We start from the raw sequence: 56712 nt of genomic DNA on the forward strand, positions 1-56712 counted from the left end.
GGAAGGCGTGCAGATCGGAGGCGCTGCGCCCGGCGTCCAAGGCACGGCGCACCGAGCCCGGCGTGAACCGGTACACCGTCGCCCCGCCCTTCGACTCCACGTCCGCGAGCACGTCCAGCATGTCGGCGAGCGGCCGCCGCAGCGGCCCCGGCGCCACGGCCGTGAGGTCGGCCTGGAGCAGGACGTGGTCGAGCGGCTCGGGCAGCAGCGGGGCGAGCAGGCGGGCGGCGGCAGCGGTGGCGACGGCCTGCTCGGTGGGGGAGAGGGGCTCGGGGGAAGCGGCGGGGCGGGAGTGCTCGTGATGGATCGGGAGCTTGTCGCCGGGGCCTGCGGGGGCGTCGGCGGGCCGGGCCGGCGCCGAGGAGTCGGCGTCGCCGCTTGCCGCCGAAGGACGCGTGGCCGAAGGGCCGGCGTCGCGCATCGGCGCCGAAGGGCCGGCATCGCGGGTCGGCGCCGATGGGCCCGTGGCCGACGGGCCCCCGCCCCGGCCCGCCCCATCCCGCTCGGTCGCAGTCGTCGCCGACGCCCCCAGCAACGCCCGACCGTGCCCCGACAGCGCGCCCCGCCCGGTCACCCCCAGCAGCTCCGCCTCGCTCAGCGCCCACCGGGCCAGCCTGCCGCGCAGGTCGTCGTCCTGCTGAGGGCCGCGCAGCGGCCGCTCCCAGCGCAGCCGCGCCAGCACCGACTCGGCGGACGGGGACTGGCCCTGCGGCAGGCCGGCGAGCAGGGTCAGCACCCGGTGCCGTACCTCCGGCGCGGCGGAGCGGTCGAGGCCCGGGCCCAGCGTGGACAGCGTGCGCTCCTTCGCGTCCCGCCCGCCGACCAGCCCGGCCGTGCGCGTCGCCGTCAGCCACGCCTGCGCCAGCCGGGCCCAGCGCTGGGCGGGGGGCTGGTCCAGCCACTCGTCGTAGGCGGGCGTCGCCGCGTACCGCTCGTCGGCCTCGCCGTCGGAGGCCAGCAGTCCGGCGGCGTAGGCCAGCTCGACCCAGAAGGCGGCGACGGGCTCGGGCACGTCGAGGGCGACGGCGGTCCGCTTGAGGTCGCGCACGCTCAGCCCGCCGGCCCGCAGCACGGCCGGCCCGCCCTCGTCCCAGTCCTTGAGGAGTTCCTCGACGGTCGCCAGCGCCGTGTAGGCCTGTCCGGCCGCCGTCGCGTCCACAACCTGTGGACTGTGCGTCGAGGCCGCCTCGACGGGCGGCGGCAGCGGCTCGGTGGCGCGGTGCGCCCGGCCCGCGCGCAGGTGCAGGGCCACCTCGCGGGGGAGTACGACCGTGCCGGGCGTCGTGGGCAGGAGGAGGCCGCGGTCCAGGAGCCAGCGCAGGCGGGGCGCCGGGTCGGCGGTGACCTGCCCGTACGGCGGCCCCCAGACGAGGCGGGCCAGGACCTCCAGGGACTCCTCCGGGGCGTCGGCGAGCAGGGCATTCATGCGCCGCCGGTCGGTGAACAGGGCGGTGAGCGAGGCCACGGCGGACACGGCGTCGTGCGTCGAGGGCAGCCCGGCCGTCGTGACGATCTCCTGGATACGGCCCGGGGACATGCCGGAGGTGGCCTCCTGCACGGTCGGCCCGAGCCCGGTCGGTGACGGATGCTGCGGCGTCGGCGCCAGCAGTTCGCGGACCGTGCGGACGAGGCGCAGCCGGTCGTCGCCGCCCCACACCAGGGCCTGGTCGCGCAGGGTTCCCAGGGCGTGCGGCAGGGCGCCGGCCACGGCCGGGTCGCCCGCGTCGCCGGTCATCAGGCCGAGCAGTTCGTCGTACGTCGCCGGGTCCGCCGCCACGGCCAGCGCCTCCGCCGTCTGCAGCGCGAAACGGTCCAGCCGCTCCAGCGCGCGCACGACGGAGGCCCGGGTGCCGGCGCGGGTCGCCAGCTGGGTGAGGTCGGTCGGGACGGGCGTGATGAGGTCGGGCCGGCTGCGCAGGAGTACGGCCAGCGAGGCGTCGTCCCGCGCGCGGAGAGCCTCCGCGAGGGAACGGGGCGGTGTAGCCGGGTCGCTCATCCTGCCCACGTTAGCGGGTGGGCAGCGGGGCAGGGGGTGCGTCGTCCGCCCGGAACGCCGTCCGACGGGCGAACAGAACGTTTCACAAATGACCCTCGGATGAACATCGTCCGGAGGAATCCGGCGCCACTGGCAACACCCCGCACCCACTGGTCACCCTGGGCACCCTGTCAACTACTTCACGGCTCAAGGGGATTCGGGGGCCCGGCGGTGAGCGAACAGGTCGAGCAGTGGATCGCGATCCTGAGTCTCGCGTTCCCGGTGGCGGCGTTCCTGTGGGAGTTCGCCATCGTCGGCCGCAAGCGGCTCGGATACCGCGTGCAGATGGACACCCTGGCCGCGGACGCGGCCGACAAGCCGTACGCCGATGTGCTGGGGGACATGCGGCACGACGGCCACCGGCTCAAGGACCCCTCGTTCGTCCTGCTGCGCATCGAGAACGCCGGATCCGCCAAGATCGTCTCCGAGGACTATCTGGCCGATCCCTCCGACCCGTACGGCATCAAGGTCACCTTCCGCAACCGCCGGGTCGCGGCCGTGGTCCTCACCGATCCGAGCAACAACGCGCTGCGTGACTTCTTCTTCGAGGAGGTGACGGAGGGCGACAACGTCCGCGTCGTCGCCAAGCCCGGCTTCCGCCGCAACAACAACGCCCGGGACCGCACGGGCACCATCCGGCTGCCGAAGGTGACGCTGCCCCGAGGGGCCGAGTACAAGGTGCTCGTCGTGCTGGAACGCTGGCCCGAGGACGACGGCAAAGAGCCCTTCCCGGACCCGGACGTCCAGGGCACCGACGGGCACGACCGCTGGTACGACCCGCTGGTGCGGTTCCTGCGGCTGAAGGCGACCAGGACCGAGAGCCATGTCTTCGCCTCCCGGCCCGCCTGGTGGGCCATGTGGATCCTGATCGCGGCCGTCGTCGTCCAGGCCGGCTTCACGCTGTTCCTCCGCGAGGACCGGCGGCCCCCGCTGGACTGCGTCGGCGGCACCCTGCACCTGCACGGCTCCACCGCGTTCGCGCCCGCCGTCGAGGCCGCGGCCCGCGACTACCTCAAGAGGTGCGAGGGGGCGGATGTGCGCATCCCTCTCGCGGAGGACACCTTCACGGGCAGCACCGACGGGGTCACCGACCTGGACGATGCCGGCCGGGACGCCGGGATCCAGGTCGGCGAGGGCCTCGGCGACCACATCGCCTTCACCGACGGCCTCGCCGAGGACGGTCACCCCAACCTGATACCCAAGCCCGTCGCCTTCTCCGTGTTCACCATCGTCGTCAACAAGGGCGCGAACGTACAGAACCTGACGCTGGAGCAGATCCGCGACATCTTCGCAGGCCGGGTCCGGAACTGGTCCGAGGTCGGCGGCAACAAGGTGCCCGTCCACCTGGTCAACCGCCAGCCCGGCTCGGGCACCCGCAAAACCCTGGTCGCCAAGGTCCTGGACGGCAGGGAACCGCCCCAGTTCACGGAGACCGACTGCGCGGCCCTCGGCGAGAATCAGTACGGCCGCTGCGAGGTCGGCAGCACCGACGCCATGCTGGACAGGACCGCCTCGACCCCCGGTGCCATCGGCTACAGCGAGGCCGCCGGAGTCGACGGCCACCCGGCCGCCGGCAAGCTGGTCAAGCTGAAGATCGACGGCAAGGAATCGACGGCGGACGGCGTCGAGGACACCAACTATCCCTACTGGCAGACCGAGTTCGCCTACACCTACGGCCCGGTACCGGCCGGCTCGATCGCGGCCGCCTTCCTCAACTTCCTCACCCAGCAGAGCGGCCGCGACCTCCTGCGCGAACACGGCCACGGCCTCTGCTCGGAAGCACAGAACTCGGGTGAGTGCCGCCCGGTCTGACCGCGCCACCCGCCGACATGGCCGGTCGTGTCCGCCGCTATGGCCGCCTCGCGCGGCGATATGGCCGGTCGTGTCCGCCGCAATGACTGCCTCACCCGCCCGCCGACATGACCCGTCCCGTCCGCCGCAATGACTGCCTCACCCGCCCGCCGACATGACCCGTCCCGTCCGCCGCAATGACTGCCCCACCCGCCCGCCGACATGACCCGTCCCACCCGCCGCTATGACCGCCCGACCCGCCGACATGACCCGTCCCACCCGCCGCTATGACCGCCCGACCCGCCGACATGACCCGTCCCACCCGCCGCAATGACCGCCCCCACCCCCCGATATGACCCGTCCCGTCCACCCTGTCCTGCGCTAACGTCGTCCCACGGGGTATCCAACGCACCCACCCCGGAGGGGACTTCGTGGGGATCGAGAGCGACCAGGTCGTCTACGAGTATCTGAGCCGCGTCGGCGACGTGGCCCAGCAGCGGCAGCTGCCGTCGGCCACCCGCATGCGGCTGGTGTCCGAGCTGCGCGGCGAGATCGACCGGCGCCGAGCCAAGGCCCCGGTCGACAGCCCCGCCGCCGTCCGCCGCATCATCGCCCGCCTCGGCACCCCGGACGAGGTCGTCGCGGCCGCCGGGGGCAAGGCCGCCCCCGCACCACAGGCACCGGTCGCCTCCGTCCCCGTACAGCCGGAGAAACGCGACGCCGAGAACGCCGGGGAACGCCCCAAGGGCCTGCGCCGCATCGTCCCCCGCCCCCGCCCCGCCGAGCCCCCGGCAACGCCCGACGACGCCCCACCGCCGCCCCACCTCGCCGGCATCTCGGACCTCGGCGGCAGCGCGACCCAGCCCGACTGGTGGCGGGTCGACAGCAGCCCGTTCGGCCCCGGCGAGGACGTCCCGGGATTCGTCGGCGGCGTGGAGATCCCGGAGATGCTCAGGCGACCGCCCGCCAAGGACGAGACGTCGTTGCGGAAGAAGGAGCCCGCAGAGGAACCGGAGACGCCCGCCGTCGAGAAGGCCGAGGACCCGGAACCTCCGGCGAAGACCCGTCGCCGTCTCATCCCGCGCCCGACCCTCCCCACCGGCCGCTGGAGCAACCCCCTCCTCCTGCTCGCCGCCGCCCTCCTGGTCGCCGGCGCCATCCTCGGCAACCTCATCGCCCTCCTCCTCGGCTGGCTCATCGCCTGGGCCTCCCGGAAGCTCAGTGACGCCGAGACGAAGTGGGCGGTCGTGATCATCCCCGCTTTCTCCCTCACGGCGGGCGTGACCTGGCTGTGGGGCCGCACGAACGGCCGCTGGGGCGACCCGATCGCCGAGGGCCAGATGAACGCGGCGATCGCCGACACCTGGCCGTGGGTGCTGAGGGGCGCGGCGGTGGCATCGGCGCTGTTCATCGTCTGGCGCTCACAGAAACGCACCTAGGAGCGTGGGGCCGCATCGACCTGCGGCTCGGCCGCGTGGGCGCGACAAACCGCACATCACCCGCGGTCGCCGCACGACGAACCGGACCGAGCCACCAGGCGCACATCACACCCACCCGGCGTCTGCCCTTCCGCCCCCTGGGCACAATGGCCCATATGGCCCCTTCGCTGACCGTCGGCTTCGACCTCGACATGACCCTCATCGACTCCCGCCCCGGCATCCACGCCTGCTACCAGGCGCTGTCCGAGCGCACGGGAACGTACATCGACGCCGACCTGGCGATCACCCGCCTCGGGCCGCCGCTGGAAGAGGAACTGATCAACTGGTTCCCGGCGGAGCAGATCGCGACCATCGCCGACCTGTACCGCGAGATGTACCCGTCGATAGCCATCACGGCGACGCCCGCACTCCCCGGCGCCGCCGAAGCCGTCGCCGCCGTACGCGCCGCAGGCTGTCGTGCGATCGTCGTCACCGCCAAGTACGAGCCGAACGCCAAGCTGCACCTGGAGCACCTCGGCATCCAGCCCGACGCGGTCATCGGCAACCTGTGGGCCGAGCAGAAGGCGGCGGCCCTGCGGGAGCACGACGCGGCCGTCTACGTCGGCGACCACGAGGGCGACGTGCGCGCGGCCCGCGCGGCCGGCACGCTCTCGGTCACCGTGGCCACCGGGCCGTTCAGCGCCGAGCAACTGGGCGCACTCGGCGCGGACGTGGTCCTCACGGACCTGACCGGGTTCCCGGGCTGGCTGACCGGCTACCTCGAGGCGCCCCGCGCCTGACGCCGCCCGGCCGCGATCGACTGGAACACGCCGACACCGGCGACGAGGAATCCGACGCCCATCAGCATGCTCAGTCCGAACATGTACGTCGGAAATGGCGTCGTGCCCAGCAGGAACGGGGCCACCGTGACCAGAGTGGCCACGGCACCGATGAAGAACACGACCGCACCGGCACGGATCAGTCGGTCACCGGGAGCGGCGGAATTCGTTTGGGTTTTGTCGCGCACCGGACCAGGGTAGTTCCCTGCGCGAGGGAACAACCGGGCGACGTCTTGTCACCCGCCCGGGGACCATTAGCCTTGGTACCGGCGGGTCATGGTCGACCCGCTGTAGTGCTATCAAGAGCCGTTTTCCGAAGCAGTTTTCCGACGAGTACGAGGACGAGGACAGACGTGCCTACCGGCAAGGTCAAGTGGTTCAACAGCGAGAAGGGCTTCGGCTTTCTCTCCCGCGACGACGGCGGTGACGTCTTCGTCCATTCCTCGGTCCTCCCCGCCGGAGTAGACACACTCAAGCCGGGACAGCGAGTGGAGTTCGGGGTGGTCGCCGGTCAGCGTGGTGACCAGGCGCTTTCGGTCACCATTCTCGACCCGACCCCGTCCGTCGCGGCCGCCCAGCGCAAGAAACCGGACGAGCTGGCGTCGATCGTGCAGGACCTGACGACCCTCCTCGAGAACATCACGCCGATGCTCGAGAAGGGCCGCTACCCCGACAAGGCCTCCGGCAAGAAGATCGCCGGCCTGCTGCGGGCGGTCGCCGACCAGTTGGACGTATAGCCGCCGACTACGGGAAATCCAGCGCATCCGGGCCGAGGGGCGGCACCAGCCCCTCGGCCGCCGCGCGTGTCAGCAGCCCCCGGACCGCCGCATAGCCGTCCACGCCGAGGTCGTGCGTGAACTCGTTGACGTACAGCCCGATGTGCTGGTCGGCGACGGCCGGGTCCATCTCCTGGGCGTGGTCCATGACGTACGGGCGGGAGGCCTCGGGGTCGTCCCAGGCGGCGCGCACCGAGGTGCGGATCGCGTCGGCGAGCCGTGTCAGCGCCGCCGTGCCCAGTGACCTCTTGGCGATGATCGCGCCCAGCGGGATCGGCAGCCCGGTGGTGTTCTCCCAGTGCTCGCCCATGTCCGCGAGCTTGTGCAGCCCGTAGTTCTGGTACGTGAAACGCGCCTCGTGGATGACGAGCCCCGCGTCGACCTTCCCGTCCCGCACGGCGGGCATGATCTCGTGGAACGGCAGCACCACGATCTCGCCTACACCAGCGGGGAGGGTGTCGGCGGCCCAGAGGCGGAACAGCAGATACGCCGTCGACTTCTCGCTCGGCACCGCGACCGTGCGGCCCGTGAGGTCGAGCCCCGCTTCCCGGGTCAGCACCAGCGGACCGCAGCCCCGGCCCAGCGCGCCCCCGCAGGGCAGCAGGGCGTACTCGCCGAGGACGTACGGCAGCACGGCGTACGACACCTTCAGTACGTCGAACTCGCCGCGCTCGGCCATGCCGTTGGTGATGTCGATGTCGGCGAAGGTGACGTCGAGCTCGGGGGCGCCGGGGACGCGGCCGTGGGCGAGGGCTTCGAAGACGAAGGTGTCGTTCGGGCAGGGGGAGTACGCGATCCGCAACGGCTCACCGGTGGTCATGTGGGTTCCAACTCTCCAGGAGGGGTGGGAGCTTCCCGAAGGCCTCCGTCAGGGCGGCCAGCGCGTCGCCGATGCGCCAGGCGGCGCGGTCGCGTGGGCCGACGGGGTTGGAGACGGCGCGCAGCTCCAGCACCGGCGTGCGGTGGGCCGCGGCGGCCTCGGCGACGCCGAAGCCCTCCATGGCCTCGGCGAGCGCGGTGGGGTGGCGCTCACGCAGCCGCGCGGCACGGACCGCGGTGCCGGTCACGGTGGAGACGGTCAGGACGGCGCCGGGGCGTGCGCCGGTCGCGGTCGCGACCTCTCGTACGAGTGCTTCCGGCGGACGGTGGGTGACGGCACCGAAGCCCAGCTCGGTGACCGGCAGAAAGCCGTCGGGGGTCTCCGCGCCCAGATCGGCGGCCGTGATCTCGTCGGCGACGACGAGGGAGCCGACAGGGGCATGGGGGGCGAAGCCGCCCGCGATGCCGGCCGAGACGACCAGGCCGTAGGGGGCGCCGTCGAGCGCGGCCGTGGTGAGGGCGGTGGCCGTGGAGGCGGCGGCGAGGGCGGGGCCCACACCGACCGCGAGCAGGTCGACCGCCACCGCTGTGGGCAGTCGTTCCGCAGGACGACAGCCCGCGGCGCCGGGCACCGGCTGGACGGACCTCGAGGACAGCCGACCTTCGTCAGCGGCCCCAGCAAGCGCACGCGCCACCGCGTCCCGCTCGGCGGGAACCGCGGTGGCCACGAGCACGCGAAGCCCGGCGGCAGCGATCAGCTGTCCTTCTCCAGCTTGAAGGACCACAGGCCCGTCACGTCCCGCTCGCCCTCCTTGATCGACACCAGCGTCGAGTCGCCGCTGGCGCCGTACTGGGCGTTGAAGAACACGCTGCCCGGGACCGTGCGGTACGTCTTGGTGCTGGAGTCGGTGAGCGGCTGGCCGTTCATGAGGATGGTCCAGCCCTCGTCCGCGATCTCCGGGTCGACACCGAAGCGCACGGTCTCGTCGGGGTCGACCTTGATGGACTCGATGCCCTTGTCCTTCAGGCACTTCGTCAGGTCCTCGGTCTTGAGGGCCTCGCCCTCGCCACCGCAGGTCGCCTCCGAGTGGACGGAGGACGTGCCGACGGTGAGGGTGGCCAGCGGCGTCGGCTTGTCGCAGGCCGACAGCACGAGCAGTCCGGCGGAAACGGCGCCGGCGGCGGCGAGCGCGCGGCGGCGTCGCACAACGGATTGCATGGTCATGGGCGAAGGCTATCGGGCCTGGATGACCCGCTCTCTATGTGGGGGGCGGCGTGCCGTACGTCACGCCACCCGTGGCCGGGTGTGCCCACCGTGCCGGGCCGAGCTGATCAGGCCCTTGACGGTGGTCAGCCAGCCGGTGGCGACGATCGCCGAGCCGACCAGCAGGCCGAACGAGCCCTGCAGCGGCAGCACGATGCCGATCGCGCCGCCGAGCACCCAGGACATCTGCAGCAGCGTCTCGGAACGCGCGAACGCCGACGTACGGACCAGCTCCGGCACGTCCCGCTGGATCAGCGCGTCCAGCGACAGCTTGGCCAGCGCCTGCGCGAACCCGGCGACCGCCGCCAGGAACGCCACGAGCACCGCGCCGAAGAAGACGGCGGCCGTGATCGCCACGGCCAGCACGAACCCCACGACGGTCACGATGATGATCTCCGGCGCCCGGGACCGCAGCCACGCCCCCACCGCCGTTCCGCACGCGTTCCCGACCCCGGCCGCGACGGCCACGATGCCCAGGGACACGGCGGCGCTCTGGCCGGACATCGGGTGCTCGCGCAGCAGGAACGCGAGGAAGAAGATCAGGAAGCCGGAGAGACAGCGCAGGGCGGCGTTCGCGCCGAGGGCGTGGGTGACCGCGATGCCGACCGTACGCAGCCCGGGCCGCTTGACCGGCTTGCGGTGCGGCCCGTGCAGGTGCTGCTCGTCGGCCGCGAGCAGCGCGGTGTCCTCGCCCTTGGCCGAGTCGACCTTGTGCGGCAGGGAGAACGACAGGAACGTACCGGCGATGAAGATCACGAAGGCGCCGTAGAGCGGCCAGCGCGGCCCGATCGCCTGCAGCCCCGCGCCCACGGGGGCGGCGATGCCGGTGGCGAGCAGCCCGCCGAGGGTGACCCGGGAATTGGCCTTCACGAGGGAGAAGCGGGGTGGGAGCAGCCGGGGCACGACAGCGCTTCTGACGACCCCGTACGCCTTCGAGGCGACCAGCACCCCGAGCGCGGCCGGATAGAGCTGCAGGTCGCCGCTGACGACGGCGCTGGACAGGACCAGGGCGAGCAGCGCCCGCGCCAGCATCGCGCCGGCCATCGCGGCGCGGCGGCCGTGCGGGAGGCGGTCGAGGAGGGGGCCGATCACGGGCGCGAGGAGCGTGAACGGCGCCATGGTGATGCCGAGGTAGAGCGCGACGCGCCCACGGGCCTCGTCGGTGGGGACGGAGAAGAACACGGTGGAGGCGAGGGCGACGGTGATCATCATGTCCCCGGCGCCGTTCACCCCGTGGAGCTCGATCAGCTTGCCGAGGCCGGACTCGCCGGCGCCCTGCGCGTGGGTGGCCTTGCGGATGCCCCGGGCGGGGCCGGTGAGCGGGAAGTGCAGGGCACGGCCGACCGCGCGGAGGGAGCCGCCCATCCGGCCCGTTCCGCCACCTCGACTCCGGCCGCCCTTGGCACCACCGACACCGGTGGCACCTTGCGGCGGCCTCGCGGTTGCCACGACGCAATAGTGCCCCGAGATGGGGGCGGGTAGTGCGGTTACGGCGCGTATGGGGGGAAAGCCATGGCCAGGCCTGAGGCTGCGGAAGGGCGATTCCCAGGCCGCCGGAGGGCAACTCTCAGGTCTGCCGCACCGATTCCGCGACGCCGGTTGTGACGGCCGGTTGTTGCGAAAGAGCCGTCGGTAGGACCGTCGGTGTAGGCCCAGCGCTCGCGAACAGGTAGCGTGCGTATCTCAGCCATCCCGCACAATGGATGACGTAGGTGCGCCCGAGCGCGATTCGGACGCGGACGTCGACGCGGCCCACAGGTCCGCTCCGTCCGTTCCACCGCCCAAGGCGCCGCACCCGAGAGACGGCGTAGGAGAGAAGCGATACCCGTGAGCGCAGCGACAACGCGAAGCCGCACCCCCGACCGTCTGTGCGCCGAGGCCGTCGACCTCGCCCGCAGTGCCGCCGAGGAGGCCGCCGCGCCCGGCGTCGTGGGCGAGCACGCGGGTCTGGTATCCGAGGGCGACCGCGTTGTCACGCACTTCTTCGAGTGCAAGGAGCTCGGGTACCGCGGCTGGCGCTGGGCGGTGACGGTGGCCCGCGCGTCCCGCGCGAAGGTCGTCACCCTCGACGAGGTCGTGCTGCTGCCGGGTCCTGACGCGCTGCTGGCGCCGGAGTGGGTGCCGTGGAGCGAGCGCCTGCGCCCCGGCGACATGGGTCCGGGCGATCTGCTCCCCACGGACGCCGAGGATCTCCGCCTCGAACCCGGCTACACCGGCGAGGACGAGCCGGCGCCGAACGCGCCCGTCTCCCACGAGATGGCGGAGCTGGTGGAGGCGGAGGACGCCGAGGTCACGGCGGGCACCCCCGCGAACCTGCCGGCCGTCCCCTCCCGGGGCTCGATCGCGGCGGTGGCCGAGGAACTCGGCATGCGCCGCGCCCGCGTCCTGTCCCGCTACGGCCTGCACGTCGCCGCGGATCGCTGGGAGGAGGCGTACGGCGCCAAGACCCCCATGGCCCAGGCGGCCCCCGCCTCCTGCGTCACCTGCGGCTTCCTGGCCCCCATCGGCGGCTCCCTGGGCCAGGCCTTCGGCGTCTGCGCGAACGAGTTCTCCCCGGCGGACGGCCGGGTGGTCTCCCTGACGTACGGCTGCGGAGGCCACTCCGAGGCGGCGGTCATGCCGAAGCCGCCGCGTCCGGCTCCGCCGGTGATCGACGAGACGCGGGTGGATCCGTTCCCGTTGCGGCCGGCGGCGGATTCGGGGTCGGTGCCCGTGGCTTCGGACGGGGAGTCGGAGGACCTGGGGCACTCGTAGTACGCGGTGACGAGTCGGCGACGGCTTCTCTTGCCGGCCCGGGTCAGGGCACGAGGCTCTTGAGGTCGATGTCGATCGAGAAGGGGACGACGACCTTCAGACGGTCACGGTGAATTCCGGTAGCCACGTACATGCCGGTCATGGTGTCGAGTTCGTAGGTGTGGACGGTGGGGACGCCGACCTCGTCCTCGATGCGCCAGAAATGAGGGATCCTGGCCTGTGCGTACTTGAAGGGCTTCAGGGACCGGTCGCGGTCCGCCGACTCCTCGCCGGACGGTCATCTCGCGCTCGGTCTCGAATCCCTCGGGGGCCGATTGCCGAAGCGCGAAGGTCAGGTTGCCCACCAGCCGGGAGTTCCAGGACCGCTGCGGCGAATTCCTGAAGATCAGGGCTTCCTCGATGAGTTCGGTGTGCCGTGGTGCCTGGGGGAGGTGACGAGGTCGTCCGCTTCCCAGCCGCTGGGCCTGGGCGGGATCATCCAGTCGGGAAGTGCGGTGGTCACGGCTTGCTCGGGTTCAGCACGTCGGCTGCCCGCCGGTGTCGCCCGCGTCCTCGGCCTTGTACCGGGGGAGGTTGTCGGTTGAGATCGTCCAGTCCGCGATGGTGACGTCCTCGCCGTAGATGAAGTCCTTGCGGGTCGCGTAGCGGAGGCCTGCGGGGGTGGAGTGGATGTCGGTGAAGACGGCGCCGGTTCCGGTGCGGGGGTCGAAGACGGCGTATACGGGGATGCCGATCAGGGGGTAGTCGCGTACCTTGCTCACCCAGTCGTTGTCGGGGTTCGAGCGGGAGACGACCTCGATCGCGGCGATGAGCGTTCGGGGGTCGAAGGACCCTGGGACGTACATGTCTGCCATGGCGATGACCATCACGTCGGGACGGCGCATGATGCCTTCGGACGCGTCCTCGACGTCGGGTTCGCCCGTGTGGGCCACGTTCTCGTCCGGCATCACCTTTTCGAGGCGCTTCCGAAGGTGCAGGGTGGTCAGCTCGTGCGGACCGACGGGCGCCATCATGTCGTGGACGATTCCTTCTTTGGTGACTTCGAATTTGCCGGGCAGGGTGTCGTCCATGGACTGAACGAAGTCCCGCATGGCCCGATACCGGTGGGAGGCGCCCTGTCGCGCGTTGTCCGGGGCGATGGTCATGGCGCTCGCTCCTCGTGGTCTGTGCCCAGGGGCAAGGATCGTCGCTTTCATGCTAGGCGGCCTCCAGGAGGTTGGTTCGGCAGTCGCGGCCGGGTCCGGCTGCGCGGAAGGCTCGGTCGCAGCCGTCACAGGTCTGGAAGGGGTGGTGGACGGTCGGCGGTGGTGCCGGGGCGCAGAACGGCGGCGGGAGCGGCAGCTGGGTGGTGAGGCGGTGCGCCAGGAGGGCTGCCGGACGGCATAGGGGTTCGGGTGGGAGGTCGGTGGTCAGGGCGTGGCGTACGGCGGTGGGGGTGACGTCCCGTTCCAGCCAGGCGGCGACGCCGGGGGCCAGGCGGGCCGTGTCGCGCTCGCTGAGCAGTAGGCGGGGGTCGTGGTGGCGGAGGCCGGCGAGGAGGTCGGTGGCCGCCTGGAGGAGGGTGGGGGCCGGGTAGGCGGGTCGCGGTACGGCGGGGAGGGGCTTGCGGGCTGCTGCCGGGGGTCGCTTCTTCCGGGCCGGGGCCGGGGGAGGGGCCGGGTGGTCCTGGGCGTGGCTGCGGCCGGGCTGGTTGCAGGAGATCGTGCGGGTGACGATTCGGCCGCTGGGGGCGCGCCCGCGCTCTCGGCGCAGGTAGCCGTGGGTCTCCAGCTCGCGCAACGCGGCGGCGATACGGGTCGTGCCCTCCGGGAAGCGGGCGGCGAGGGTCTTGATGCAGACCCGGGCGCCCTTGGGCAGCGACTGGATGTGGACGGCCAGGCCGATCGCGAGGAGGGACAGCTCCTGGTGCTGGGCGAGATGGTTGCCGATCACCGTGAAGCGGGTGGTGTGGCGGGTGTTGTCGTGGATGAGACCGCCGCCCGCGTGGGGGTGGTTTTTGCCCGCGGTACGGGACTGGGCGCGCGGGGGCGCGCTAGGGTTTTTGGGTATCCATCGGGAAGGTCCTAGCTTCCTGGGTGGTCAGGCCCTCGCACTGGGATTGCCGTCCCTGCGAGGGCCGTTGCATGTCTGCGGTTGTGTTGCGCTGAGCGTAAGGCAGACAACCCGCCCGAAATCCAACCGAGTTGGCGATATTCACCCACGCGGGTGACCGTGCGCGGTGGGAGGGAGGGGTGGGGTTCGGTGGGGGTTCTTTCGCCCTCGGTTCCTTTTCGGTTGACCGCCCGCGCCACCGGAGCACGGGTTCCCGGGTCCCGGTCAGAGGTCCACTTCGGCCCACACCGTCTTGCGCGGCGGCAGTCCCGGCGCGACGCCCCAGCGGTTGGCCAGGGCATCGACGATGGTGAGGCCCCGGCCTGACTCCGCGTCGGGGGCGGGCGGTTCGGCGGTGTGCGGTAGACGGTCGGCTCGGGTGTCCGTGACCTCGATACGGACGGTCGTGCCGACGACGTGGACCAGGAGCAGGAAGTCCCGCCCGGGGACCCGGCCGTGCGTGACCGCGTTGGCCGCCAACTCGGCCACGATGTGCGCCGCCGGTTCCAACGGCAGGCCCCAGCTGCGCAGTTGTTCGGTGGTGAGCAGGCGGGCGAGGCGGGCGGCGCGAGGGGTGGGGGACAGTTGCACGCTGAAGTTGCGGATCGGGTTGTCGAGTTGGGCGGTGGGGGCGGCGGTTTCTTGATTCACATCACTCAGCGTGGCCGGGCGTGCTTACTGTGAACAGTGACTCAGCGGGTGCGTCAGGTGACTGTCCGGTGATTGTCGGGTCGTGTCCAGGCTGTCGGGACGGGCCTGCGGGTAGGGCGCTGCTGCACCACGGCGGTACTACGGAGGGGTACGGGATGTCGGTCGAGGCGGACGCGGGACGGCTCAAGACGGAGGCGGACGAGCCGGGTTGGGAGGTGGATCCGGACGACGAGTGGGGCGTCGCCGTCATCGCGACCGTCGGACGGCAACTGAAGCTGCGGCGGGAGGCGGTCGGGATGCGGGCCGGCGAGTTCGGGAAGGCCGTCGGCTACGGGGAGGACCTGGTCTACAAGATCGAGGGCGGGAAGCGGATTCCTCGGCAGGAGTACCTGGACAAGGCCGGCGAGGTGTTGGGGGCCGGTGGGCTCATCTCGGCGACGTGGGAGGACGTGAAGAAGGTCCGGTATCCGAAGAAGGTGCGGGAGCTGGGGAAGCTGGAGGGCAAGGCGGTCGAGATCGGTGTGTACGAGTGCAACAGCATCCACGGGCTGTTGCAGACGCCGGAGCATGCGCGGGCCTTGTTCGAGGCGTGGCAGCCGCCGTACTCGCCTGACGACGTAGAACGTATGGTGGCCGCTCGTTTGGCTCGGCAATCGGTCTTCGAACGGGATCCTGCACCGTCGGTCCATTTCGTCCTGGAAGAGGCACCGCTGCGCCGACAGGTTGGGGGCACAATGGTGTGGCGACAGCAGCTCGAACGCCTGTTGGTGGTAGGGCGCTTGAACAACGTGACACTTCAGGTCATGCCGACAAACACCGAGGCCCATCCAGGGCTGGATGGCAGGATCGAGTTGCTGAAGTTTCCGGACGGTACAGCGGTGGGGCGTGCCGACGGCCTGTTCAACGGTCGGCCCGTCGCCGATCCTAGGCAGCTCCGCATCCTGGAGCTGCAATATGGCACGCTCCGGGCGCAGGCTCTCCCACCGCGGGAGTCGCTGGCCTTCATCAAGCAACTGCTGGGAGAGACATGATCCGCAAGGCCCCCGCCGGGGACGCCTCCGAACTCACGTGGTTCAAGAGCAGCTACAGCAGCGGTACCAACGGCGAGTCCTGCGTCGAGATCGCGGTAGCGCCCCGCACGATCCACGTCCGCGACTCCAAGTACCGCGACACCAGCCCCCGCCTCGCCCTCACTCCCCGGGCCTGGGCCGACTTCCTGCCGTACGCGTCCCAGGGGCCCCGCGTCTGAGCAGAGACGGACAGCGGCGCGGTATACCAGCACGCTGACCTGCCGTGGTCGGGGTTGGCGGTAGCGTGGTCGGCGCTGTGGTCGGCGCTGTGGTCGGTATGGCCAGCCTCGCAGCCGCCACCGACCGCACCCCGCGCGGCGGCGGGCACGGCCCTTGCCTCCGTTCATCCAGGCCGGGCCGGACTCGCCATGCAACTGCGCCAGCGTCGTGGTCGCCACGGTGATCCGGTAACCCAAGCTGCGGACGTGCCGGGCGCGCTGGAGGAAGGCCGCTTCCCCGGCGGCGGCGGCCGCGCGGCGCCGGGCGGGGGCCTGCCGGTCTCCTGCCCGGCCGCACCCTGAAACCGTGTAGGTACCGGTACCCGCGACTCCCCCTGAAGCTGACTGCTGTAACGCACAAGGCCATTGGCCTCAGGAGGGGAACGAACATGACCGGCAGAACTTTGAGCCGCAGGACCGCGGCCGCCACCAAGACCAGTTGGTGGTAGGAGCCGGTGCGTTCCCTGGTCGTACACCTGACAGGTCTTCGCTCGGGTGTGCGACCGGGGTCTGGTCGCGGCGGGCAGGTTCGTCCGGGTGTGCACCCCCCCTGGACAACAGTGCCCTCAACAATGTGTACGTCGTGCCCACGCGCATGTGGGGGCGCGCAGGCAGGCGCCGGCCTTCGGAGGTGTCGCTCCCGCCCCGCACGACTCCGGGAGGAAAATCGGCAATCTGCGCCGCCCACAGCGCTAGCGATCCCAGCTCCAAGTGGTTCTACGACCGCAAGAGAGCCGAGGTCGCATACTTCTCCCGCACGACCGCAGGGTGCGAAGATCGAACGGCCCACACCTGACGGGGGATGTAGATGGACGTGCTGATCAGGCCTGCACGGGCGACGGAAGCCGGGATACTCACCGAATTGGCGCTGCGGTCCAAGGCGCACTGGGGCTATGGCGCCCAGTTCCTGGAAGCGTGTCGCGACGAGCTCACCGTTGCCGCGAACGAGGTCACACGCCGACGAGCCCTGGTGGCTGACCGGGACGGTCACATCGTGGGCTTCACAACTCTTCAAGGGGAGCCGCCTACAGGCGTCCTGGGCATGATGTTCGTCGATCCGCAGGCCATCGGCCAGGGGATCGGCCGCCTGCTGTTTGAACACACCATCGCCGCAGGACGGGACCTGGGGTTCACCCAGCTCACGATCGACGCGGACCCGAATGCCGAGCCTTTCTACCGCGCGATGGGCGCAGTCCGCATAGGAACCGTCCCCTCGGGCTCCATCGCCGGCAGAGTGCTGCCGCAGATGGTCGTCGCCATCCAGCGCTGAAACAGCACCGCTTGAAAACATCATTGGGAGGCCTCTGCCAGGGTCTCGGTGGGGCGAGGGGAACGGGCGGACCTTCGCGCCGTGGCGGTGCCAGAGCGGGGAGCCGGCGGCTCGGGGTAGGCGAGGGCGTGGTCGACGTCACGGTTGGTACTCATGGAGTCCTCCAATTGGAGGTAGAGGTCAGGCGTGGTCGGTCGTCCCGCCGCCCTTGGACGGGTCGGAGACGAACCGGGTCTCGCCGGGGTGTGCCGCGTTCCAGCGCTCCGCGCGGTTCCCTGCGCGGCAGGCGTCCCGATCGGTAAACCGCTGGTCAGACGGGTCGGGAGCGGCGTCCGCGGTACGACGATCCTGTGAGGCTGTGCGCGGCCGTCTCAATGGTGTTGAGGAAGAAATGAGGAACCTTGACCTTTCAAAGGAAGGCTTTGGCGGTCATTTGCCAAATGAATTGCACGGGCTGACCCCCTGAAAAGGAAGTGCAGGCGTTCGACCAGGTGAGGTACGTTCCTGCCTGTTCGAAGGGGGACCAAGTGGCGAAGCTGAACCAGATCATCGCTGTCGAAAAGGGCGTCAAGAGCAAGTCGCTCCAGGACATCACCGCGGCGCACCACAAGGTGCAGAAGCCCGCGCTGCTGGCCGGTATCTCGCGTACGTACCAGCCGAAGGACGAGGAGGGCGAGCAGCTGCCGCCGGAGTCCACGCGGGTGCAGGTGCAGGCGGAGGACGTGCTGCGGGAGATGTCCGCGTCGCTGACCCGGCTGTTCGACGTGACCGCCACGAAGGACTGGGCCAACTGCACGGCGCGCGCCGACGTCACGGTCGACGGGCGGACGGTCGTCGCCGACGTACCGGTCAGCTACCTCCTCTTCCTGGAGAAGCAGCTCACCGACCTGCACACCTTCGTCAAGAAGCTTCCCACGCTCGATGCCGCCGAGTCCTGGTCCCACGACCCGTCGACGGACTGGTGGAAGACGGACCCGGTCCGCACGATCCGTACGAAGAAGGTCCCGCGCAACCACGTCAAGGCGGAGGCGACCGACAAGCACCCGGCGCAGGTCGAGGTGTACTACGAGGACGTGCCCATCGGGTACTGGACGACCGTGAAGTTCTCCGGCGCCCTTCCGGCGCGGCGGGTCAACGAACTGGTGGAGCGGGTCGAGAAGCTCCAGCAGGCCGTGAAGTTCGCCCGCGAGGAGGCCAACGGCGCGGAGGTCACCGACCAGCGGGTCGGCGACGCGGTGTTCGGCTACCTGTTCGGCTGACGCCGGCCACGGGTAGCGATCCATGATCGCCCCCGCGTGCGAGCGCGGGGGTGCGCAACAGGCGCGGGCCGGGATTGAGGACCGGTTCGCGCGATGAGCGCAAGCTGACACTGAAGTTCAGCCTGAAGAAGCGGCGACTGCCCAACGGGGCAGAGACAGCCGCGATCAATCTCAGACTCTCGCTCCAGTCTCAGCATCGCCGCCGATCGCCGGATCGACCGAGGCCGGACGAACGCCGTCGGATGCGAGTTCGACTCTCGCCTGCAGCTCTCTCGTGCTGCGGTAGTTCAAAGGAAGAACACGACGGCATGATGACTGATCCGTCCTCTTAAACGCCGCCGGCGTGCGCAATTGGGTGGCATCCCCAGGGGCCCGGGAGCTGGATACGACTCCCGGGCTCCGCCACGTTTACGCCCCGGCGATCCTTTGGCGGATCAGCTCCAGCCACTGTCGGAGCGTCATGCCCTGCGGTGGCAGAAGGTCGAGCCCCAACTCCGTGGTGCCGGTGTGGAGTTCCTCATCGGAGGACACCATCGTCAGAAGCTCCGTGATCTCCTGTGCTGCCTGCGTTCGGTCTTCCAGGTCGACTTCGCTGACGTAGTCATCGATGGCATCCTCGGGAGAGGCATGGAACTCTGAGTAATTCCGGTGCAAGTAGCCGCCGAGGAACTGGCTCAGCTGGGGGAATCGCTCGTTCCATTCCCACGCGTTCTGCGGGTTCATCTGGGGAACCCGTGACGGGTCTTCCAGGAACCGGTTGAGGTGGTCCCTGGCGATGCGCAGGCAGTCTTCCACGTTCGTGCCCATCGGAGGACGGATGTGTGGCAGGTCCTCCACGTCGTCTGCGATCTCTTCGGAGAAGAGGCCGACGGAGAGCAGCTCGTCAATCTGCTGGACGGCCGTTTCGGCGCGTGCGGGGTCGCGGGCTGCAATTCTGAGATATGAGGACAGGCCGGGGCCCGGGGTTTCCGTGGTGTCAGTGAATGTGAAGCCGGTGTACGCATACGCCGTCAGCAGGTCGCTGAGCTCGTAGAACCGTGGCTCTGGCTGGAGTGGCAGACTCATCAGTTGCTCCAAGTGAGCGTGTCAGGGCTGAGGAAAGGAGGTGAGAACGCGGTATCCAGACGGTGCCGTCGGGTCAGCCTTGAGAATGACGCGAACTCCTCGCACCCATTGGGTGGGTTGCCCATGGGTGAAGTCGTAGCGAGTGAGGTGGAGTCCTGTGTTTTCGGTGAACTCTGCTTCCAGTCGCAATGTTCCTTTCCCGCCTCCGGCCAGCCAGGAGGATATCTTCCGTTGGTTCTGGCTGGTGGTGAGAGTCTTGTCCGTGAAGCGTTGTGCGGCATCGACGTCGACGTAGCGTGAGTCGGCTTCAAGCCTGGGGTTCTTACGTAGACGCCTGCGCATGCCGTCAATGGTCTTGTCGACGTGCCTGTCGATGGTATGAGCCTTGCTCTTGTCTCCCAGGTTCTTGCCCTCATCCCCGCGAACATCCGCCCGATGCTCCGGCTTTGTGCGCCCCTTGCGTTTGTTCCGCGGCCACGCGTTGTAGTCCCCGCCGGAGCCGTTCGAGGTGCCCAGCCCCATGAGGACAAGCCCGGCCGTGCCGAGGAGGCCGGCGTTGAGCACGGCCTCGGCGGTGAGCGCTCCGACCGCTCCGCCTCCGGCCAGTGCCAGCCCTCCGGGTGGGAACAGGGCGAGGAGGGAGAGCAGGATGAGGGCGAAGCCGAGGTAGACCAGGAAGGTGTTCAGGGCGTCGAGGAGATGGAGTGTGCGGATGGCCCTGCCGTCGGGGCCCGCGTCCCCGAGCCCGCGCCACAGAAGCAGTACGCCGGTGGTCGCCGACCCCAGCGCGGTTCCGAGGCGGAAGCGGTGGGCCGCCAGCAGTTCGCCCATCGGCTGTGCCGAGACCTGCCGCCAGCCGCGCAGCAGGACCGTGAGCTGGTAGGCGATCCAGGCCAGGGCGGCTATGCCGAAGCCCATGAGGATCTTCGGCCCCGAACCGGTGCTGAAGAACTCCTGGAGGCCGGCGGTGGAGGTGAACGAGCCGACGCCCAGGAACAGCAGCGCGGGGAGCATGAGCACGCACGGGATCAGCAGGAGCCACCGCTCGCGAGAGCGGCGGGTCGCTCGCCATGTCTTCAGCCAGGCGCGGATGTTCAGCGCCCGCCAGGCGTGCTGGTTGTCGGTCGCGTCCATGTGAGCGGTGATTCCGGCGACCACTCGACGCAGGTCCCCGATGTCGTCGGGCGGCGCCGACGCGGCGGCGTACAGCAAGGAGCGCCGCAGCCTGACGTAGCGCAGTGCGATCAACAGGCTCCAGGGCAGACGCCAGGCCGCGTAGCGCAGCAGGGCTCCCAGGCTGTCGCCGTCGGCGCGCTCGGACGCGAGTAGTACGTCGGCCATGGCGCGCTTGGCACCGTGGAGCCGGCGCAGGTCGACGGCCATGGCGATGGCCAGGCAGACCAGCGGCGCCGCCCACGCCGTCCCGTCCAGCCGCTCCAGCCACCGCGTGGGCCCGTCGGCGTGTTCCTGTACCGCGTAGTTGTTGACCGTGTGGTGGACGGCGGCAGCCAGGACCGGGGGCACCGACAACAGGCGTACCCAGCCGTGTGCGCGCCACAGCAGCCCGACCCCGAAGCCGGCCGTGGCCGTCCACACCAGGTGCGTGAACGTTTCCGTGACGGGAGGTCCGGCCATGGCCAGTTGGCTGAACGGCGCCGGAAGCCAGGACGTCAACGCCTGCCCCAGGCCGGGTACATACGGTGGGGACAGGCTGTCGGGGATGATCCAGCCCTCGCCGCGGACGATCGCCCGGTCCGCGTCCAGGCCGAACCGGAGGACGGCCTCCAGCAGTCCGAACCCGGCCCCCAGCGCAGCGCCCACCACCACGAAGTCGGTCAGCCCCCACTGCCGGCGGACCTTCAGGCTCAACCCCGCCAGCAGCAGCGGGGAGATCTTGAACAGTTCCTCCAGCCAGGGAGCCACCGTGTAGCTGGTGGTGTTCACGACCGTCACCAGCGACTGGCCGGACTGCTCCGCGTAGACGCGGGTGTAGGCGAGCTGGACCAATGCCGTTGCCACACCGCACCCGTACACCCCCACCGCGAGTGCCAGCAGCACGGTCGACAGGCGCACCGAACGCGTCGGCCAGGACATCGCGAACAGTTGCAGCACACCCCAGACGGCCGCCACCGCCATCGCCAACGTCACGCCAGGCCCCCCGATGCGCCGGAACAACAATCGATTCGCGATGGTGAACGCGATGCTATGCAGCCAACTGGCAGGGCGGCAAGGGAGTTTGGGGGAGTCGTGAGGCGGCCGGGTCGCCTCCGTGGTGTCTCACCAGGACGGAGGTTCGTAGTACCAGGGCGGCCGGCTGGGGTCGGCGACTCGGGCGCGGCAGTCCTGGGTCAGTGGGTGATCCGGTCCGAGGTTGTGCTCGCAGTCGGCGAGCAGAATCCTGAATTGATCGGCTGCTTCGCCCGGTTGGCCTGAGCGCGCGGTCCACAGGGCGTGCTGGTGACGGCCCGCGAGTGTCAACTCGTGGTCATGCCCCAGCGCGCGTTCAGCGTCCTCGACCACGGCGTTCAGAAGAGTTCGCGCCTCTTCCAGCTGCCCGGTCTCGCCCGTGAGCCCTGCGAATTGCAGACGACCTGCGAACGTCCATGGGTGATCGCCGCCGAAAATGACGGATCGATCGCGGACGACGTTCGCCAGAAGGTTCAGCCCCTGTGATGTGTCGCCCGATTCGGTCACCGTTCCGGCCAGGTTCCAGTCCACGAAGTTCGTGGTCCTGTCGTGGGTGCCCAGGACCCGGCGCGCGTCGGCCGCGAGTGCGCGCCACAGGCTGACGGCTTCGGTTGTCCGGCCGTTCGCCCCGGTCCAGACCGCAACCTCGAAGCCGGCGTGGATCGTCATGGGGTGGTCGGGGCCGAGGGCGGCCAGCGCGCGCTCCCGTGTTGCGAGGGCCAGGTCCAGTGCGTCGGTTGTCCGGCCGGAGTTGCCGGTCCAGCGGGCGACGCTCAGTGCCCGGTCCAGGGTCTCCGCCTGATCTTCTCCGTACCTGTCTCGACGTTCCTCGTACTGCGCGGTGACCAGGGCGAGGGCTTCCTCGGTGTTGCCCGCCCCGCCCGTCCACCAGGCCAGGGACGAGCGCAGGGCGAATCGCACCTCGGCAGCGGTGTCCGCCGGCGCCGAGGCGAGCGTGGTGCGCAGCACCTGGCAGGCCTCCTCCAGATGCCACTCGTCCCCCATGAGCAGCGCCAGCCCCACGGCAGCGGTGAGGACGCCGTCGCCCAGCGCGCGCTGGAAGGCATCCCGGGCGACCGCCCGCTTCGTGTGCGCCACGGCCGTCCATCCGATGTCCTCGCACACATCCGGCTCGGCCGCGGCGATCAGCCGGGTCCAGGTGCCGTCCGGGATGGGCGAGTCCCCCAAGCCGGCGTCCACGGAGTCGGACAGGTAGTCGAACACGTAATAGCTGTCCGGTGAGTCATGGGGGAGGAGCATGCTGCTCGTGGCGTAGAGCGGGGTGGTCGCCCAGGACAGCGCCTCGTCCCAGCTCTCGGGCCGCAGGGACGGGCCACCGCGCGCGGTGAGGTGCTGCTCGTGGAGATCCCGCAGGAGGGCGCCCGGCAGGGGGCGGCTCCATCCCGCCCGCCGGGCTTCCACGGCCGCGCTGACGAGAGCCGCCCCCCGGGTGTGTCCTCCCTCGGGCGCCCAAGCGTCCTGCCACGCCGCCAGCAGTTGCGGGCCGGCGGCCAGGAACTCGGCGATGCCGTAGCGTCCGGCGCTTTCGACGGCCCTGGCCAGGCGGCTGTCCTGGTGACCTTGTTCCCGCGCCCGTGCCACTTCGTCCTCGTGCCAGCGTCGGTCGAGCCGGATCTCGTGGGCCGACAGCAGAACATCTCGCACCGTCCTTCTGCCGGGGCCGTCGCCCGCTTGCTGTACGTCCAGGTGGCGGGCTCGCTCCTGTGCCCTGATCGTGGCGACGACCACGGTCGTGCGGCTGCCTCCCGGATGGGTCAGCCTGCGCAGCAGGTACGGCGTCAGCCCGCCCGCTCCGAGATACCGCTCGACGTCGTCCAGCCAGACGACGGAACGGCGCTCGCTCTGGACCGCGGTCGTCGCCGCTTGCAGCGCCGACGGGTGGGCGGGGTCGGGTGCGATGAAGGCCGCCTCCGGGAGCACCGCACGCACCGCTTCGAACGCCGCCCGCGACTTGCCCGCCGTCGACTCGCCGACCAGGAGCACGAAGCTGTGCGTCCGCAAGGCTGCCTCGATCTCGGGGCTGCGGGCCCGGCGTACGAAGGCAGGGGCCCGTGCGCCGACCGTCGGCGAGTCGCGGTCGCGCTCCGGCGCCGTGGGATGGACCCCGATCTCGATCAGATCCTCGATGTCCCGGACCTTCGGGATGCGGCCGCCCCGGTCACGCAACAGCGCGTCCCCGGACGACGCGGTGCGCGACGCGTCCTGGTCGATGAGCTGCTGTCCGCGCTGCGACAGAGCCGCACCAACCGTCGCGGCCACGGCGACCAGAGCTCCGCCCACCACGCCCGGCAGCAGGTGGGAAAGCCAGGAGACCGACGACACTCCGACGGCAACAGCGACGAGCAGCCACCACCCGCCCCGGCGGGTCCCCCATGTCCGCATGCAGCCCATGAGAGCAGTGCCCAACGGGGTGGGTCCATAGAACGAGCGTCCGGAGCGCGACGGGCGGGCGGCACACCCACGTCCCATCGGCGGTACCTTCATCATCACGCCGATGAGGAGAGTCAACGTGAGCAAGTTCGTGCGGCCCGCGGCCGAGGGCGCCGACCCGTTCGGTACGGCCCGTCTGCGTCGCGGAGTGCTGGATGCCTGGGCCACCAGCCCCGCCCGTTTCCGGGAGGACGCCAACGCCGAGGAGGACCTCGTCCTCGGGGGCTACCGGGACCGGCTCGTCGTCGAGCTCGCTCAGAACGCCGCCGATGCCGCGGCGAGGGCCGGGGTGACCGGCAAGCTGCGGCTCACCCTGCGCGACGGGGTGCTCGTCGCCGCCAACACCGGCGCCCCGCTGGACGCCGCCGGAGTCGAGTCGCTGTCCACCCTGCGGGCCTCCGCGAAACGGGACACGGCCTCCGTCGGCCGCTTCGGCGTCGGGTTCGCCGCCGTCCTCGCCGTCACCGACGAGCCCGCCGTCGTCGGGCGGCACGGCGGTGTGCGGTGGTCCCTCGCCGAGGCCCGGGAGCTGGCGGCCGACATCGCCCGGCACAGCCCGGGGCTGGGCGACGAGATCCGGCGCCGCGACGGACACGTACCGCTTCTGCGGCTGCCGTTCGCCGCCGAGGGCACCGCCCCGGATCCGTACGACACCGCCGTCATCCTCCCCCTGCGCGACACCGCCGCCGCCGACCTGGCCGAGCGGCTGCTGCACGCCGTCGACGACGCACTGCTCCTCGCCCTGCCGGGCCTGGAGGAGGTCGTGGTCGAGGTCGGTGACGGCGAGCCGCGCACGCTGCGCCGCCGGGTCGACGGGCCCTTCACCGTCGTAGAGGACTCGCGCGACGGTGTCACCCATTGGCGTACGTCCGCGGCCCATGGCCCGCTCACGCCCGACCTCCTCGCCGACCGCCCGGTCGAGGAGCGGCTGCGCCCGCACTGGTCGCTCACCTGGGCCGTCCCCGTCAACGCCGCCGACAGCACCCCCGCCCACCCCCGCACGGCACCCGTCCTGCACGCGCCGACGCCCAGCGACGAAGCCCTCGGCGTCCCCGCCCTGCTCATCGCGTCCTTCCCCCTCGACACCACCCGCCGCCACGCCGCCCCCGGCCCGCTGACCGACTTCCTCGTCCAGCGGGCGGCGGACGCGTACGCCGAGCTGCTCGCCGACTGGCGGCCGGTGAGCGACGGCATCATCGGGCTCGTGCCCGGCCCGCTCGGCAAGGGCGAACTGGACGGCGCCCTGCGCCAGGCGATCCTCGACCGACTGCCCCGTACCTCCTTCCTGCCGCCCGCCGTCGAGCCGCGCGAGCACGACTCCGAGCTGCCCGAGTCGCTGCGGCCGCGTGACGCCGAGGTGGTGGAGGGCGCGGGCGCCGACACCGTACGGGTGCTGGCCGAGGTGCTGCCCACCCTGCTGCCCGCCGGGCTCGAACGGCGCGTGGAACTGCGGACGCTGGGGGTCGCCCGGGTCCCGCTCACCGACGCGATCGACCGCCTCGCCGGACTGGAGAAGGAGCCCGGCTGGTGGCGGCGGCTCTACGACAGCCTCGCCGGGGTCGACCCGGACCGGCTGTCCGGGTTGCCCGTACCGCTGGCCGACGGCCGCACCACCATCGGCCCTCGTCAGGTCCTGCTCCCCGCCTCCGACGGCGCCCCCATCGACGCGGAGATCCTGGCCCGCCTCGGCCTCAAGGTCGCCCACCCGGACGCCGCGCACCCGTTGCTGGAGAAGCTGGGCGCTCTGCCGGCGACCCCCCGGGCCGTCCTCACCACGCCGCAGGTGCGGGCCGCCGTCGCCGCGTCCCTCGACGAGGACGGCGGCGTGAGCTGGGAGGAGGACACTCCCGACGCCGAGGAGCTGGCCGACACCGTGCTCGCGCTGGTGCGGGACGCGGGCCTGGAGCCGGGCGACGAGCCGTGGCTGGGCGCGCTCGCGCTGCCGGACGAGGAGGGGGAGCTCGCCCCCGCCGGGGAGCTGGTCTTCCCGGGCAGCCCCTTCCACCAGGTCATGCGGGAAGACGAACTCGCCACCGTGGACGCCGAGTTGGCGGAGAAGTGGGGCGAGCAGCCGCTTGCAGCCTGTGGTGTCCTGGCGAACTTCGCCCTCGTCCGCGCCACGGACGTGGTCCTCGACCCGGACGAACTGGAGCCCCGCGAGGGCGACTTCGCCGAGCCCGACGACGCGGGCCTGCTGGACGCCGTCGACGTCTGGAGCGAGGACATCCTCGACCGCTTCCCGGACACTCCCGTACCGCCGGTCGCCACCGAGCTGATCGCCGTACGCGATCTGGACCTGGTGGACGAGGACAAGTGGCCCCAGGCCCTCGCCCTGCTCGCCCAGCCGCCCCTGCGGGACGCGCTCACTCAGCAGGTGCGGATCCTGCTGCCGGACGGCACGCATGAAGTCGTACGGCCGTACACGGCGTGGTGGCTGCGTGGTCATCCGGTGCTGGACGGCCGCCGCCCCGCCGGTCTGCTGGCGTCGGGCGGTGACCCGCTGCTGCGTGGTCTGTACGACGAGGCCGACGCGACCGGCTTCGACGACGAGCAGGTGCTGCGGGCGCTGGGCGTGCGGACGTCCGTCGTCGCGCTGCTCGACGAGCCGGGCGGCGCGGCGGAGTTGCTGGACCGCCTGGCCGACCCCGAGCGGGAGGTCGGCTCCGCTCAACTGCACGCCCTGTACGGCGCGTTGGCCGAGCTGGACCCCGAGCAGGTGACCCTGCCGGACGAGCTGCGGGCCGTGGTCGACGGGCGGGTCGAGGTGGTGGACGCGGCGGACGCGGTCGTCGTGGACTCGCCGGATCTGCTGCCGTTCACGAGCGGGGTGCCGTTGCTGCCGGTCCGCCCGTCCCGCGCCGCCGAGCTGGCCGAGCTGTTCCAGGTGCGGCGGCTGAGCGAGTCCGTGACGGGGTCGGTGGACTCCGAGGGCACCGAGCACGACGTACCGGAGTCGGTGCGGGTGCTGCTGGGGGCGCGGACGCCGGAGTCGTACGTCGAACACGAGGAGCTCGTCGTGGACGGCGTCGAAATCGACTGGCGGCTCACCGATGACGGGGTGCTGCATGCGGCGACCCTGGAGGGTGTCGCGGCCGGGCTGGCGTGGGCGGCGGGGCAGTGGCCGCGGCGGTTCGAGGTGGCGGCGTTGCTGGAGGATCCTTCGCGGACGGGGGAGCTGGCGCGGGATCGGTGGTTCGACTGATGCAGGCGGCAGCGTCCCGCCCTGCACAGTAGGCCGGGGGCCGGCCTTGTGGGCGGCCCCCGGCCAACTTCGCTTCCTACACCGCCATGGACCTGGCCAGGGTCGACTTCACCCCATCCAGAACTGCCACATCCTCGGGCCGCAGCGTGATCGTGCCGCCCGCCCGGTCCAGCAGTACGAGCGACGTGACGAGCAGGCCCTGCGCCAGGCCCCGCAGGACCTCGTTCGTGGTGGACGCGTAGAGGCCGTACAGCCGCTCGACGAAGGCCTGGAACATCTCGCCATCCACGTCACAGCCACCCTGGGGCGTGGGCGTCAGCCCGGACGGCACGTCGAGGAACCCCGCCGCTCCCTGCGCGAGGGACGCGTACAGCTGTCCGCTGTGGTAGCCCGCGTCCCAGAGCGTCTCGTCGTCGTGTTCGAAGGGGTAGCTCAATCTGCGATCTCCAGTCTGAGGTCAAGGTTCGGGTGAGCCTGCCTGAGCTGCTTGAACCGATCTTCCAGCGCTGCTCGGAAGCGCGCGTCCATCCCTGGCGTCGTGAACCGGAAGCTGATCGGTGCATTCTCGTACCCGGGAAGCAGCTCACGGCACTTCAGGTAGTTGGCCAGCTTCTTGTTGATGTGCTTGTCCAGCCAGTCGGCGTCAGCGTAGATGGCCGACTTCAACTCCACCATCACACCGTTCTCGAAGAGGTCGATGTCGGTGATGATGTCCCCCGTCTGAGGGTCGCGGACCTTGTGGTCCCTGGTGCCTTCCAGACAGCCGGGGACGCCACTGCCCGCAGCCCGCACTGACGCTGTGAGCGTGGCGGATGACGCCAAGGTCTTCTTCTTGACCACCTTGCAGCCGCGCTGGAGCAACTTCAGCTCGTCGTAGACCCGGTCCAAAGCCTTCAGCTTGCCGCTGAGCAGGACGTCCGCGGCCGCGTCCCTGCAGTTGTCGAAGGTCTTGTTCTGCAGGCACTTCTCGAAGGAGCTGATGCCCAGGAACTCCTTCTCGGCGTTCCAGAGGTCCTCCATGGCGTCGCCGAACTCGTCACCCATGGACAAGACGTCGCAGTAGGCCTCCTTGTGCTGGCACCAGCGGATGAACTCCTGCCGCTCGCACGGGACGAGCGCCTGCTGGCAGCGGTACAGCTCGGCGGCGGTCGGCCCGTTCTCGGCCTTCTCCTTGGCCGCGACAGCGGCCTTGCGCCGTGCCTCTTCCTCCTCGCGGTACTTCTTGACCGAGATGACGAAGGCATTGGTGGCAGCCTTCAGCGCGGCGGCGGCATCCTTGCCCGCGGCGAGCTCCGATTTGCGGGCTTCCTCGGCGTAGTACGCCGCGGTGGACGCGGAGGCCTGGGCCGCTTCCGAGGAGAGCGTGGCGTCGGCCGCGGACCGAGCCGCCCTGGCGGCGGCGGCGTCCGCGCTGTTCGCGGCATTACGAGCAGTCTTGGCCGATGCGGCCGCCTGGGCCGCGGACTTCTCGGCGTCCTTGGCGTACTGGTCGGCCTGCTTGGCGTGGTTCTCGGCCTTGAGCTTGGAGTCGTTGGCCTGCTTGGCCCACTCCTTGGCCTTTTCGGCCGCCTTGCGTGCGGTGGCGGCGACCTGCTGGGCGGTCGCGGCGTTCTGCTGGGCCGTGGCCGCGACCTTCGACGCGTCCGAGATCAGCTTGCGGACCTGGGCCACATGGGTGGCGGCCAGGTAGTCCTTGCGCTGTGCCTTGTACTGGCCGGCGACGACGAACGCGTGCAGCGCCTGGGGTGAGCCCTCCAGCGCGATCCGGGCCGCCGCCTTCACCTCGGGGCCACCGCTGTCGATCAGCTGCGCGGCCTTGACCCGCTCGTCCTGGGTGCGTGCGTTGTGCTGTGCCCTCGCCAGGAACTCGCTGTACTTCTTCGGGTCGCCGGTGGCGAGAGCCTTGCGGCCGGTCTCGCCGAGCACGGGACCGGCATCGGAGATGACCTGCGCGATGGCGACGCGCATGCCTTCGGCACCGGCCTGGTACTGCCCGTTGTCGATGAACTCGGTGACGGCGGCGGCGTCGCCGTCGAGGGCGCCCTCGGCCGCGTCGCGCACGGCCTTGTCCGGGCTTTCCTCGGCGAGGCGCTCGACGTACGAGCGGTCGTCCTGCTGCTGGGCGGTCTCCCAGCCGTTGCGCAGATAGTCGAGGACGACATCGTCGGGGCCGCCCAGAGCGGCCTCGGCGGCGGCACGGCCCCATGCCGTGCCGTTCTTCATCGCCTGGACTGCCAGGTCGCGGCCCTGGTCGGCGACGGCCGCGAGGTCGGCGCCGGGCTTGGCGGCCTCGGCCACCAGCCGGTCCCGTTCGGCGTCCCGGTCCTTGGCCGCTTTCACACGCGCGGTCTGCGCCGCGGTGCGGGTGTCGGCCTCGGCCTTGTCGTCCCTGGCCCGTTCGATGCCCTCGTTGGTGCGGACCAGCAGTTCCTCGGCCTCGACTTCGCGGGCGAGGGTGAAGATCCGCTGGGCCTTGTCCACGGCGCTGGAGGCCGCGTTCGCGGCCTCGGTGGCGGCGTTCGCGTGCTCGGTGGACCTGGTGGCGGCGTGTGCCGCCTGGCCGGCGTGTGTGGCGGCGTCCTTGGCGGCCGTGCTCGCGTTCTTCGCATGCTTGGCCGCCGACCTCGCGGCGTCCCGGGCTTCGCGGGCCGCAGAGGCCGCCTTGCGGGCCAGGCTCTCGGCCGCGGCCGCGGCCCGGTTGGCCTCGGCCGCATGACGCTTGGCGGCGGCTGCTGCGGCGCGTGCCTCGGCGGCCGCGGAGCTCGACTGGCCCGCGTAGTTGCCGGCCTGGATCGCTGCGTCCGCGGCGGCGTTGGCGTTGCTGGTCGCGCTTGCCGCCGACCTGGCGGCGTCGCCTGCCGCGTCGGCCGCCGTGGCCGCCTGGTCGGCGGCGTCGGCGGCCCGGGTGGCGCCGTCGGCTGCCTTCTCGGCGTCCTGGGCCGCGATTTTCGCGGCTTCCGCGTTCTTGGCGTCGACCGCCGCGTCGGCTGCGGCGTTTCGGGCGCGGGAGGCGGCCTGGGAGGCGCCTGCGGCTGCGGCGGCCGCCTGTGCGGCCGCGTTGGCGGCCACTCGAGCCGAGTTGTTCGCGGCGCTGGCCGCGTCGATGGCCCGCTGAGCCGAGGCGGCGGCCTGAGACGCCGCGGTCGCGGCCCGCTTGGCGGCCCGGGCGGCCTTGTCGGTGTCCTCCTTGGCGGCCTTGGCCTCCGCCTCGGCCTCCAGCGCCGCCTGCTTGGCGAGCTCCGAGGCCTTGACCGCCTTCGCGGACTCGGTCTTTGCGGCCGCGGTCTGCTTGGCTGCCTGCCGTCCCGCCTCCCTCGCCTGCTCGGCGAGTTCGGCGACGGTCGCGTGCTCCTGGTCCTTGGCACGGGCGACGAACTGGCCGACCTCCAGGAACTCCCGGATGTCGGCGGCGGTGCCGTTCAGCGCGATGCGCCCGGCCGCCCGCACGTTGGTGCCGCCCACGCTGACGATCTGGACGAGCTGTACTCGTTCGTCCTGCTCGCGCTGGGCGTGCTGGCCTTCGGTGAGGAACTTCCTGACGTCGTCCGCGGTGCCCTTGAGAGCGGCTCGTCCGGCGTCCTGGACGTTGGGACCGCTGGTGTCGATGATCTGGGCGACCCGGATCCGGTTGTCCTGCTTCATCGGGGCTTCCCAGCCGTCGTCCAGGAAGTCGCGCAGTGACTCACGGCCTCCGGCCAGAGCCGCGCGCGCCGCGGTCAACAACTCAGGGCCGCCGATGGAGGCGAGTTGGGCTGCGGTCACCCGATCGTCCTGGAAGGACAGGTCTTCCGCCGCGGCGAGGAACTTCTGTACATCGGCGTCGCTGCCGGTCAGTGCCGCCTCGGCGGCGGCCTTGACCTCGGGACCTCCCCCCTTCCAGTAGTCGACGACCAGGCCGCGGTCGGCGGCGGTGACCGCTGACTGGGTTGCGGCCCGGACGCCTGCCCGCGCGCCCTCGGCTGCCGTGGCGGGCGGTGTGCCCAGCAGGCCGACGGCGAGGGTCAGCGGCAGCAGACTCAGCGCTGTTCTGCGTATGAAGCGTCTTGTTTTCCCGGCGGTATCGAGCTGGTCAGTTCTTCGATTCACTGGGTACCTGTCTCGGTAATCGGCGACGACCCCCGAAAAGCGAGTCGCCGAATGGTCGACGGGCAGCATATCCCTCGTTTTCCGCTTCTGTATGACCCGTATTCAGGTATGCACATAACGGGCAATGCGGGATCTTCAGGGCTTTCTCTGATGCTCGATTCGGTGTGTGGAAAATGTGTGTTGACGTTGACCGGAACTGTGCTTACGCTATGCCTTGACTTTGCTTGGGTTGTGCCCGGCCTGACCAGCCGAGGCCGCATCCGAGCCTTAGAGCTTCAGGGGGTTGAGGGGGCCCGGTCGCGCGTGCGCGCAACCGGCTGATCAGGGCATTTCTGGCGACTGCGACCGTCGCTGCCCGTTCACGCGTACTTTTGGACAGCATCCTGGCGGGGTGACTCGCTATGCGAGAAGCCGCGCCGGAAGGGACTCTTCGGTGCCTTTCCGTGCCCGAAATCTAATTGTTTCCGGAATCGTGGTCGCGTGCGCCACGATGGCTGGCATTTCTGTTGCATCTGCCGACGATCCGCCTCAATCACCGACAGGCGATAATCCGCCTGCCGCGGTGGAGGACTACGGTTATCCCGGAGCCGACCGAATCCTGACTGAACAAGGAATCAAGCTGAAGAAGGGTGACGGGCGCATTCTGCTGGCCGACTGCGATCAGGCCGCCAAGCAGATCCGTGTGCAGACCGTCGGGGATCCCTCCGTCGGCCGTAAAGACACCTACTGCTTCAAGGCCCTCGGCAAGACCGGCCAGCTCACACTGGAGGTCCCCAGGGTCTTCCTTGTGGAGGCCGCGGACCATCCGATCCGCGCCGACCTGACGGCCAATGGCGAGACCACATCGGTCGTCGTCGAGAAGGACGGATGGGTTTCCGTGGGCGAGGGGACCGTCGGCGGTGCCCGGTCGGTGCTCGTCGAACTCCGCGTGACCGGTTGATCCGCCCTGATCCACCGGCCGGCTCCGGCCAGTGCAGCGCAACGCCGACGGTGGGATCCGTCCTTCTCCGACCTCTTCGCGGGGCCTGTGTGCTCCGCCGAGACAGACTCTGATTCGAGGCATACGTGAAAGACGCCCGTCCACGCAGGACGCGCATGGTGTGGGCCACCGGACTCGCGGCCACCGGCCTGACGACCGGTCTGCTGGCCGCGGCCCCGGCCCAGTCCGTCGGCGGTGACCAGGCCGCGGACGGAACCCACCAGTACGTGGTGAAGGTCCACGTCGCCGGCGGCACCGACAACGAACGCGCCTGCTCCGGCACCCTGGTCGACACTCAATGGGTCCTCACCGCCGCCAGTTGCTTCGCCGCCGACCCGCAGCAGGCGACGTCGCTCACCCGGGGCAAGCCGCCCCTGCCCGCTGTGGTCACCGCCGACGGCAACAAGCCCGTGCCGGGCGTGTCCGAGCTGAAGCAGGGAGTCCGGGAGATCGTGCCCTATCCGGGCCGTGATCTGGTCATGGCGCGTCTTGACGACGTGACCACCGCCGGTAACCCGCTGGACGGTCCGTTCGAGATCGGCTCCGCCGACGTCAGCGGAGCCGCGCCGACCCGGGGCGATCAGCTCAAGGCGCTCGGATACGGCCGTACGAAGTTGGAGTGGACCCCCGAGCGAGCCCACATCGGCTCCTACGGCGTGGACCTCGTCAACCCCACGACCCTCGCGATCTCTCCCGCCGCGAACGGCGGTGCCCTGTGCAAGGGAGACGCGGGCGGTCCGGTGCTGGACCCCAACGGCAGGGTCGTCGCCGTGGTCAGCGCGTCCTGGGACGGCGGCTGCCTCAACTCCGCCGAGACCCGCACCGGGGCCGTGGCCACCCGGGTCGACGACATCACCGGCTGGGTGCAGCAGGTCCGGCTGACGGTGCGCCAGAAGCACCTCACCGGCGCCCTGACGGCAGCCGACTTCGACCGTGACGGACGTACGGACATCGCGGCACAGGTAGTCACCGGTTCCACCCATGCCTTCCTCAGCCGTCCGGACGGCACGCTCGAGTTTGGCAAGCAACTGGGCGTGCTCACTCGCTCGCAGCACAAGGATCTCGTCGCGGGTGATTTCCTGGCCGACTCGCCGGGTGTCGAGGCCGTCACCGTGGACGAGGACGGGAACCTTTCTCTGGCGAAGCAGCGCGTCCCGTTCGGGTTGCCGATATCGCGCTGGGATCACGACGGGCTGTGGACCGACGCCACGTGGAAGGACGGCCTGCCCGTCGCCGCCCTCCGCACCGGTACCGCAGGACGCGACACGCTGCTGTTCCAGTGGCCCGACGGCTCGCTCTACACGTACAAGCGGGACGCGAACGGCAAGCTGGTCAACCAGAAGAAGTCCATGTGGCCGGACAAGACCTGGAAGAAGAAGCACATCGCCACCGGCGACTTCACCGGTGACGGCCGGGACGACATCGCCGCCGTCGCCGCCGACGGAGCGCTCCAGCTCTATCCGGGCAAGGCGGACGGCACCTTCGACAAGGCCCGTTCGATGTGGCCCGACAAGACGTGGGGCAGCATGAAGGCGGTGGTCGGCGGCGACTTCGACGGAGACGGCAAGGCCGACCTCGCCGCTCTGACGAACACCGGCGAACTGCGCTGGTTCGCGGGTGATGGCAAGGGGGCGTTGGCGGCCGGCAAGAGCATGTGGCCGAAGGTGTAGGCCCTCGGCGGTGCGCGGGTCGGCCCCGACGTCCGGGGTCGACCCTCACGTGCGCACAAATTCTTCACGTCTCGTACAACCCTTCTCATGCGCTGGTGATCTACTCGCATGAGTCAACAGGCTCAAAGATCACTTTCTCCTCCTTAGGGGAGCGCATGCGCATCCGAGCCACCGTGGCCGCCGTCTCCGGCGCCCTGGCCCTCTCCTCCCTTGCCGTGCCGGCCGTGCAGGCCGCCGACGGTCCCTCGTACGGCAAGGGGGACATCCGCAAGGCCGTGCAGGCGGCGCCTCAGGCGTCCGCTCGCAGCACCTACACCGCCGAGGACACGGGCACGCCGTACCCCCTGGACCTGACCTTCTCCAGCGTCAAGGTCAACAACGGCAAGCCGATCGTCGCGGGCATCGCCAACCAGGTGACCGTCCCGGTGACGTACACGGTCACGCACTCCGCGGACATCGACCTCAACGCCCCCGACGTCTATCTGGACGTGGAGATCTACCGCGGCACCTCCTACAACGACCGGGAGAACCTGCTCTGGGGCGACGACTGGCCGGTCTGCACGGCGACCTCGTCCACCACGGCCAACTGCAAGGGCACCATCGACGTCTACCCGGACATAGAGCTGGGGAACGTCGATGCCACCACGTGGAAGGCCGTCGGCTACGCGTATGACTTCAACGACCAGGACCCGCTCGCCGACGACATCGACTGGAGCAAGGTCGGTTACGCCGAGCAGGACTTCCTGGCCACCACCAAGCTCCAGCGCTTCTCCAAGCTGACGGTCAACGCCTCCCCGGAGCCCGTGAAGAAGGGCAGGACCATCACGGTCACCGGCAAGCTGACCCGCGCCAACTGGGACACCCTCAAGTACGCGGGCTACGCCAACCAGTCGGTGAAGCTGCAGTTCCGCAAGAAGGGCACCAGCACGTACACCACGCTGAAGACCATCACGACGAACTCGTACGGTGACCTGAAGACGACGGTCACCGCGTCCACGGACGGCTACTTCCGCTACTCCTTCGCGGGCACCTCGACCACTCCGGCGGTCAACGCCACGGGTGACTTCGTCGACGTGCAGTAGCCGCCAGCAGGACCATTCGCCGCGAACTTCTCGCCCTGCGCGGGGAGTTCGTGACGAAGGTCACGAAGTTTCCCTGCTGGCGAGACAACCGGGAACCCCCGCCGACTATCTGATCACATGGGCCAACAGGCCCCTCGATCACCCGGGCCCCGACGTGACCCGCAGTGCAGGGAACGACGACCAGCGGGGCCCCTTTCCGTACCAGGGGAACGCATGCGCATCAGAGCCACCGTGGCCGCCGTCTCCGCTCTCTCCGGCGCCCTGGCCCTCTCCGCCTTCGCCGCGCCGGCCGCCCAGGCCGACACCTCCGTCGACTCCTACCGCGCCGCCGTCGCGAAGATCCGCCAGGCCGCGCAGGCCGCGTCCGGTGGTGACAGGGCAGGCGCCCGGTACGACATGGACGTCACCTTCTCCAACTTCAAGATCGCCAAGGCGATCAAGGTCGGCCCGACCAACCACGTCTCGACGACGGTGACGTACACGTTGACCCATGGCGCGGACATCGACGTCACCGCCGCCGACTTCATCACCGACCCCATCATCTACCGGGGCTCCCACACCTCGCCGGAGGCCAGGCTCTTCGGCAACAAGCCGGCCAAGTGCACCGTGACCTCGGCGACCACCGCCAACTGCAAGGGCACCATCGACGTTTACCCGGGCGGCGCCGCCCACGAGCTCATCAACTCGAATGCCGGTACCTGGCATGCCGCGGCTGAGGCCACCGCCTTCAACGGCCAGGACCCGGCGGGTGAGAACTACGACGACAGCAAGGTCGGCTACAAGGGCCAGGGCGGCCTCGGCACCACCCTCGTGCAGCGCCACTCCAAGCTGACGGTCGACGCCTCCCCCGAGCCGGTGAAGAAGAACAAGACCATCACCATCACCGGCAAGCTCTCCCGCGCCAACTGGGAGGACAACAAGTACCACGGTTACGTCAGCCAGCCCGTGAACCTGCAGTTCCGCAAGAAGAACAGCGACACCTACACCACGGTGAAGACCATCAAGACGAACGCGACGGGCGATCTCAAGACGACCGTGAAGGCCACCCAGGACGGCTACTTCCGCTACGTCTTCGCGGGCACGACGACGACCCCGGCGGCCACCGCCACGGGCGACTTCGTCGACGTGCAGTAATCACTCCGGCTACGCGGGAAAGCGGCGGTCGACCCACCTCCACATGAACTCCAGGGCGACCGCCGCCCCCGCCGAGATCCCCACCGCGATCCACGGCATCGTCATCCCGACCAGCCGCAGCGCGAAGAACTCCTGCAGCCACGGCACCACCAGCACCAGCAGGAATCCGAAGCCCATCGCCGCGACCAGCCCTAGACGCCACCACGTGTAGGGCCGGGCGATGATCGCCAGCACCCACATGGAGATCAGGAAGAGCGTCAGCGTGGCGACGCTCGTCTCCGCGTCCAGCGCGCCCTCGCCCGAGTAGTGGCTACGGGCGATCAGATACGTCGCGAAGGTCGCCACCGCGGCCACCACCCCGCCCGGGATCGCGTACCGCATGACCCGCCGTACGAAATGGGGTTTCGCGCGTTCCTTGTTGGGCGCGAGGGCCAGGAAGAAGGCCGGGACGCCGATGGTCAGGGTGGAGAGGAGGGTCAGGTGGCGGGGCAGGAACGGGTACTCCACCTGCCAGAACACCACCATCAGCGCCAGCAGCACCGAGTAGACCGTCTTGACGAGGAACAGCGTCGCGACGCGCGTGATGTTGCCGATGACCCTCCGGCCCTCCGCCACCACCGACGGCAGCGTGGCGAAGCTGTTGTTCAGCAGCACGATCTGCGCGACCGCCCGTGTGGCCTCCGAGCCGGAGCCCATCGCCACGCCGATGTCGGCGTCCTTCAGCGCCAGGACGTCGTTCACGCCGTCGCCGGTCATCGCCACGTTGTGCCCGTGGGACTGGAGCGCGCCCACCATGTCCCGCTTCTGCTGCGGGGTGACCCGCCCGAACACGGTGGCCTCGTCGAGGGCCGTCGCCATCCCGTCCGTGTCGCGGGGGAGCGTGCGGGCGTCGACCGTCGTGCCGGTCAGGCCCAGCTTGGTCGCCACCGCGCCCACGGACACGGCGTTGTCCCCGGAGATCACCTTGGCCCGGACGTTCTGCTCGGCGAAGTAGCGCAGGGTGTCGGCGGCGTCGGGGCGCAGTCGTTGTTCCAGTACGACGAGGGCGGCGGGCTTGGCGCCCTCCGCGATGTCGGGATCGTCGAGGTCGCGGCCGGCGCGGGCGAGCAGCAGGACCCGTAGGCCCTGTTCGTTCAACCGATCGGTTTCGGCCAGGGCGGGATCGTCGGCGGGCAGGAGTACGTCCGGTGCGCCCAGCAGCCAGGTGCTGGCCTCGCCGTTGCCCTCGCTGAACGTGGCGCCGCTGTACTTGCGGGCGGAGGAAAAGGGCAGGGACTCGGTGCAGCGCCAGTCCTCGGCGTCGGGGTAGGCCTCGATGATGGCCTGGAGGGAGGCGTTCGGGCGGGGGTCGGACTCGCCGAGGGCGCCCAGCACCTGCCGTATGTAGTCCTCGTCGCTGCCGCCCAGGGGGCGGAGTTCGGTGACGTCCATGCCGCCCTCGGTGAGGGTGCCGGTCTTGTCGAGGCAGACCGTGTCCACGCGGGCGAGGCCCTCGATGGCAGGCAGCTCCTGCACCAGGCACTGCTGGCGGCCGAGGCGGATCACGCCGATCGCGAAGGCGACGGAGGTGAGGAGCACCAGCCCTTCCGGGACCATGGGCACGATGCCGCCGACGGTCCGGGCGATGGAGTCGTCGAGCTCGTTCTGCTTGATGAACAGCTGGGTGATGATCAGGCCGATCGCGGCCGGGATCATCATCCACGTCACGTACTTGAGGATGGTGGAGATGCCGGAGCGCAGCTCGGAGTGGACGAGGGTGAACCGGGACGCCTCCTCGGCGAGCTGGGCGGCGTAGGCCTCGCGGCCGACCTTGGTGGCCTGGAAGGCGCCGCCGCCCGCGACGACGAAGCTGCCGGAGAGCACCTGGTCGCCCGGCCGTTTGACGACCGGGTCGGCCTCCCCGGTGAGCAGCGACTCGTCGATCTCCAGCCCGTCGGCCTCGACGCACACCCCGTCCACCACGGCCTTGTCGCCCGGCCCGATCTCTATCAGGTCGTCCAGCACGATCTCGGACGTACTGACCTCGGCGGCGACCCCGTCCCGCCGTACCGTGGGCCGCGCCTCGCCGATCACGGCGAGCGAGTCGAGGGTCTTCTTCGCCCGCCACTCCTGGATGATCCCGATGCCGGTGTTGGCGAGGATCACGAAGCCGAACAGGCTGTCCTGGATGGGCGCGACGAACAGCATGATCAGCCAGAGCACACCGATGATCGCGTTGAACCGGGTGAACACGTTGGCGCGGACGATGTCGGTCATCGACCGGCTGCTGCGCACCGGTACGTCGTTGACCTCACCCCGCGCGACCCGCTCGGCCACCTCGGCGGCGGTGAGCCCGCCCGTCGCCACCGGGGCGCGGGCGGAGTGCACAGGGGTGTCCAGTCCGGCGCCCGCGTCGGTATGCGTCATGCATTCGACGGTACGTGCGGATTTACGGCTTCACCCGCCGAGTGCGCGGAAGTTCCGACTTGGGGAGGACCGGGTGTCGTGCCCTGGGTGTACGGGTCGTCCCCCAGGCCCCTGCCTAGGACGACTGGGGTTCGCCAGTGGTTTCCCGGGTTTCCACGAGGGCGGCCGCGCGCTTGATCGCGGCGTCGCGCCTGCGGACGTACCAGATGCCGATGAGCCCCAGCCCGCCGCCGGCCAGGCAGGTCCACACCCACCAGGTGGTTCCGCGGTCGTCGAACCAGCCGTAGAAGGGCAGCTGAACGACGAAGAGGACGAACCAGATGATCGTGCCACCGATGATGGTGGCGACCACGGGCCCTTCCAGGGGCTCCGGCGCCTCGTGCTTGGGGGTCCACTTCGCCATGGGGGACAGCTTACGAGGCGATCGGAACCAGACGAACCCAGGACGAGCCCAGGCGGACTCAGTCGTATCTACGCGCGGAGATGGCCGATCCCGCCTTTATATGTTCATACTGAAACGGTTTGTGTCTGACCACTTCTCTTCGTAGGAAACACCAAGAGCATGCCCACCTCGGCCCCCGCCAAGGTCCCCGCCCCTGAACAGCCGGGAGCCGGCCCCGCCTACGGCGCACTCGACCGCTTCTTCAAGATCTCAGAACGCGGCAGCACCCTGCCCCGCGAAATCCGCGGCGGTTTCGCCACCTTCTTCGCGATGGCCTACATCATCGTGCTGAACCCGATCATCCTCGGCAGCGCGAAGGACATGTACGGCAACCAGCTGGACAACGGACAGCTGGTCACCGCGACGGCCGTCACGGCGGCGTTCGCCACGCTCCTGATGGGTGTCATCGGCAACGTGCCGATCGCGCTCGCCGCCGGTCTGGGTGTGAACTCGGTCGTCGCGCTCCAGCTCGCGCCCCGGATGTCCTGGCCGGACGCCATGGGCATGGTCGTGCTGGCCGGTTTCGTGGTCATGCTGCTCGTCGCCACCGGTCTGCGCGAGCGCGTCATGAACGCCGTGCCCTACAGCCTGCGCAAGGCCATCTCCATCGGCATCGGCCTGTTCATCATGCTGATCGGCCTCGTCGACTCCGGCTTCGTCTCCCGCATCCCCGACGTCGCCCAGACCACGGTCCCGCTCCAGCTCGGCGGCGACGGTCACCTCAACGGCTGGCCGGTGCTGGTCTTCATCCTCGGCGCGCTGCTGACCCTCGCGCTGATCGTGCGCAAGGTACCCGGCGCCATCCTCATCTCGATCGTGGCGATGACCGTGCTCGCCGTCGTCATCGAGGCCGTCGCGAAGGTGCCGTCCTGGGGCCTCACGACGCCGAAGTGGCCCGGCAACCCCGTCGCGAGCCCCGACTTCGGCCTGATCGGCCAGGTCAGCCTGTTCGGCGGCTTCGAGAAGGTCGGCGCGCTGACGGGCATCCTCTTCGTCTTCACCGTCCTCCTCTCCTGCTTCTTCGACGCCATGGGCACGATCATGGGCGTCAGCGACGAGGCGAAGCTGACCGACGCCCAGGGCCAGATGCCGGGCATCAACAAGGTCCTCTTCGTCGACGGCCTCGCCGTGGCCGCGGGCGGCGCCAGCTCCTCCTCGGCCACCACCGCCTTCGTGGAGTCCACGGCCGGCGTCGGCGAGGGTGCCCGCACCGGATTCGCGAACGTCGTCACCGGCGGCCTCTTCGGTGTGGCGCTGTTCCTGACGCCCGTCGCCACCATGGTCCCGTCACAGGCGGCCACCCCGGCCCTGCTCGCGGTCGGCTTCCTGATCCTGGCCAACTCGGTCAAGGAGATCGACTGGGCCGACTACACGATCGCGATCCCGGCCTTCGTGACGATGGTGATGATGCCGTTCACCTACTCGATCACCAACGGCATCGGCATGGGCTTCATCACCTTCGCGGTGCTGCGCCTGGCCGCCGGGCGGGGCCGGGAGGTGCCGGTCGCGATGTACGTCGTGGCGGCGGTGTTCGCCTTCTACTACCTGATGCCGGCGCTGGGGCTGACGTAAGGCGTGCAGGTGGCTCACGAGAGGCCGTAGAACCAGAACCGGTGCCGCATCGGATGAGCACAATGGCGACGCCCGCCCCGACACGTTGGTCTACCTCCGCCTTCGTGATGTCGACGCCATCGCCTCCGAGCTCGGTGCGCAGGCGAAGGACGCTCCGTGGGCGCGGGAGATCGAGGTGCGCGACCCGGATGGCAACCGGCTGCGGATCGGTACGCCGACGGAATGACGCTCGCCGGCGGCGCGAGGCCGGCTCACGTGAGGCCGGTTCATGTGAGGCCGGCTCATGTGAGGCCGGTTCTGTGAGGCCGGCTCACGTGAGGCCGTAGAACTTCTCGGTCTCCTCGACGGCGGCCTGGAACCGTTCGTCGAAGTCATCGCGGATGAGCGTCCGGACGACATAGTCCTGGACGCTCATTCCTCTTTTCGCGGCATGCTCTCGGAGTCGTTCGAGCAGCTCGTGGTCTATCCGCAGGCTGAGCACGCTGGTCCCCATGAACACGAGGGTCGCGGCAGTCTTCGGTGCGGTGTGTCACGTTCCGCTGCTGGATCACCCATATGAGTGATGTGACGATTCAGTGGCCGGAGTCACGGGCATCTGTGCGCGCCCCGGTGGTCTTTAGCGAGGGTAATGAGTTACCCTAAAGAACATGCCGGACCTTACCCATGGCGACAACGCAGCCGCCGTGAACTCTCTTCGCTCCGCCGTGATGCGACTGTCGCGTCGGCTCAAGCACCAGCGGGTCGACGAGTCGCTGAGCCCCACCGAGATGTCGGTGCTGGGCACCCTCTCCCTCTGCGGGAAGGCCACCCCCGGTGAGCTGGCCCGCAAGGAGCACGTCCAGCCGCCGTCGATGACCCGCATCGTCGCCCTGCTGGAGTCCAAGGGACTGGTCCGACTGGAGCCGCACCCGGAGGACCGGCGCCAGAAGGTCGTCACGAAGACCGAGCAGGCCGAGGCGATGCTCGAGGAGAGCCGCCGCAAGCGCAACGCCTTCCTGGCCACCCTGGTCGAGGGCCTCGACGAGGACGAGTGGGCGAAACTCCGCGCCGCCGCCCCCGTGCTGGAGAAGCTCGCACATCTGTAAGCAGCAGCCACAAGGAGGCGAACCCTTTTGAGTACGGGACCCGGAGCAGCTTCCGCACCCGCACCAGACGCCAACTACTCCACACCCACCTCTACCTCGCGCAAGTCCTCGATGTTCAGCTCGCTGAAGGTCAGGAACTACCGCCTGTTCTTCCTCGGCCAGGTCGTCTCCAACACCGGCACCTGGATGCAGCGCATCGCCCAGGACTGGTTGGTGCTCAGCCTCACCGGCTCCGCCACCGCCGTCGGTATCACGACGGCCCTGCAGTTCCTGCCGATGCTGCTCTTCGGCCTCTACGGCGGCGTCCTCGTCGACCGCCTGCCCAAGCGCCGTACGCTGCTCGTCACGCAGACCTCGATGGCGGCGACCGGCGTCGTGCTCGCGGTCCTCACCCTCACCGGACACGTCCAGGTCTGGCACGTCTATGTCGCGGCCTTCGCCATAGGGCTCGCCACGGTCGTCGACAACCCCGCCCGCCAGGCGTTCGTCAGCGAGATGGTCGGCCCCGACCAGCTCCAGAACGCCGTCAGCCTGAACTCCGCGAACTTCCAGTCCGCCCGCCTGGTCGGTCCCGCCGTCGCCGGCCTGCTGATCACCGGCGTGGGCACCGGCTGGGCGTTCCTCTTCAACGGCCTGTCCTTCGTCGCGCCCATCGCGGGACTGCTGCTGATGCGGGCGCGTGAGCTGTACGCCGTCGAGCGCGCCCCGCGCGGGAAGGGGCAGCTGCGGGAGGGGCTGCGCTATGTGGCGGGGCGGCCGGAGCTGATCTGGCCGATCGTGCTGGTCGGGTTCGTCGGGACCTTCGCCTTCAACTTCCCCGTGTACATCTCGGCCTTCGCCGCCGACGTGTTCCACGCCGGAGCGGGCTGGTACAGCATGTTCAACACGCTGATGGCGGTCGGCTCGGTGACCGGAGCCCTGCTTGCCGCGCGGCGCGGCACCGCCCGGATGCGGGTGCTGATCGCGGCGGCGGTGCTCTTCGGCACGGTCGAGATCGTGGCGGCGCTGACGCCGTCCCTGTGGCTGTTCGCCCTGCTGATGATCCCGATAGGGCTCTTCGGCATGACCATCAACGTCACCGCCAACACGGGCATCCAGCTGGCGACGGATCCGGCGATGCGGGGACGCGTGATGGCCCTGTACATGATGGTCTTCCTGGGCGGCTCGCCGGTCGGTGCCCCGATCGTCGGCTGGGTCACGGACACCTACGGCGCCCGGGTGGGCCTGGCCGTCGGCGGCGCGATCGCAGCGGTCGCGGCTACGGTGATCGGCCTGATCCTGGCCAGGGTCGGCGGTCTGCGGCTGTCGGTGGGCTGGGGCCGGGGCCACCCGCACGTCCGGTTCGTGCCCCGGCAGCGGCGGGAGGAGGAGCTGGCGCCGGTGGCGTAGGAGGGGGCGTCCGGGTCAGTCGCGGGGGAACTCGTCGGTCTTGAGGGTGAGGCCGACGACGGTCCTGCTCAGGTCGATGTCCTCGCCGAAGGAGTAGCTGACGTCGCTGTGGTACTTGCCGTCCTTCGGGAGGGTGTGCAGATGCCACTCGCCGGCGTACGGATCCACGATCAGGTACACCGGCACTTCGGCCGCGGCGTAGGTGTCCTTCTTCTGGCCGTAGTCGTTGGCCGCGGTGTCCTTGGAGATGACCTCGGCCACGAACTCGACGTCCTGATAGCGCCAGCGGCCCTTGCTGTCCTTCACCGACCGTTCGGCCATGGCCACCACGTCAGAGGCAAAGCCGTTCAGATACCCGGGGAAGTCGATCCGCACGTCCGATGCCAACCGCTTGCGGGGGTACTCGGCGCGCAACTGCTCGTAGATGTCGGCGATGATCTCCCAGTGGTTCTGCCGCTGCGGTGACATGAAGATGTTCCCCCCGACGATCTCTACCTTCGTACCCTCGGGGATGGGCATCTTCTCGAGGCACTCGAACAGGACGTCCAGAGTCAGCTCGCCGCGCTCCTCGGCCATCTCGATCCTGTCGTCAAGGACGGTCATCGTGGCGCTCCTCAACGGCTGCCGCTCGGTCAGGGACAGCCGCGCAGTACAACGATACGCACGGTGACCGGGACACGTGTGGCCATGGTCACTGCCGCCCGCGAGGACTAGACCCGCCGCGCCAGCACCTGCCCCGGCCAGCCGTCCTTCCCCGCGTAGGCCTCGGTGCGCACGAAACCGTTGCTCTCGTAGTAACGGACCAGTTTGCCGTCGTCGCCCGCGTAGCAGTCCACTCGCAGGAGCGAGACGCCCGAGCGCCGGGTCACCTCTGCGGCATGCGCGAGCAGGGCGCTGCCCGCGCCGTGGCCCTTGAAGCGGCGGTCGGAGGTGAGCCAGTTGATGTAGCGCTCCGGCTCCCCGGGCGGGGGGAGGTGGGACAGGGAGGCGCCGGGGCCGTGGGTGAGGGTGAGGCAGGCGGCCGGCACACCGTCGGCCTCGGCGATGAACACGTCGCCCTCGGCCATGTGGCGGGCGATCGACTCCGCCGTACCCGGGTTCTCCGACAGGGGCCTCGTGCCCCACTGCCCGGTGCGGCCCTGCGCGACCAGCCACTCCACGCCGCTGTCGAGCATGCCGAGTATCGCGGGGATGTCGTCGGGCCCGCCGTCCCGGATGATGATCTCCATCCGGGCATGGTGCCAGGCTGGACCCATGAGACTCTTCGCCGCCGTGCTGCCGCCACAGGACGTGACCCATGAACTGGCCGCCGAGGTCGCCGAGTTGAGGAAGCTGCCCGGCGCGGACCGGCTGCGCTGGACCGGCCGTCCAGGCTGGCACTTCACGCTCGCCTTCTACGGCGAGGTCGACGACGACCTCGTACCCGACCTGTCGGCCCGCCTGGAGCGCGCCGCGCACCGTACGCCGCCCTTCCGGCTGGCGCTCAGCGGCGGCGGTCAGTTCGGGCACGGGCGGGCGTTGTGGGCGGGGGCGGACGGGGACCTGGCGCCCCTGCGGCTGCTGGCGGAGCGCAGCGAGGCGGCGGCGCGCAAGGCGGGGGTGCCGATGGGGGAGCACCGGCGCTACAAGGCCCACCTGACGGTGGCCAGGAGCCGGTCGGCGGTGGACGTACGGCCGTATGTCGCCACCCTCGCCGAGTTCACGAGCCGGACCTGGACGGTGACCGAGCTGGTGCTGGTGCGGAGCAACCTGCCGAAGTCCGGGCTCGAGGGCGAGCAGCCCCGCTACGAGGCGGTCGCCCGGTGGCCGCTCGGAGGGGCCGGTTAGGCTCGATGCCGTGGACCCGAAAACCCGGAACCGGATCATGGCCGGTGCGCTTGTGTTGATGTTCGTCGTGGTGGCGCTGGCGGCGGCGCTCGGCAGGTAGGCCGACCGGTCTCGCCGACGCCTGCCCTGCCGCACCGCCGGTCAGCCGAGCTCGATCAGCCCCAGGCGGACGGCCTCGCTGACGGTCGCGGCCCGGTTCTCGGTGCCGAGCTTGCGGTAGATCCGCACGAGGTGGGTCTTGACCGTCGCCTCGGCCAGGAACAGCGCGCTCGCGATGGCCCGGTTGCTGTGCCCCTGCGCGAGCAGCCGTACGACCTCGACCTCCCGCTCGCTGAGCACCGGCCCAGGCTCGACCGCGCGCCCGACGACACTGGCGGCGGCCTCCGGCGCCAGTGCCATGCCTCCGGCCGCCGTGGCGCGCACGGCGCGGAACAACTCCTCGGGCGGGCCCGCCTTGAGGACGTAGCCGCGGGCGCCGGCCTCGACGGCCCGCAGGACATCGGCCGTACGGCCGTGGCTGGTGAGCATGACGACCCGTACGTCGGTGGTGCTCGCGAGGATCCGGCGGGTGGCCTCGATGCCGTCGACGCCGTCGGCTCCGGCAGGGGACGTGCCCGGGTCGGTGAGCCGGAGGTCCATGAGCACGACGTCGGGACGCAGCCGCCCCACCAGGCGTACGGCGTCGGTGCCGTCGCCGGTCTCGCCGACGACCTCGAAGCCCGGCTCGCCTTCGAGCAGGGCGCGCAGACCGGCCCGTACGACGGTGTGGTCGTCGACGATCAGGATCCGCAGCGGCCCGGCCGCGGCGTCGCTCATCGGGCGCCGGCCGGGACGCGGTCCTCGGCAGTCCGTGCGACCGGCAGTGCCGCCCGGACGCGGGTGCCGCGGCCGGGCGCGGTGTCGACGGTGAGCGTGCCGCCGAGTGCGCCGAGTCGCTCGCGGGCCCCGGCGAGCCCGAATCCGCGCCCGGCGGCGGTCGACCGTACGAGGTCCGGGAGGCCCGGGTCGAAGCCCACACCGTCGTCGCGGACCTCGACGGCCGCGGCGGTCCCGCCCTGGACCAGGGTGATGTGCACGTGCGTGGCCCGCGCGTGTTCGCAGGCGTTGGCGAGGAGGCCCCGCGTCACCCGCAGCAGGGCCACGGCCTGCTCCATGGGCAGGGGGCCAGGGGCGTCGGCTCCGTCCTCGGTGCTGTGCTCGGCGCTGAAGGAGACCCTGGGCGCGCCGGCGGCGGATCCCGTACGGGCGGTCAGCTCACACAGCGCCGCCTCCAGGCCGTCCCGGGCGAGGGCGGGCGGGGTGAGGTCGTCGATGATGCCACGGGTCTGGGCGAGGTGGTCGCCGAGCGCGTCCGTGACCAGGCGCACCTGCCGCCGGGCCGCCTCCGGGCGGCGGTCCCAGTCGCGTTCGGCGGCCTGGAGGAGCATGCGGCTGCCCGCGAGTTCCTGGGCGAGCGTGTCGTGCAGGTCGCGGGCGATGCGGGCGCGCTCGGAGAGTCGCCCGGCCTCCCGCTGCCGACGCGCCAACTCGCCCCGTGTGTCGGCCAGTTCGCGGGTCAGCCGCTGCTGGCTGCGGTAGAGCAGGACGGTCGCCCACATGGCGGTGACCGGCGGTGCCAGCAGATCCGGGTCGAGTCCGCCGCCGGCCCGGACGAGCGCCGCCGTCAGCAGTGCCGTGAGGACGCCGAGCGCCACCGCCCGCTCCCCGCGGCTGGGCATCCCCAGGGCCAGGACGCCCAGCGGCACGGCCAGCCACGCGTATCCGAAGGTGAGCGGCGCGGGCAGGACCCAGGCCACCCACGACCACAGCAGCAGGAGCAGCCCGAACCAGACCGGCCCGCCCGCCCGGCCCAGCCGCTCCCACCGGGCCTGACCGGCGGCGTACAGCAGCGCCAGCACGGCCATGGGCGGCGCGACGGACCAGCACAGCTCGTTGTTCAGCTCGACGAGCCGTACGAGGGTGCCGACGGCGGCGACCAGGAAGACCAGGTGCGGGAGGTGCCGGGCCGACATGCGGGACCGGCGTACGGCGGGACGGACGGCAGTCACGACGGCGGCTCCCTGAACGGGCCGAGGGGGACTCGGCGGTGCCGTCAGGAGTGTAAAGCGTTGCCCGTGTGACCGTTATAAGCACGGGCGCACGGGCGCACGGGCGCGCGGTCACACGGGCGCGCGGTCACACGGGCGCGCGGTCACACGGGCGCGCGGGTAGGCAGGGGAGCCGCCGTCGGCCCACCTTCGGCCCACCGTCGGCCGGGACTTACGGCGCTCGCGTCACCGCCCGGGGTGCAGACCGAGCCAGCCCGGTGACGGGTCGCCCTTCACCTCGCCGAAGTACAGCGCGAAGGTCTGCTTCAGCCGCTCGATCGCGGCGCGGTCCTCCATGAACTCCGGGAAGCCGTCCACGTGGGCGTCCGGGTTCTCCCACACCGGCTTCAGACCGGGGGACGGGGTCACGTCCGTACGCACCGACCAGCCGTTGAAGCTGGCCTTCTGACGCTCCTCGGACAGCGCCCAGTTCAGGTACAGCTTGGCGGCGGTCGGGTTGGCGGCCTGCTTCAGGATCGCGGCCCGCTGCCCCCACGCCATGAAGGGATGCCCCTCGGGCACGACCCACTTCGTCACGGTCGACGTCGACACCGGGCTGCCCGACCCGCCGACACCGATGACCTTCTGCTTGCCGTTGACCGCGAGGGCGGGCGTGTGCGAGCCACGGGCGAACTGCGGCTGCTGGGCGGCAAACCTGGCCACCCAGTCCCAGCCGTACGTGCGCTGGTAGAGGGAGAAGAGGTAGAGCACCGCGTCGTCGTCGTGCGGGTAGGAGGAGGCTATCTGCCCCTTCCAGCGCGGGTCGACGAGGTCGAGGGGCGTCTTCGGCGCGTTGGCGCCGGCCGCCTCGATGCCGTACATGAAGCTGAAGCCGATGACCATCAGCGCCGTCCAGGCGCCGTCCGGGTCCCTGAACCCCTTGTGGACCTTGGAGAACCCGGCGGGCTTGTACGGCAGCAGGTCGCCCTGCCGCTTCCAGCGGGTGAAGTCCTGGAGGGTCTGGAGCTGTACGACGTCGGGGACCAGGGTGCCGGTCGCGAGCTGGTTGTCGACGCGGACGTCGTGGTACTTGCTGTAGTCCACGACGACCGTCAGGTCGATGTCGGGGAAGCGGCTCGCGAAGCCGGCCCGCACCCCGGCCGCCTGGCTGTCGACGTCCCCGCCTTGATAGAGGACGAGCTTGCCGCCCTCGGCGACGGCGGCCGCGTACAACTCGTCGAGCGAGCGGGTCTCCTCGCGGACGCGGGAACCGGACGAGGACGAGAGGGCGTTCGCCGCGGCCGGCACGGTGGACGCCGAGACCGCGGCGGCACCGCCGAGCGCGACACCGGCCCCCGTGGCGAGCAGTCGGCGCCTGCTGAAGTCCCTGGACATGTGGGGGTCCTCCTGACCTGTCGCGCCGCCACGTCCGTTACGCGGCGGCGCGGCAAGTCTGGCGCCGGGAGGGGATGCTCCGCGTCGTCCGCCCGCTGCCTCCTTGTTCAACCGTTCGATGGAACGGTGTCAGGGGGAGATACGGGGGCTGGGCGCTACCAGGCGAAGGCCTCCGGGGACGGCCCCGGACCCGGGAAGATCTCGTCCAGACCCGCCAGCAGCTCCTCGCTCAGTTCCAACTCGGTGGCGCGCAGGGCGGATTCGAGCTGCCCGGCCGTGCGCGGGCCGACGATCGGGCCGGTCACGCCCGGGCGGGTGAGCAGCCAGGCCAGGGCGGCCTCGCCGGGCTCCAGGCCGTGCTTGTCGAGCAGGTCCTCGTACGCCTGGATCTTCGACCGTACGGCCGGGTCGTTGAGGGAGTCGGCGGCCCGCCCCGAGCTGCGTCGCCCGCCCTCGACCTCCTTCTTGATGACGCCGCCGAGCAGGCCGCCGTGCAGCGGCGACCAGGGAATGACCCCCAGCCCGTAGTCCTGCGCGGCCGGGATGACCTCCATCTCGGCGCGGCGCTCGAAGAGGTTGTACAGGCACTGCTCGCTGACGAGGCCGATGGTGCCGCCGCGCCGAGCGGCGATCTCGTTGGCCTGGGCGATCTTGTAGCCGGGGAAGTTGGAGGACCCGACGTAGAGGATCTTGCCCTGCTGGACGAGGACGTCGATGGCCTGCCAGATCTCCTCGAAGGGAGTGGCTCGGTCGATGTGGTGGAACTGGTAGACGTCGATGTAGTCGGTCTGGAGCCGCTTGAGCGAAGCGTCCACGGCGCGCCGGATGTTCACGGCCGACAGCTTGTCGTGGTTGGGCCACGCCGCGCCGTCCGGGCCCATGTTGCCGTACACCTTGGTGGCGAGGACGACCTTCTCGCGCCGCTCGCCGCCCTTCGCGAACCAGTTGCCGATGATGGTCTCGGTGCGGCCCTTGTTCTCGCCCCAGCCGTACACGTTGGCGGTGTCGAAGAAGTTGATGCCCGCGTCCAGCGCGGCGTCCATGATCGCGTGACTGTCCGCTTCGTCCGTCTGCGGACCGAAGTTCATGGTGCCGAGGACGAGGCGGCTGACCTTGAGTCCCGTGCGTCCGAGCTGCGTGTACTCCATGGATATGCACGCTAACTGCGTGGAGTGCGCTCTAGGCAAGGAACCTTGACGCTAACTGTGGGTTAGTGCTTTCCTGTGGGAAGTGTCAGCTTGAACATTCAATATCGCGCGGTCTCGCGGCCCCCTGCTCGGAAAGAGAGCCACATGCCCCCCACCACGCCTCTCCGCAAGACACTCGTCGCCGTCACGGCCGCCTCGGCCCTGCTGGGCGCCGCCGCCGTGCCCGCCGCGGCGTCGGCGCCGACCGCCGGCACCGGGCACGTCACCTTCGGCTACGGCGACTCAGCCCGCCTCGGCTACCAGAAGTCCGTCACCGTCCGCGTCCTCAAGGGCGTGTTCGAGCGGGGCGACACCGAGGTCGTCGACCGTTACGTCCGCCCGGACTACATCCAGCACAACCCGCTCGCGCCGGACGGGGCGGAGACGCTGAAGAACCTGGGCGTCGCCGTCCACCAGCAGTTCCCGGACGCCGAGTACGACGTCAAGCGGGTCATCTCCGAGGGCGACCTGGTGCTGGTGCACTCGAACGTGGTGATGACGCCGGGCACGCGCGGCACGGCCGTCTTCGACATCTTCCGCTTCCAGGGCGGGAAGATCGCCGAGCACTGGGACGTGGGGCAGGAGGTGCCCGCGACCACGGCCAACGGCAACGACATGTTCTCGACGGAGAGCTGGCCGCGGACGGAGCAGCCGGGGCCGCGGTGGCTGACCGCGTACAACAAGAAGCTGGTCACCAAGGCGTTCGACCAACTGCTCGTCCAGAAGGACATGTCCGCCATCGACCGGTACTGGGGCCCCGAGTACCACCAGCACAACCCGAACATCGCGGACGGTGTCGAGGGCGTGAAGTCAGGGCTGGGCGGTTACTTCGCCGCCTTCCCGCAGCTGAAGGTCACGCCGAAGCGGGTGATCGCCGAGGGCGACCTGGTGGCGGTGCACAGCCACTACGTGAACGCGCCGGGCGAGCGGGGGCAGGCGATCGTGGATCTGTTCCGGGTGCGGGGCGGGAAGATCGTGGAGCACTGGGATGTGATCCAGGATGTGCCGGCTACGTCCGCGAATGACAACGGGATGTTCTAGGGCAGGGAGTTGAGGAAGGTCGTCCAGGTGGCGGGGGCTATCTGGACGGCCTCCTGGCCGTTGTCCGTGGGGGTCTTGGAGTCGCGGATGTGGATGGTGGTGGGGGTGAGGGCTACTTCGACGCACTCGCCGCCCTGGCCGCCGCTGTAGCTGCTCTTGAACCAGTGCAGGTCGGTACTCATAGGTCCCGTGCCACCTTGTCGATCAGTTCTGCCGACTCATCCGGATTGAGAGCCTGAGCTCGCAGGATGCCATACTGCGTGAACAGGTCGCCCAGGTGTGGCTGCTCGCTGACGAAGTATCCGCCGCCTGGTCCTTCGACGTAAGCGAGCTGCCTGCGTTCCTCGGTTTCCAGCAGGATCATGGGGCCGTTCAGAGAGGCGTGTTCCTGCCGATCGGTCGGCATCACCTGGATCTCGATGTTGCGGCGCTTCCCGACGCCGAGCAGGTGCTCCAACTGCTTCCTCAGAGCGGACTTGCCGCCGATGGGGCGCCTGAGTGTGTGCTCGTCGAGCACGAAGCCAACAGTGGGTGCGGGCTTGCGCTCCATCACCTGCTGTCGGTCCAGACGTGCCGCCAGCCTGGCCTCGATCTCCTCCTCTTCCAGGGTGGGGCGTTGGGCGACGAAGATCGCCCGCGCGTAGGCCTCGGTCTGCAACAGGCCGGGGATCACATGGTTGGCGTACATGTAGATCGCGCTCGCCCCCGCTTCCAGCTCCGCGTAGTCCTCGAACCACGGTGGGAACCGGCTCGCCACCAGCTTCCTGCCGGCCGCTAGAAGTGCACCTTGTGCACCCAGTACCTCGTCCGCGATTTCGATGAACTTTCCCTTGGGCGGCCGCTCCCCCCGCTCCACCATGGCCACTTGGGACTTCGAGTACCCGACGTACTTACCCAGCCCCTCCTGCGTCATCGCGGCCCGTTCGCGGAAGAACCGCAACAACGAGCCGAACATCTCCAGGTTCCCCGAGCCTCGTTCACTCGCGCGCACACGCACCTCCCCAACTGCACAGCCCCGCACCACCACCACAAACCCCTGGTCACAGTATGTAAGCAGCCGGTTGCATTTGCGGCATGTACGAGAAAATCGCCAACCCCTGGCTCCCCGCCTGGATCCCCGACACCGGCCACGCCCTCCGCCACGCGGGCATCCACTTCGACGCCGTACGCATGAAAGGCGCCCAGGCGGAACGCACCGTCGCCGAACTCCTCCTGCGCACGCAGTTCGACGCGGGGCCGATCATCCGCGAGCTGACCGGCGAGCGGTACCTCTACTTCCTGTTGCCCCCGCAAACCGCCGTCCTCCACCGCTGGCCCTCCGGCGTACGCACCTTCACCCGCGCCGTCGGCTATTCGGCATACGTGGGCGTACCGGCCCTGACCGGTGTCACCTGGCCACTGGAGTGGCGGTCGATGCCGACCGAGGAAGTCCCTTTTGTGGAGGGTGAGTTGCTGCGCGAAGTTGTGGGCAGGATGTCCGAGGTCGCGAGATGACGAGTCGGTCGGGGGGCGGGCTTGTTGAGAGGTCGGGGGTTGGCGTCCGTCTTGGCGGCGGTGGTGTGTGTCCTGCTCACCTCAGGGGCCGCTCCCGCCGCGGAGGAGGCGGAGGACAAGTGCGCGACTGCCGGGCTCGCCGGGGCGCGGATCAGTACGAGCGTGGAGCTCCGGCACGGCGACCGCACCCACACCAAGATCGAGACTGACCTGACCGTGGACGTCCCTGCCGACTGGGCGTACGCCAAGGCTCTGCTGTTCGGCCGGGAGAGCCGGGCGTACATCAAGGCGATGGCCTGCCTCAGTCGGCCGGGGCCGGGTCAGCAGGACCCGCGGTGGTCGGAGTGGCGCCCCGGTCCGCCGGAGGTCACGACGAAGGGCGGCCGCGTCAAGGTCGTCCAGGAGGCCCACTCCTGGGTCAACGCGTACCGGTCGGCCATCGATGTGGGGGTCTGGCGGGTAACGGCCGGAGCCGACGTTTGGACGGTCGCCCTCCGTCCACCGCCCGCACTGGCGGGCTCGGTCTGGGAACGGATCACAGTGGATCCCGGCGAGCCCGGCATCGAGACCGCGACGCCGGGCTCGCCGACGGCGAAGGACGAGGAGACGTCCAAGCTGGTGTGGCGCCCGGCTGAGAAGCGACCGCATTCGGCTCCCACCGTCACCGTCTCCATCAGGCCGTCCTGGCAGCGTGCCTGGGCCGCCCAGTACGACCGACTGGGTGCCGCGGGACTCGACATGCTTGGCGGGCTGCTGTGGACGGTGACGATGTCCGGCCTGCTGCTGCGGGCGGCCGTCCTCTATCGCCGGCGAAGCTCCCTGCCTCCCGCCCGCCTGTGGCCTCTCGCACGCCAGAAACGTGTCCTACGGAACCTCGAATGGTGGGCCGTCACGGTCGTCGCCGTCTTCGTGCTGATCCATGCGGACGACCTGATCCGTCGCTACGACCAGAGGCCTGGCGCGGTGTGGTGGCTGGACGACGCCCTCATACGCGGGCATGTCTTCGCACTGGCCGCCGCCGCCCTGTTGTTCTCCTTCGCGAAACCGCCCTGGCGCATCTGGCTGGCAGGGGCTCTGCTGATGCTCCCGCCGCTGGCCACGATGACCTTTACGGAGGCCTTCGGTCTGTGCCAGAGGTGCGCAGGGGAGGAGGAGTGGTCGGCGTCCGACCTGGCACTCGCCGCGCAGACCACGGCCTCCTGCTGCCTCATGGCCTTGACCGTCCTCGGCTTCGTCGCCGTGGCCTGGCGGCTCGCCGTCGACGCGGAGCTGCTCCCGAAGAGCCGCCGTCCGGTCGGCCCCGGGCAACGGCCTCGAGACCGGGAGCTGCAACTGCGTATCGCCGGACCCGCCGTCGTCGTATGGACCGCTGCGGTCGCCGTCTCCTACGCGCTCACGGAGGAGCGCAACTGGCAGCGCGCCACCTGGCTCAGCGACCGCTGGGACACCGCGTACGGGCCTCTTCACCGGGAGGACTTCGCCTTCGAAACGGTGTGGTCAGCCTCGAACGGGCAGGAATGGATTCTCTCCTACGCCTGGATCCTGACCGCCGTGGCCGTGCTGGCCGTACTGCGCACCTGGCGCGCCCCGAGGCCGTCGCCGATGTCGCCTCTCGGTGACGGCGCGGACCGCCTGCTGTTTCTCGCGTTCTTCCCGCTCGCGGTGTCCATCGGTGGCGGCCATCTGGGCAGCGCGCTTGTCGAGGCCCTGTGGATACCTCTGTACATGCTGGCCCTGTACGCGGTGGTGGCCCCGCTCAAACGCCATGCCGTGCTGGAGCAGCCCTTCGAGATCTCCGAGCGGCCCCTTGCCGAGGACGCGGGCCCTGGAGCTCGTACGGCACTGCTGAACAAATCCCGGGTCTTCAGGGAGACCCACGCCGAGCTGCGCCGCCTCGACCAGGGGCTGACCGGCGACAAGCCACCCCGACGGGCGAGACTGGAAAGGACGTTGGACAGCCTTCACGACTGGCCGACGAGCGGACGTATGGCCCGCACCGACCGGCTCCCGGCGCATGTTTCCGTGGTCGACGCCGCTCTGGCGCTGGGGCCGAAGGACAACTGGTGGGACAACGGTGTCCGCGGCGCCCGGTTCGCCCTGATACCCGGTGTGCCCGCCTCCGTCCTCGGTACGTGGTCCAACTCGGTTCGGGGTGAGGCCTGGCAGGACACGCTGATGGACCTGCTCGGTCTGCCCGGAATGGTGCTCCGCATCCTCTGGTGGATGTCCAGCTGGGTCGGCGCGGGTTTCGTCCTCGGGGCGCTGTGGCGCGTCCTGCCCGGCCGGCGCGGGGCGGTCAAGGCCATCCCGGTCGCCCTCGCCTTCGCGCTGCCGGTGGCCGTGGACGCGGTCATCGGCTGGTTCACCAAGGAGGGCGCCGCCAACCTCGCGCTGTACGCCGCGACGATGCTGCTTGTCCTCACCGTCACCGGGATCGCACTCGACCTCGACACGTTCCGCACCGAACGCCGCTATTGGCAGAGCCGCCTGGGGCTCCTCCTGTCCGTCTACCAGATGCGCTACTACTCCCTGCAGGTCGCCTACCTCGTCGCTCAGGTCATCGCCGTGATCTCGATCTGGAAGTTCTTCGCCGAGCCGTCGTCGACACCACCGGCCGGTGACAAGTGACGCCGACTGGCCGGTCGAGGCGCAGGCGGAGGGGGACAGGCTCGCCGTGTCAGTCGCGGGGGAAGTCGTCCGTCTTGAGGGCGAGGTCGACCACGGTGCCGGTCAGGTCGACGTCGGTGCCGAAGTCCACCGGCGTCCGGTTCTCGTAGTCGCCGTCCTTGGGGTCCGTGTAGATGTAGCACCGCCCCTGGTAGGGGTCGGCGACGACGTATACGGGGACCTCGGCGACCGCGTAGGCGGTCTTCTTCGGGCCGTAGTCGTTGGCGGCCGTGCCCTCGGAGATGACTTCGGCGACGAACTCGACGTCCTGGTACAGCCAGTGGCCTGTGTCGTCCTTCCTCGCCGAGTCCTTGAGCATGGCGATATCGGGGCAGAAGCCGTTCTGGTGGCCCGGGAAGTCGATGCGGACGTCCGAGAACACCCTGACCTCTCTCCCGAAGCGATCTTCGAGTGCCCGGAGGATCCTGCGAATGATCCCCCAGTGCGTGTCCCGCTGCGGCGTCATATGGACGTTGCCCCCGACGATCTCGACCCTGAATCCTTCGGGGACGGGCATCCTCTCGAGCCGCTCGAACATCTCGTCGAGCCAGCGTGTGTCGCTCACGGCCATAAGTTCAACGATACGCACACCGACCACTACGGAGAGGAAGCTCATATGCCCGCCCAGGACACCCAGCCCCTCCTCCCCCTCCTCCACCACACCCTCGGCCCCGCCGTCCTCGGCATCTACCTCCACGGCTCAGCCACCCTCGGCGGACTCCGCCCCCACAGCGACGTCGACGTCCTGGTCGTCGTACGCGAGCGCACCACCGAGGCCCAACGCCGCGCCCTCGTCGAGGAGTTGCTGAGGGTGTCCGGCGGCGGCTCCCGCCCCGTCGAGCTCATCGTCGTCGTACAGGACGACGTACGGCCCTGGCGCTACCCGCCCACCCGCGACTTCCTCTACGGCGAATGGCTGCGCGCCGACTACGAGCGCGGTGTCACCCCCGCCCCCGAACCCAGCCCCGACCTCGCGCCGCTCCTCACCATGGTGCTGCTCGCCAACGCCCCGCTGTACGGTCCCCCACCCGCCGACGTACTCGACCCCGTCCCGCACGAGGACCTGCGGCGCGCGATCGTCGCCGGAGTGCCGGAGCTGCTCGGTGAGTTGGACGCCGACACCCGTAACGTGCTGCTGACGCTCGCGCGGATCTGGACCACCCTCGCGACCGGGGTCATCCGCTCCAAGGACGCCGCCGCCGACTGGGCCCTCCCGCGGCTCCCCGCCGAGCACCGGGCGGTCCTGGCACACGCCAGGGCCGTCTATCTCGGTCATGAGGAGGAGCGCTGGGGGGACGACGGGCTGCTGCCTGCGGTCCGGCCCTGCGCCGACTTCCTCGTCCGGGCCATCGAGAGCCGACCCGTGTAGTCGGACCCTGTCGTCAGACCGCGTAGGGCTCGCCCAGGTCCCACGCCTGGTACATCGCCTCCGCGAACGCCCCGGCGATCTTGTGCTCGCCGCTCGCGTTGGGATGCGTGCCGTCGTACGTGTCGAGGTGGATGTCGTACGAGGGGGGAGGGGAGGCCAGGAGCAGCGGCGAGCGTGGTTCGTCCAGGTCCGCCACCGCCTTCGCCAGCAACTCGTTGAAGCGGGCGACCTCGGCGGCGAACAGCGTCTCCGACTCGGCGCGCACATTGGGGATCACCGGGAGCACGACAATCCGCACCCGTGGGTTCGCCGATCGCGCCCCGGCGACGAAGCCGCGCACGTTCTGCGCCGTCTGCGCCGCGTTCGTATAGAAACCCAGGTCGATCAGGCCCAGCGACACCAGCAGCACATCCGCCCGGCACGACCGCACCGCATCCCCGATCAGCGGTGCCATGTGCAGCCAGCCCTCGCCCCAGCCGGCGAGGTGGGCGCGCGGGAAGGACGGGTCGCAGTCGGCGGCGTACTCGTACGAGGTCGGCTCGTCCGTCGCCTTGTCGTACAGCGTCTCGCGCGGGCCGACGAGGGCGAAGGGGCCGCCGTACGTCTCACGCAGGTGCTGCCACATGCGGTAGCGCCACGTGTGTTCGCCGGCGCTGCCGATGGTCATGGAGTCGCCGACGGGCATGAACCTGAGCATCCG

At 70.2% G+C, this 56712-nt stretch carries 49 protein-coding genes and 2 pseudogenes (1 of these 51 only partly in view); 23 read left to right on the forward strand and 28 right to left on the reverse strand.

Annotation, left to right across the window (positions count from 1 at the left end; all coding sequences use genetic code 11):
* Nucleotides 1–1996 carry the 5' portion of a helicase-associated domain-containing protein gene (locus tag ACIBAG_RS04885; RefSeq protein WP_399101016.1) on the reverse strand. 707 nt of this gene lie to the left of the window's left edge, so 1996 of the gene's 2703 nt are visible here — the first part of the coding sequence; its start codon is at nt 1994–1996; its stop codon lies off the left edge, out of view.
* A gap of 210 nt (nt 1997–2206) precedes the next feature.
* Between ACIBAG_RS04885 and ACIBAG_RS04890 the strand changes: the two genes are divergently transcribed.
* The 3 genes from ACIBAG_RS04890 to ACIBAG_RS04900 all read left to right on the forward strand — a co-directional run bounded on the left by ACIBAG_RS04890 (nt 2207) and on the right by ACIBAG_RS04900 (nt 6044).
* Nucleotides 2207–3847, forward strand: a complete 1641-nt coding sequence (locus tag ACIBAG_RS04890; RefSeq protein ID WP_399101018.1) for a substrate-binding domain-containing protein — start codon at nt 2207–2209, stop codon at nt 3845–3847.
* A 410-nt stretch (nt 3848–4257) separates the two neighbouring features.
* A complete protein-coding gene (locus ACIBAG_RS04895) occupies nt 4258–5265 on the forward strand; it encodes a hypothetical protein (protein WP_399101020.1) in 1008 nt (335 codons plus the stop codon).
* Nucleotides 5266–5411: 146 nt separating this feature from the next.
* Nucleotides 5412–6044, forward strand: a complete 633-nt coding sequence (locus ACIBAG_RS04900; RefSeq protein WP_399101022.1) for an HAD family hydrolase — start codon at nt 5412–5414, stop codon at nt 6042–6044.
* Here ACIBAG_RS04900 and ACIBAG_RS04905 read toward each other — a convergent pair.
* Nucleotides 6020–6271 (reverse strand): hypothetical protein, encoded by a 252-nt coding sequence (locus tag ACIBAG_RS04905; RefSeq protein WP_031478858.1) that lies wholly within the window; start codon nt 6269–6271, stop codon nt 6020–6022. The genes ACIBAG_RS04900 and ACIBAG_RS04905 overlap by 25 nt on opposite strands.
* Before the next feature lie 165 nt (nt 6272–6436).
* On the opposite strand from ACIBAG_RS04905, the gene ACIBAG_RS04910 reads away from it, so the two are divergent.
* Nucleotides 6437–6820, forward strand: a complete 384-nt coding sequence (locus ACIBAG_RS04910; protein WP_399101025.1) for a cold-shock protein — start codon at nt 6437–6439, stop codon at nt 6818–6820.
* Nucleotides 6821–6827: 7 nt separating this feature from the next.
* Here the strand turns inward: ACIBAG_RS04910 and ACIBAG_RS04915 are convergent, their stop codons facing one another.
* From ACIBAG_RS04915 to ACIBAG_RS04930, 4 genes are read right to left on the reverse strand one after another with little or no spacing between them, the layout of a single operon-like run.
* Nucleotides 6828–7679, reverse strand: a complete 852-nt coding sequence (locus tag ACIBAG_RS04915) for a 1,4-dihydroxy-6-naphthoate synthase (RefSeq protein WP_399101028.1) — start codon at nt 7677–7679, stop codon at nt 6828–6830.
* Nucleotides 7666–8406 carry a futalosine hydrolase gene (locus ACIBAG_RS04920; protein ID WP_399101030.1) on the reverse strand — a complete coding sequence of 247 codons (741 nt, stop codon included), beginning with the start codon at nt 8404–8406 and terminating at the stop codon, nt 7666–7668. Before ACIBAG_RS04920 ends, ACIBAG_RS04915 begins: the two co-directional genes overlap by 14 nt.
* A 26-nt stretch (nt 8407–8432) precedes the next feature.
* Entirely contained in the window at nt 8433–8903 is a 471-nt protein-coding gene (locus ACIBAG_RS04925) for a DUF2771 domain-containing protein (protein ID WP_399101032.1), read from the reverse strand.
* A gap of 60 nt (nt 8904–8963) precedes the next feature.
* Nucleotides 8964–10391, reverse strand: a complete 1428-nt coding sequence (locus tag ACIBAG_RS04930) for an MFS transporter (RefSeq protein WP_399101034.1) — start codon at nt 10389–10391, stop codon at nt 8964–8966.
* Nucleotides 10392–10769: 378 nt separating this feature from the next.
* Between ACIBAG_RS04930 and ACIBAG_RS04935 the strand changes: the two genes are divergently transcribed.
* On the forward strand, nt 10770–11696 hold the full coding sequence (locus ACIBAG_RS04935; RefSeq protein WP_399101036.1) for a DUF3027 domain-containing protein: 927 nt from the start codon (nt 10770–10772) through the stop codon (nt 11694–11696).
* A gap of 43 nt (nt 11697–11739) precedes the next feature.
* Here the strand turns inward: ACIBAG_RS04935 and ACIBAG_RS04940 are convergent.
* From ACIBAG_RS04940 to ACIBAG_RS04955, 4 genes and pseudogenes are all read right to left on the reverse strand, one after another.
* A pseudogene (locus ACIBAG_RS04940) lies at nt 11740–12174 on the reverse strand (Uma2 family endonuclease).
* A gap of 37 nt (nt 12175–12211) precedes the next feature.
* Nucleotides 12212–12841, reverse strand: a complete 630-nt coding sequence (locus ACIBAG_RS04945; RefSeq protein WP_399101038.1) for a Uma2 family endonuclease — start codon at nt 12839–12841, stop codon at nt 12212–12214.
* Nucleotides 12842–12893: 52 nt separating this feature from the next.
* Nucleotides 12894–13745 carry a helix-turn-helix domain-containing protein gene (locus ACIBAG_RS04950; RefSeq protein ID WP_399101940.1) on the reverse strand — a complete coding sequence of 284 codons (852 nt, stop codon included), beginning with the start codon at nt 13743–13745 and terminating at the stop codon, nt 12894–12896.
* 267 nt (nt 13746–14012) lie between these two features.
* A complete protein-coding gene (locus tag ACIBAG_RS04955) occupies nt 14013–14438 on the reverse strand; it encodes an ATP-binding protein (protein ID WP_399101040.1) in 426 nt (141 codons plus the stop codon).
* 155 nt (nt 14439–14593) lie between these two features.
* On the opposite strand from ACIBAG_RS04955, the gene ACIBAG_RS04960 reads away from it, so the two are divergent.
* The 4 genes from ACIBAG_RS04960 (at nt 14594) to ACIBAG_RS04975 (ending at nt 18255) form a co-directional block, all read left to right on the forward strand.
* Entirely contained in the window at nt 14594–15469 is an 876-nt protein-coding gene (locus ACIBAG_RS04960; protein ID WP_399101042.1) for a helix-turn-helix domain-containing protein, read from the forward strand.
* A complete protein-coding gene (locus ACIBAG_RS04965; protein ID WP_399101044.1) occupies nt 15466–15687 on the forward strand; it encodes a DUF397 domain-containing protein in 222 nt (73 codons plus the stop codon). The genes ACIBAG_RS04960 and ACIBAG_RS04965 overlap by 4 nt, the downstream gene beginning before the upstream one ends.
* A gap of 847 nt (nt 15688–16534) precedes the next feature.
* The gene (locus ACIBAG_RS04970; RefSeq protein WP_399101046.1) at nt 16535–16996 is read left to right on the forward strand and encodes a GNAT family N-acetyltransferase; all 462 of its coding nucleotides are present in this window, start codon (nt 16535–16537) and stop codon (nt 16994–16996) included.
* A gap of 527 nt (nt 16997–17523) precedes the next feature.
* The gene (locus ACIBAG_RS04975; RefSeq protein WP_399101050.1) at nt 17524–18255 is read left to right on the forward strand and encodes a hypothetical protein; all 732 of its coding nucleotides are present in this window, start codon (nt 17524–17526) and stop codon (nt 18253–18255) included.
* A 408-nt stretch (nt 18256–18663) separates the two neighbouring features.
* Here the strand turns inward: ACIBAG_RS04975 and ACIBAG_RS04980 are convergent, their stop codons facing one another.
* The 3 genes from ACIBAG_RS04980 to ACIBAG_RS04990 form a co-directional block, all read right to left on the reverse strand.
* Nucleotides 18664–19320, reverse strand: a complete 657-nt coding sequence (locus ACIBAG_RS04980) for a contact-dependent growth inhibition system immunity protein (RefSeq protein WP_399101052.1) — start codon at nt 19318–19320, stop codon at nt 18664–18666.
* Between the two features lie 21 nt (nt 19321–19341).
* A complete protein-coding gene (locus ACIBAG_RS04985) occupies nt 19342–21468 on the reverse strand; it encodes an RNase A-like domain-containing protein (RefSeq protein WP_399101054.1) in 2127 nt (708 codons plus the stop codon).
* Nucleotides 21469–21597: 129 nt separating this feature from the next.
* Nucleotides 21598–23910, reverse strand: a complete 2313-nt coding sequence (locus tag ACIBAG_RS04990) for a tetratricopeptide repeat protein (protein WP_399101056.1) — start codon at nt 23908–23910, stop codon at nt 21598–21600.
* A 127-nt stretch (nt 23911–24037) separates the two neighbouring features.
* Here ACIBAG_RS04990 and ACIBAG_RS04995 point away from each other — a divergent pair, with 127 nt between their 5' ends.
* Complete coding sequence (locus ACIBAG_RS04995) at nt 24038–27160, forward strand: sacsin N-terminal ATP-binding-like domain-containing protein (RefSeq protein WP_399101058.1); 3123 nt, start codon at nt 24038–24040, stop codon at nt 27158–27160.
* Between the two features lie 76 nt (nt 27161–27236).
* Here ACIBAG_RS04995 and ACIBAG_RS05000 read toward each other — a convergent pair whose 3' ends face one another.
* Nucleotides 27237–27596 (reverse strand): DUF6086 family protein, encoded by a 360-nt coding sequence (locus tag ACIBAG_RS05000; protein ID WP_399101060.1) that lies wholly within the window; start codon nt 27594–27596, stop codon nt 27237–27239.
* The gene (locus tag ACIBAG_RS05005; RefSeq protein WP_399101062.1) at nt 27593–31246 is read right to left on the reverse strand and encodes an ALF repeat-containing protein; all 3654 of its coding nucleotides are present in this window, start codon (nt 31244–31246) and stop codon (nt 27593–27595) included. Before ACIBAG_RS05005 ends, ACIBAG_RS05000 begins: the two co-directional genes overlap by 4 nt.
* A gap of 433 nt (nt 31247–31679) precedes the next feature.
* Between ACIBAG_RS05005 and ACIBAG_RS05010 the strand changes: the two genes are divergently transcribed.
* The 4 genes from ACIBAG_RS05010 (at nt 31680) to ACIBAG_RS05025 (ending at nt 36111) form a co-directional block, all read left to right on the forward strand.
* The gene (locus tag ACIBAG_RS05010; RefSeq protein WP_399101064.1) at nt 31680–32186 is read left to right on the forward strand and encodes a hypothetical protein; all 507 of its coding nucleotides are present in this window, start codon (nt 31680–31682) and stop codon (nt 32184–32186) included.
* 155 nt (nt 32187–32341) lie between these two features.
* Nucleotides 32342–33895, forward strand: coding sequence for an FG-GAP-like repeat-containing protein (locus ACIBAG_RS05015; protein WP_399101066.1), 1554 nt, complete (start codon nt 32342–32344; stop codon nt 33893–33895).
* Nucleotides 33896–34050: 155 nt separating this feature from the next.
* Nucleotides 34051–34977 (forward strand): hypothetical protein, encoded by a 927-nt coding sequence (locus ACIBAG_RS05020; protein ID WP_399101068.1) that lies wholly within the window; start codon nt 34051–34053, stop codon nt 34975–34977.
* 213 nt (nt 34978–35190) lie between these two features.
* Complete coding sequence (locus ACIBAG_RS05025; RefSeq protein ID WP_399101070.1) at nt 35191–36111, forward strand: hypothetical protein; 921 nt, start codon at nt 35191–35193, stop codon at nt 36109–36111.
* A gap of 9 nt (nt 36112–36120) precedes the next feature.
* On the opposite strand, the gene ACIBAG_RS05030 is transcribed toward ACIBAG_RS05025, so the two are convergent.
* Nucleotides 36121–38517 carry a cation-translocating P-type ATPase gene (locus ACIBAG_RS05030; protein ID WP_399101072.1) on the reverse strand — a complete coding sequence of 799 codons (2397 nt, stop codon included), beginning with the start codon at nt 38515–38517 and terminating at the stop codon, nt 36121–36123.
* Between the two features lie 115 nt (nt 38518–38632).
* Complete coding sequence (locus tag ACIBAG_RS05035) at nt 38633–38920, reverse strand: DUF2530 domain-containing protein (RefSeq protein WP_399101074.1); 288 nt, start codon at nt 38918–38920, stop codon at nt 38633–38635.
* A gap of 159 nt (nt 38921–39079) precedes the next feature.
* Here ACIBAG_RS05035 and ACIBAG_RS05040 point away from each other — a divergent pair, with 159 nt between their 5' ends.
* Complete coding sequence (locus ACIBAG_RS05040) at nt 39080–40531, forward strand: NCS2 family permease (RefSeq protein WP_399101076.1); 1452 nt, start codon at nt 39080–39082, stop codon at nt 40529–40531.
* 55 nt (nt 40532–40586) lie between these two features.
* Nucleotides 40587–40757: pseudogene (locus tag ACIBAG_RS05045) on the forward strand (VOC family protein); the annotation flags it as partial.
* Nucleotides 40758–40841: 84 nt separating this feature from the next.
* Here the strand turns inward: ACIBAG_RS05045 and ACIBAG_RS05050 are convergent.
* The gene (locus ACIBAG_RS05050; protein ID WP_031478835.1) at nt 40842–41024 is read right to left on the reverse strand and encodes a ribbon-helix-helix protein, CopG family; all 183 of its coding nucleotides are present in this window, start codon (nt 41022–41024) and stop codon (nt 40842–40844) included.
* Between the two features lie 154 nt (nt 41025–41178).
* Between ACIBAG_RS05050 and ACIBAG_RS05055 the strand changes: the two genes are divergently transcribed.
* A complete protein-coding gene (locus ACIBAG_RS05055) occupies nt 41179–41616 on the forward strand; it encodes a MarR family winged helix-turn-helix transcriptional regulator (protein ID WP_031478834.1) in 438 nt (145 codons plus the stop codon).
* Between the two features lie 27 nt (nt 41617–41643).
* Nucleotides 41644–43005: an MFS transporter gene (locus ACIBAG_RS05060; RefSeq protein WP_399101079.1), complete on the forward strand. Its 1362-nt coding sequence runs from the start codon at nt 41644–41646 to the stop codon at nt 43003–43005.
* A 15-nt stretch (nt 43006–43020) separates the two neighbouring features.
* On the opposite strand, the gene ACIBAG_RS05065 is transcribed toward ACIBAG_RS05060, so the two are convergent.
* Together ACIBAG_RS05065 and ACIBAG_RS05070 are read right to left on the reverse strand one after the other, a co-directional pair.
* Complete coding sequence (locus ACIBAG_RS05065; RefSeq protein ID WP_399101081.1) at nt 43021–43608, reverse strand: Uma2 family endonuclease; 588 nt, start codon at nt 43606–43608, stop codon at nt 43021–43023.
* Nucleotides 43609–43715: 107 nt separating this feature from the next.
* Complete coding sequence (locus tag ACIBAG_RS05070; protein ID WP_399101083.1) at nt 43716–44234, reverse strand: GNAT family N-acetyltransferase; 519 nt, start codon at nt 44232–44234, stop codon at nt 43716–43718.
* A gap of 25 nt (nt 44235–44259) precedes the next feature.
* Between ACIBAG_RS05070 and thpR the strand changes: the two genes are divergently transcribed.
* Nucleotides 44260–44832 carry an RNA 2',3'-cyclic phosphodiesterase gene (thpR, locus tag ACIBAG_RS05075; protein WP_399101085.1) on the forward strand — a complete coding sequence of 191 codons (573 nt, stop codon included), beginning with the start codon at nt 44260–44262 and terminating at the stop codon, nt 44830–44832.
* Between the two features lie 141 nt (nt 44833–44973).
* On the opposite strand, the gene ACIBAG_RS05080 is transcribed toward thpR, so the two are convergent.
* The 4 genes from ACIBAG_RS05080 to ACIBAG_RS05095 all read right to left on the reverse strand — a co-directional run bounded on the left by ACIBAG_RS05080 (nt 44974) and on the right by ACIBAG_RS05095 (nt 49402).
* Nucleotides 44974–45648, reverse strand: a complete 675-nt coding sequence (locus ACIBAG_RS05080) for a response regulator (RefSeq protein ID WP_399101087.1) — start codon at nt 45646–45648, stop codon at nt 44974–44976.
* On the reverse strand, nt 45645–46880 hold the full coding sequence (locus ACIBAG_RS05085; protein ID WP_399101089.1) for a sensor histidine kinase: 1236 nt from the start codon (nt 46878–46880) through the stop codon (nt 45645–45647). Before ACIBAG_RS05085 ends, ACIBAG_RS05080 begins: the two co-directional genes overlap by 4 nt.
* 225 nt (nt 46881–47105) lie before the next feature.
* Nucleotides 47106–48254, reverse strand: coding sequence for an ABC transporter substrate-binding protein (locus tag ACIBAG_RS05090; protein ID WP_399101091.1), 1149 nt, complete (start codon nt 48252–48254; stop codon nt 47106–47108).
* Nucleotides 48255–48409: 155 nt separating this feature from the next.
* Nucleotides 48410–49402, reverse strand: coding sequence for an aldo/keto reductase (locus tag ACIBAG_RS05095; protein ID WP_399101093.1), 993 nt, complete (start codon nt 49400–49402; stop codon nt 48410–48412).
* Between the two features lie 144 nt (nt 49403–49546).
* Here ACIBAG_RS05095 and ACIBAG_RS05100 point away from each other — a divergent pair, with 144 nt between their 5' ends.
* Entirely contained in the window at nt 49547–50482 is a 936-nt protein-coding gene (locus tag ACIBAG_RS05100; RefSeq protein WP_399101095.1) for a nuclear transport factor 2 family protein, read from the forward strand.
* Here ACIBAG_RS05100 and ACIBAG_RS05105 read toward each other — a convergent pair.
* Entirely contained in the window at nt 50479–50664 is a 186-nt protein-coding gene (locus tag ACIBAG_RS05105; protein ID WP_399101097.1) for a DUF397 domain-containing protein, read from the reverse strand. The genes ACIBAG_RS05100 and ACIBAG_RS05105 overlap by 4 nt on opposite strands.
* Nucleotides 50661–51473 carry a helix-turn-helix domain-containing protein gene (locus tag ACIBAG_RS05110; protein WP_399101099.1) on the reverse strand — a complete coding sequence of 271 codons (813 nt, stop codon included), beginning with the start codon at nt 51471–51473 and terminating at the stop codon, nt 50661–50663. The genes ACIBAG_RS05105 and ACIBAG_RS05110 overlap by 4 nt, the downstream gene beginning before the upstream one ends.
* Nucleotides 51474–51556: 83 nt before the next feature.
* Between ACIBAG_RS05110 and ACIBAG_RS05115 the strand changes: the two genes are divergently transcribed.
* Nucleotides 51557–51976, forward strand: coding sequence for a hypothetical protein (locus ACIBAG_RS05115; protein WP_399101101.1), 420 nt, complete (start codon nt 51557–51559; stop codon nt 51974–51976).
* Nucleotides 51977–52015: 39 nt separating this feature from the next.
* Nucleotides 52016–54604 carry a DUF6185 family protein gene (locus ACIBAG_RS05120; RefSeq protein WP_399101103.1) on the forward strand — a complete coding sequence of 863 codons (2589 nt, stop codon included), beginning with the start codon at nt 52016–52018 and terminating at the stop codon, nt 54602–54604.
* A 49-nt stretch (nt 54605–54653) separates the two neighbouring features.
* On the opposite strand, the gene ACIBAG_RS05125 is transcribed toward ACIBAG_RS05120, so the two are convergent.
* Nucleotides 54654–55214: a Uma2 family endonuclease gene (locus ACIBAG_RS05125; RefSeq protein ID WP_399101105.1), complete on the reverse strand. Its 561-nt coding sequence runs from the start codon at nt 55212–55214 to the stop codon at nt 54654–54656.
* A gap of 45 nt (nt 55215–55259) precedes the next feature.
* Between ACIBAG_RS05125 and ACIBAG_RS05130 the strand changes: the two genes are divergently transcribed.
* Complete coding sequence (locus tag ACIBAG_RS05130; protein ID WP_399101107.1) at nt 55260–56012, forward strand: aminoglycoside adenylyltransferase family protein; 753 nt, start codon at nt 55260–55262, stop codon at nt 56010–56012.
* Nucleotides 56013–56025: 13 nt separating this feature from the next.
* Here the strand turns inward: ACIBAG_RS05130 and ACIBAG_RS05135 are convergent, their stop codons facing one another.
* Nucleotides 56026–56709 (reverse strand): SGNH/GDSL hydrolase family protein, encoded by a 684-nt coding sequence (locus ACIBAG_RS05135; RefSeq protein ID WP_399101110.1) that lies wholly within the window; start codon nt 56707–56709, stop codon nt 56026–56028.
* Between the last annotated feature and the right edge of the window lie 3 nt (nt 56710–56712).

Source organism: Streptomyces sp. NPDC051243, from assembly GCF_044455405.1.
Taxonomy (GTDB): domain Bacteria; phylum Actinomycetota; class Actinomycetes; order Streptomycetales; family Streptomycetaceae; genus Streptomyces.

Coding starts and splice junctions, on each gene's coding strand:
- ACIBAG_RS04900 (WP_399101022.1), top strand. CDS start 5,412: ATGGCCCATATGGCCCCTTCGCTGACCGTCGGCTTCGACCTCGACATG.
- ACIBAG_RS04915 (WP_399101028.1), bottom strand. CDS start 7,679: ATGACCACCGGTGAGCCGTTGCGGATCGCGTACTCCCCCTGCCCGAAC.
- ACIBAG_RS04925 (WP_399101032.1), bottom strand. CDS start 8,903: ATGACCATGCAATCCGTTGTGCGACGCCGCCGCGCGCTCGCCGCCGCC.
- ACIBAG_RS04945 (WP_399101038.1), bottom strand. CDS start 12,841: ATGACCATCGCCCCGGACAACGCGCGACAGGGCGCCTCCCACCGGTAT.
- ACIBAG_RS04960 (WP_399101042.1), top strand. CDS start 14,594: ATGTCGGTCGAGGCGGACGCGGGACGGCTCAAGACGGAGGCGGACGAG.
- ACIBAG_RS04965 (WP_399101044.1), top strand. CDS start 15,466: ATGATCCGCAAGGCCCCCGCCGGGGACGCCTCCGAACTCACGTGGTTC.
- ACIBAG_RS04970 (WP_399101046.1), top strand. CDS start 16,535: ATGGACGTGCTGATCAGGCCTGCACGGGCGACGGAAGCCGGGATACTC.
- ACIBAG_RS04980 (WP_399101052.1), bottom strand. CDS start 19,320: ATGAGTCTGCCACTCCAGCCAGAGCCACGGTTCTACGAGCTCAGCGAC.
- ACIBAG_RS04990 (WP_399101056.1), bottom strand. CDS start 23,910: ATGCGGACATGGGGGACCCGCCGGGGCGGGTGGTGGCTGCTCGTCGCT.
- ACIBAG_RS05015 (WP_399101066.1), top strand. CDS start 32,342: ATGGTGTGGGCCACCGGACTCGCGGCCACCGGCCTGACGACCGGTCTG.
- ACIBAG_RS05020 (WP_399101068.1), top strand. CDS start 34,051: ATGCGCATCCGAGCCACCGTGGCCGCCGTCTCCGGCGCCCTGGCCCTC.
- ACIBAG_RS05025 (WP_399101070.1), top strand. CDS start 35,191: ATGCGCATCAGAGCCACCGTGGCCGCCGTCTCCGCTCTCTCCGGCGCC.
- ACIBAG_RS05030 (WP_399101072.1), bottom strand. CDS start 38,517: ATGACGCATACCGACGCGGGCGCCGGACTGGACACCCCTGTGCACTCC.
- ACIBAG_RS05035 (WP_399101074.1), bottom strand. CDS start 38,920: ATGGCGAAGTGGACCCCCAAGCACGAGGCGCCGGAGCCCCTGGAAGGG.
- ACIBAG_RS05040 (WP_399101076.1), top strand. CDS start 39,080: ATGCCCACCTCGGCCCCCGCCAAGGTCCCCGCCCCTGAACAGCCGGGA.
- ACIBAG_RS05050 (WP_031478835.1), bottom strand. CDS start 41,024: ATGGGGACCAGCGTGCTCAGCCTGCGGATAGACCACGAGCTGCTCGAA.
- ACIBAG_RS05055 (WP_031478834.1), top strand. CDS start 41,179: ATGCCGGACCTTACCCATGGCGACAACGCAGCCGCCGTGAACTCTCTT.
- ACIBAG_RS05065 (WP_399101081.1), bottom strand. CDS start 43,608: ATGACCGTCCTTGACGACAGGATCGAGATGGCCGAGGAGCGCGGCGAG.
- ACIBAG_RS05070 (WP_399101083.1), bottom strand. CDS start 44,234: ATGGAGATCATCATCCGGGACGGCGGGCCCGACGACATCCCCGCGATA.
- thpR (WP_399101085.1), top strand. CDS start 44,260: ATGAGACTCTTCGCCGCCGTGCTGCCGCCACAGGACGTGACCCATGAA.
- ACIBAG_RS05080 (WP_399101087.1), bottom strand. CDS start 45,648: ATGAGCGACGCCGCGGCCGGGCCGCTGCGGATCCTGATCGTCGACGAC.
- ACIBAG_RS05090 (WP_399101091.1), bottom strand. CDS start 48,254: ATGTCCAGGGACTTCAGCAGGCGCCGACTGCTCGCCACGGGGGCCGGT.
- ACIBAG_RS05095 (WP_399101093.1), bottom strand. CDS start 49,402: ATGGAGTACACGCAGCTCGGACGCACGGGACTCAAGGTCAGCCGCCTC.
- ACIBAG_RS05100 (WP_399101095.1), top strand. CDS start 49,547: ATGCCCCCCACCACGCCTCTCCGCAAGACACTCGTCGCCGTCACGGCC.
- ACIBAG_RS05105 (WP_399101097.1), bottom strand. CDS start 50,664: ATGAGTACCGACCTGCACTGGTTCAAGAGCAGCTACAGCGGCGGCCAG.
- ACIBAG_RS05115 (WP_399101101.1), top strand. CDS start 51,557: ATGTACGAGAAAATCGCCAACCCCTGGCTCCCCGCCTGGATCCCCGAC.
- ACIBAG_RS05125 (WP_399101105.1), bottom strand. CDS start 55,214: ATGGCCGTGAGCGACACACGCTGGCTCGACGAGATGTTCGAGCGGCTC.
- ACIBAG_RS05130 (WP_399101107.1), top strand. CDS start 55,260: ATGCCCGCCCAGGACACCCAGCCCCTCCTCCCCCTCCTCCACCACACC.
- ACIBAG_RS05135 (WP_399101110.1), bottom strand. CDS start 56,709: ATGCTCAGGTTCATGCCCGTCGGCGACTCCATGACCATCGGCAGCGCC.